Source organism: Bradyrhizobium sp. WSM4873 (assembly GCF_055811355.1).
Genome location: NZ_JBVVPS010000034.1, coordinates 1 through 57,671, shown reverse-complemented (window position 1 = coordinate 57,671; position 57,671 = coordinate 1). Strand labels below are relative to the sequence as shown.

At 59.4% G+C, this 57,671-nt stretch carries 50 protein-coding genes, 4 pseudogenes and 1 riboswitch (1 of these 55 running past the window's edge); of the genes and pseudogenes, 10 read left to right on the top strand and 44 right to left on the bottom strand.

From position 1 onward, the window contains the following. Positions 1-276 carry the 3' portion of a quaternary ammonium compound efflux SMR transporter SugE gene (sugE, locus tag AC0L21_RS31645; protein WP_007600067.1) on the top strand. 39 nt of this gene lie to the left of the window's left edge, so 276 of the gene's 315 nt are visible here — the last part of the coding sequence; the start codon falls outside the window, past its left edge; its stop codon occupies positions 274-276. 662 nt (positions 277-938) lie between these two features. On the opposite strand, the gene AC0L21_RS31640 is transcribed toward sugE, so the two are convergent. Continuing rightward, positions 939-1,460 (bottom strand): thermonuclease family protein, encoded by a 522-nt coding sequence (locus tag AC0L21_RS31640; RefSeq protein WP_473255575.1) that lies wholly within the window; start codon positions 1,458-1,460, stop codon positions 939-941. Positions 1,461-1,893: 433 nt separating this feature from the next. Continuing rightward, positions 1,894-2,646, bottom strand: a complete 753-nt coding sequence (locus AC0L21_RS31635) for an energy-coupling factor ABC transporter permease (protein WP_473255574.1) — start codon at positions 2,644-2,646, stop codon at positions 1,894-1,896. A gap of 373 nt (positions 2,647-3,019) precedes the next feature. Between AC0L21_RS31635 and AC0L21_RS31630 the strand changes: the two are divergent. Then, positions 3,020-3,385 (top strand): annotated as a pseudogene (locus AC0L21_RS31630) (RMD1 family protein); the annotation flags it as partial. A gap of 922 nt (positions 3,386-4,307) precedes the next feature. On the opposite strand, the gene AC0L21_RS31625 reads toward AC0L21_RS31630, so the two are convergent. The 7 genes from AC0L21_RS31625 to nifH all read right to left on the bottom strand — a co-directional run bounded on the left by AC0L21_RS31625 (position 4,308) and on the right by nifH (position 11,945). After that, positions 4,308-4,736, bottom strand: a complete 429-nt coding sequence (locus tag AC0L21_RS31625; protein ID WP_473265633.1) for a hypothetical protein — start codon at positions 4,734-4,736, stop codon at positions 4,308-4,310. A 572-nt stretch (positions 4,737-5,308) separates the two neighbouring features. Continuing rightward, entirely contained in the window at positions 5,309-5,605 is a 297-nt protein-coding gene (locus AC0L21_RS31620; protein ID WP_007600062.1) for a ferredoxin family protein, read from the bottom strand. Between the two features lie 40 nt (positions 5,606-5,645). Next, positions 5,646-6,953: an FAD-binding protein gene (locus tag AC0L21_RS31615; protein ID WP_317245382.1), complete on the bottom strand. Its 1,308-nt coding sequence runs from the start codon at positions 6,951-6,953 to the stop codon at positions 5,646-5,648. Positions 6,954-6,964: 11 nt separating this feature from the next. After that, on the bottom strand, positions 6,965-8,080 hold the full coding sequence (locus AC0L21_RS31610; protein ID WP_433994762.1) for an electron transfer flavoprotein subunit alpha/FixB family protein: 1,116 nt from the start codon (positions 8,078-8,080) through the stop codon (positions 6,965-6,967). 1,150 nt (positions 8,081-9,230) lie between these two features. Continuing rightward, positions 9,231-9,563: a nitrogenase stabilizing/protective protein NifW gene (nifW, locus tag AC0L21_RS31605; protein ID WP_473265632.1), complete on the bottom strand. Its 333-nt coding sequence runs from the start codon at positions 9,561-9,563 to the stop codon at positions 9,231-9,233. A gap of 696 nt (positions 9,564-10,259) precedes the next feature. Then, the gene (locus AC0L21_RS31600) at positions 10,260-10,988 is read right to left on the bottom strand and encodes a nitrogen fixation protein NifQ (protein ID WP_473265639.1); all 729 of its coding nucleotides are present in this window, start codon (positions 10,986-10,988) and stop codon (positions 10,260-10,262) included. 66 nt (positions 10,989-11,054) lie between these two features. Next, positions 11,055-11,945, bottom strand: a complete 891-nt coding sequence (nifH, locus tag AC0L21_RS31595) for a nitrogenase iron protein (RefSeq protein ID WP_007600043.1) — start codon at positions 11,943-11,945, stop codon at positions 11,055-11,057. A 531-nt stretch (positions 11,946-12,476) separates the two neighbouring features. On the opposite strand from nifH, the gene AC0L21_RS31590 reads away from it, so the two are divergent. Together AC0L21_RS31590 and AC0L21_RS31585 are read left to right on the top strand one after the other, a co-directional pair. Further along, positions 12,477-13,031, top strand: coding sequence for a peroxiredoxin (locus AC0L21_RS31590; RefSeq protein WP_456766229.1), 555 nt, complete (start codon positions 12,477-12,479; stop codon positions 13,029-13,031). Positions 13,032-14,189: 1,158 nt separating this feature from the next. Next, entirely contained in the window at positions 14,190-14,495 is a 306-nt protein-coding gene (locus AC0L21_RS31585) for a hypothetical protein (protein ID WP_473265631.1), read from the top strand. Positions 14,496-14,742: 247 nt separating this feature from the next. Here the strand turns inward: AC0L21_RS31585 and AC0L21_RS31580 are convergent, their stop codons facing one another. The 10 genes from AC0L21_RS31580 to AC0L21_RS31535 form a co-directional block, all read right to left on the bottom strand. Beyond that, on the bottom strand, positions 14,743-15,009 hold the full coding sequence (locus AC0L21_RS31580; RefSeq protein ID WP_456769731.1) for a hypothetical protein: 267 nt from the start codon (positions 15,007-15,009) through the stop codon (positions 14,743-14,745). Positions 15,010-15,019: 10 nt separating this feature from the next. Next, positions 15,020-15,379 carry a DUF3024 domain-containing protein gene (locus AC0L21_RS31575; RefSeq protein WP_456766230.1) on the bottom strand — a complete coding sequence of 120 codons (360 nt, stop codon included), beginning with the start codon at positions 15,377-15,379 and terminating at the stop codon, positions 15,020-15,022. A gap of 11 nt (positions 15,380-15,390) precedes the next feature. Further along, complete coding sequence (locus AC0L21_RS31570; RefSeq protein ID WP_456766231.1) at positions 15,391-15,630, bottom strand: nitrogen fixation protein NifZ; 240 nt, start codon at positions 15,628-15,630, stop codon at positions 15,391-15,393. Beyond that, entirely contained in the window at positions 15,627-15,947 is a 321-nt protein-coding gene (locus AC0L21_RS31565; protein WP_473255570.1) for a nitrogen fixation protein NifZ, read from the bottom strand. Before AC0L21_RS31565 ends, AC0L21_RS31570 begins: the two co-directional genes overlap by 4 nt. A gap of 126 nt (positions 15,948-16,073) precedes the next feature. Further along, positions 16,074-16,298 (bottom strand): 4Fe-4S binding protein, encoded by a 225-nt coding sequence (locus AC0L21_RS31560; protein WP_473255569.1) that lies wholly within the window; start codon positions 16,296-16,298, stop codon positions 16,074-16,076. Between the two features lie 15 nt (positions 16,299-16,313). Further along, complete coding sequence (gene nifB, locus AC0L21_RS31555; RefSeq protein ID WP_473265630.1) at positions 16,314-17,867, bottom strand: nitrogenase cofactor biosynthesis protein NifB; 1,554 nt, start codon at positions 17,865-17,867, stop codon at positions 16,314-16,316. Positions 17,868-18,716: 849 nt separating this feature from the next. Beyond that, positions 18,717-18,941, bottom strand: a complete 225-nt coding sequence (nifT, locus tag AC0L21_RS31550; protein ID WP_007600030.1) for a putative nitrogen fixation protein NifT — start codon at positions 18,939-18,941, stop codon at positions 18,717-18,719. Then, complete coding sequence (gene nifS / locus AC0L21_RS31545; protein ID WP_473255567.1) at positions 18,938-20,149, bottom strand: cysteine desulfurase NifS; 1,212 nt, start codon at positions 20,147-20,149, stop codon at positions 18,938-18,940. Before nifS ends, nifT begins: the two co-directional genes overlap by 4 nt. Next, positions 20,150-20,422 (bottom strand): NifU family protein, encoded by a 273-nt coding sequence (locus AC0L21_RS31540; RefSeq protein WP_473265629.1) that lies wholly within the window; start codon positions 20,420-20,422, stop codon positions 20,150-20,152. It abuts the gene before it with no gap. 39 nt (positions 20,423-20,461) lie between these two features. Further along, a complete protein-coding gene (locus AC0L21_RS31535; RefSeq protein ID WP_473265628.1) occupies positions 20,462-20,782 on the bottom strand; it encodes an iron-sulfur cluster assembly accessory protein in 321 nt (106 codons plus the stop codon). Between the two features lie 324 nt (positions 20,783-21,106). Here AC0L21_RS31535 and AC0L21_RS31530 point away from each other — a divergent pair, with 324 nt between their 5' ends. After that, a complete protein-coding gene (locus AC0L21_RS31530) occupies positions 21,107-21,697 on the top strand; it encodes a hypothetical protein (protein WP_473255564.1) in 591 nt (196 codons plus the stop codon). 741 nt (positions 21,698-22,438) lie between these two features. Here AC0L21_RS31530 and AC0L21_RS31525 read toward each other — a convergent pair. From AC0L21_RS31525 to AC0L21_RS31475, 11 genes and pseudogenes are all read right to left on the bottom strand, one after another. Then, a pseudogene (locus AC0L21_RS31525) lies at positions 22,439-23,302 on the bottom strand (aspartate-semialdehyde dehydrogenase); the annotation flags it as partial. Positions 23,303-24,433: 1,131 nt separating this feature from the next. Beyond that, entirely contained in the window at positions 24,434-24,718 is a 285-nt protein-coding gene (gene fdxB, locus AC0L21_RS31520; protein WP_473255563.1) for a ferredoxin III, nif-specific, read from the bottom strand. A 13-nt stretch (positions 24,719-24,731) separates the two neighbouring features. Next, entirely contained in the window at positions 24,732-24,932 is a 201-nt protein-coding gene (locus AC0L21_RS31515) for a CCE_0567 family metalloprotein (RefSeq protein ID WP_369726381.1), read from the bottom strand. Positions 24,933-24,939: 7 nt separating this feature from the next. Further along, complete coding sequence (locus AC0L21_RS31510) at positions 24,940-25,410, bottom strand: NifX-associated nitrogen fixation protein (protein ID WP_473255562.1); 471 nt, start codon at positions 25,408-25,410, stop codon at positions 24,940-24,942. A gap of 10 nt (positions 25,411-25,420) precedes the next feature. Beyond that, entirely contained in the window at positions 25,421-25,816 is a 396-nt protein-coding gene (gene nifX, locus AC0L21_RS31505; RefSeq protein ID WP_473255561.1) for a nitrogen fixation protein NifX, read from the bottom strand. Next, complete coding sequence (gene nifN, locus AC0L21_RS31500) at positions 25,707-27,221, bottom strand: nitrogenase iron-molybdenum cofactor biosynthesis protein NifN (RefSeq protein WP_473255560.1); 1,515 nt, start codon at positions 27,219-27,221, stop codon at positions 25,707-25,709. Before nifN ends, nifX begins: the two co-directional genes overlap by 110 nt. A 5-nt stretch (positions 27,222-27,226) precedes the next feature. Continuing rightward, positions 27,227-28,870, bottom strand: coding sequence for a nitrogenase iron-molybdenum cofactor biosynthesis protein NifE (gene nifE / locus AC0L21_RS31495; RefSeq protein WP_473255559.1), 1,644 nt, complete (start codon positions 28,868-28,870; stop codon positions 27,227-27,229). A gap of 115 nt (positions 28,871-28,985) precedes the next feature. Continuing rightward, positions 28,986-30,545: a nitrogenase molybdenum-iron protein subunit beta gene (gene nifK / locus AC0L21_RS31490; RefSeq protein WP_473265627.1), complete on the bottom strand. Its 1,560-nt coding sequence runs from the start codon at positions 30,543-30,545 to the stop codon at positions 28,986-28,988. A gap of 81 nt (positions 30,546-30,626) precedes the next feature. Next, positions 30,627-32,129, bottom strand: a complete 1,503-nt coding sequence (gene nifD / locus AC0L21_RS31485; protein ID WP_473265626.1) for a nitrogenase molybdenum-iron protein alpha chain — start codon at positions 32,127-32,129, stop codon at positions 30,627-30,629. Between the two features lie 2,608 nt (positions 32,130-34,737). Continuing rightward, a complete protein-coding gene (locus AC0L21_RS31480; RefSeq protein WP_473265625.1) occupies positions 34,738-35,097 on the bottom strand; it encodes an XRE family transcriptional regulator in 360 nt (119 codons plus the stop codon). Positions 35,098-35,267: 170 nt separating this feature from the next. Then, entirely contained in the window at positions 35,268-35,513 is a 246-nt protein-coding gene (locus AC0L21_RS31475; RefSeq protein WP_473265624.1) for a hypothetical protein, read from the bottom strand. 2,033 nt (positions 35,514-37,546) lie between these two features. Here AC0L21_RS31475 and AC0L21_RS31470 point away from each other — a divergent pair. Continuing rightward, positions 37,547-38,614: a cytochrome-c peroxidase gene (locus tag AC0L21_RS31470; protein WP_473255557.1), complete on the top strand. Its 1,068-nt coding sequence runs from the start codon at positions 37,547-37,549 to the stop codon at positions 38,612-38,614. An 819-nt stretch (positions 38,615-39,433) separates the two neighbouring features. On the opposite strand, the gene metE is transcribed toward AC0L21_RS31470, so the two are convergent. The 3 genes from metE to AC0L21_RS31455 all read right to left on the bottom strand — a co-directional run bounded on the left by metE (position 39,434) and on the right by AC0L21_RS31455 (position 44,832). Next, positions 39,434-41,749, bottom strand: a complete 2,316-nt coding sequence (metE, locus tag AC0L21_RS31465; RefSeq protein ID WP_473265623.1) for a 5-methyltetrahydropteroyltriglutamate--homocysteine S-methyltransferase — start codon at positions 41,747-41,749, stop codon at positions 39,434-39,436. 99 nt (positions 41,750-41,848) lie between these two features. Then, a riboswitch (cobalamin riboswitch) is annotated at positions 41,849-42,048 on the bottom strand. 788 nt (positions 42,049-42,836) lie between these two features. Next, complete coding sequence (locus AC0L21_RS31460; RefSeq protein ID WP_007600001.1) at positions 42,837-43,040, bottom strand: 4Fe-4S binding protein; 204 nt, start codon at positions 43,038-43,040, stop codon at positions 42,837-42,839. Positions 43,041-43,617: 577 nt separating this feature from the next. Beyond that, positions 43,618-44,832 (bottom strand): EAL domain-containing response regulator, encoded by a 1,215-nt coding sequence (locus AC0L21_RS31455; RefSeq protein ID WP_473265622.1) that lies wholly within the window; start codon positions 44,830-44,832, stop codon positions 43,618-43,620. Between the two features lie 728 nt (positions 44,833-45,560). Between AC0L21_RS31455 and AC0L21_RS31450 the strand changes: the two genes are divergently transcribed. Then, a complete protein-coding gene (locus AC0L21_RS31450) occupies positions 45,561-45,902 on the top strand; it encodes a GNAT family N-acetyltransferase (RefSeq protein WP_473265621.1) in 342 nt (113 codons plus the stop codon). 714 nt (positions 45,903-46,616) lie between these two features. Here the strand turns inward: AC0L21_RS31450 and AC0L21_RS31445 are convergent. The 6 genes from AC0L21_RS31445 to AC0L21_RS31420 form a co-directional block, all read right to left on the bottom strand. Next, positions 46,617-46,760: a hypothetical protein gene (locus tag AC0L21_RS31445; protein WP_473255577.1), complete on the bottom strand. Its 144-nt coding sequence runs from the start codon at positions 46,758-46,760 to the stop codon at positions 46,617-46,619. Positions 46,761-47,329: 569 nt separating this feature from the next. Then, positions 47,330-48,157: a citryl-CoA lyase gene (locus AC0L21_RS31440; protein ID WP_259217604.1), complete on the bottom strand. Its 828-nt coding sequence runs from the start codon at positions 48,155-48,157 to the stop codon at positions 47,330-47,332. A gap of 55 nt (positions 48,158-48,212) precedes the next feature. Next, on the bottom strand, positions 48,213-49,478 hold the full coding sequence (locus AC0L21_RS31435; protein WP_473255552.1) for a CaiB/BaiF CoA transferase family protein: 1,266 nt from the start codon (positions 49,476-49,478) through the stop codon (positions 48,213-48,215). Between the two features lie 50 nt (positions 49,479-49,528). Beyond that, complete coding sequence (locus AC0L21_RS31430) at positions 49,529-50,551, bottom strand: ABC transporter substrate-binding protein (protein WP_007599995.1); 1,023 nt, start codon at positions 50,549-50,551, stop codon at positions 49,529-49,531. Positions 50,552-50,584: 33 nt separating this feature from the next. Then, positions 50,585-51,358: an ABC transporter permease gene (locus AC0L21_RS31425; protein WP_231143967.1), complete on the bottom strand. Its 774-nt coding sequence runs from the start codon at positions 51,356-51,358 to the stop codon at positions 50,585-50,587. Next, entirely contained in the window at positions 51,342-52,133 is a 792-nt protein-coding gene (locus AC0L21_RS31420; RefSeq protein WP_473255551.1) for an ABC transporter ATP-binding protein, read from the bottom strand. The genes AC0L21_RS31425 and AC0L21_RS31420 overlap by 17 nt, the downstream gene beginning before the upstream one ends. Before the next feature lie 164 nt (positions 52,134-52,297). Between AC0L21_RS31420 and AC0L21_RS31415 the strand changes: the two genes are divergently transcribed. The 3 genes and pseudogenes from AC0L21_RS31415 to AC0L21_RS31405 all read left to right on the top strand — a co-directional run. Next, positions 52,298-52,987 (top strand): IclR family transcriptional regulator, encoded by a 690-nt coding sequence (locus tag AC0L21_RS31415; RefSeq protein ID WP_473255550.1) that lies wholly within the window; start codon positions 52,298-52,300, stop codon positions 52,985-52,987. Positions 52,988-53,143: 156 nt separating this feature from the next. After that, positions 53,144-54,007, top strand: a complete 864-nt coding sequence (locus AC0L21_RS31410; RefSeq protein WP_473265620.1) for a site-specific integrase — start codon at positions 53,144-53,146, stop codon at positions 54,005-54,007. A 56-nt stretch (positions 54,008-54,063) separates the two neighbouring features. Next, positions 54,064-54,246 (top strand): annotated as a pseudogene (locus AC0L21_RS31405) (transposase zinc-binding domain-containing protein); the annotation flags it as partial. 79 nt (positions 54,247-54,325) lie between these two features. Here the strand turns inward: AC0L21_RS31405 and AC0L21_RS31400 are convergent. The 5 genes and pseudogenes from AC0L21_RS31400 to AC0L21_RS31380 all read right to left on the bottom strand — a co-directional run. After that, a complete protein-coding gene (locus tag AC0L21_RS31400; RefSeq protein WP_473265619.1) occupies positions 54,326-54,742 on the bottom strand; it encodes a tyrosine-type recombinase/integrase in 417 nt (138 codons plus the stop codon). Positions 54,743-54,824: 82 nt separating this feature from the next. Then, positions 54,825-55,316 (bottom strand): annotated as a pseudogene (locus tag AC0L21_RS31395) (tyrosine-type recombinase/integrase); the annotation flags it as partial. Further along, the gene (locus tag AC0L21_RS31390; protein WP_473265618.1) at positions 55,313-56,218 is read right to left on the bottom strand and encodes a tyrosine-type recombinase/integrase; all 906 of its coding nucleotides are present in this window, start codon (positions 56,216-56,218) and stop codon (positions 55,313-55,315) included. The gene AC0L21_RS31390 and the pseudogene AC0L21_RS31395, both read right to left, overlap by 4 nt. Next, entirely contained in the window at positions 56,218-57,450 is a 1,233-nt protein-coding gene (locus AC0L21_RS31385; protein WP_473256503.1) for a tyrosine-type recombinase/integrase, read from the bottom strand. Before AC0L21_RS31385 ends, AC0L21_RS31390 begins: the two co-directional genes overlap by 1 nt. Before the next feature lie 109 nt (positions 57,451-57,559). Then, positions 57,560-57,671: transposase zinc-binding domain-containing protein (locus tag AC0L21_RS31380; protein ID WP_473265638.1), on the bottom strand; the 112-nt coding region annotated here is incomplete at its 5' end.

Genomic DNA, 57,671 nt, shown 5'->3' with positions numbered 1-57,671 from the left:
GTCGCCTGGGCAATTGGCCTCAAATACACCGAGGGCTTTACCAAGCTCGTCCCGTCCGTGCTCACGCTCGTGGCCATGGCTGGCAGCGTGATCCTGCTCGGCCTCGCTCTGAAGACGCTGCCCATTGGAACTGCCTATGCGGTCTGGACCGGCATCGGCGCGGTCGGCACCGCGGCGCTCGGCATCATCCTGTTCGGGGAGCCGGCCGCCGCGTTTCGCTTTGCCAGCATCGGACTGATCGTGGCCGGCATTGTCGGGCTGAAGCTCGTGTCCTGACGAAAACGTCGAAAGCATTGACCCCACTAGGTCAACGCCGCAAGGATCGGAGACTTGCCGCCGTGATTGTCCGACATGGACAATTGAGCTGGGCGCGTTCCAGCGCACCGCCGAGGGCGCTGCGCCGACAACGGCCCCGGTGATACTGTGGCCGAAGAAAGTCGCCGTGAATCAGATGCCGATGCAGGCCCTCTGGGCCGAGACCCGTTGACCGCTAGCCTCAGTGTCGCAACGCGAACGCCCATGGTGAGGACGATACGCCCGTCGGCAACCGGCGTGCCCACGGCCATGGCGTCTGGCCCGATGTACCACGCGGAGCGGCACGAACAATTCGCCACCGAACTCGCGAATACGAATAGAACAGTAATGGATCCCAGGTATGCCGCTGATGCTCCGGGGCGCCGGCTAAGAAAGTTCGCTTGCCCGAGTCATACGATGTCTGCCCTACGGAGCTGCAGGGGAGAAGATGCATCACAGAACGATATGATCGGCAGAGCGTCTTCATCTGCTTCCGACCATCCCGCCCAAGAGTACGAGACCATCCTACTCGTTGAGCATGGTTGGGCGGCAGTGGTGAGCTTGACTCACTCCCGATCGAGCCAGCTCGCCCGTGACTGTCACCTCACGCGGAGCAACCGCGTATTCTGGTGTAGGGGTAGCCATCAAGGATGTGCGTTCGCGTCGTCAGAACAGCTGGCTGGTCGACCACCCAACCGAATGCAGGCTCGATATAACCAAGGTACGGCAAAGCTGCCCGCCCATAAGCCCAGCCCGGCACGATCGGCCGCGCGTTGCGCAGCATGGTATCGTCCCCTGGAGTATTGCTTCCAATCGAGCACGAGACCGTTGCGCACCAACCATTCTCCAATATCGGTGCCACCAGCTGAACAGGTCGCTGTCGTCCGTCCACACTCATCCTCCAGGACTGGCACGCAACTGACTTCGCGATCTTCAACGAAGCTTTCAAGATCGCGCGCGGCCCTGAGGCCACATTGATATGGATTGCCCTTGATATCTCGGCACATTTGGGTCTCATCCGGCGCGTCAATGCCCCAGAGTCGAACGCGTGTTCTGTTGATTTCAAGGGTGTCGGTGCTGATGACCTTTGCCGGCCCCGTCAGCCCGCCGGCCAGGACGATGCCGAACAGTGCGAGCATGGTCAACACCACGATCAAGCCTGGCATGGCGATTTTCTTCGTCGGACCGCAACCATTCCCGACGAGCGCAGCAGAGCGCTGCCAAGTGGCCAAAGGCGCTCGATCGCAGCAGTGCTAATGTTCCGTAGGTAAGATCGCTCGACAGATGATTCCTCCTGAATCAGCAGCGCACCCCTCCCCTCACCTCCAACCTCGCCCCCGATGCTGTGCGACCCGGCTGCTGCGCTGAGCGAATCGGGCCCGTGCTCCACGTCATTGCGGCAGTCCGCCTCGGCTGCATCGCGCACCGGCAGGACGCACTCCGTCGTGCGCGTCCGCTGATTAGCGACGAGGCAGGCGCAGACGGCCGGCCGCAAGTCGGCGTGATAAGATTTCCCGGTGGCCTTGTCCGAAATGAGCATAAGCTCGGCCGCCTTTCTGGCACCGATAGCAGCAAGCACGCGCCGTCCGCGGTCGCTGCTCACGGCAACTGTAAGGGAAAGCGTATGCATCGCTTGAGCAAAACGGGCGCTCCGACGGCCATCGTTGTTATCAACGGCAACATGCCTTCTACAGGCGGTTGGCGACAACTCCGCCCGCAGTCACGCCGCCCAACTTGTTTCGCGAGCGCCAGCACAGCCATCTCAACCTCTAGCTGGACCAGGGACATAAGTGCGTAGGAAACCCCGAACCACGCGATGTTATAGAGATTGGCGGCGCCGAAGCCGGCGCCGTAGAGGGCCCAAAACGTGACGCAGACAACGATACCAGACTGATACGCCGTCGAGAGGGCAAGCGCCTTGCTGTACTGCAGATCGCGATGCGCGGTGTTGGACGGGATGAGCCGACTGGCGAGCGCCTGCATCGCAAACAACGGCACCAGAAGCGTCGTGGCATTCATACCAAATTGCGGCAGGTCGGCCGGAACAAAGAGTATGTTTTCCAGCAACAGGCCGAGCGCAAGACCAAACGCAGCCGCCGCCGCGCCGAACAACAGAAACAGCATCGAGCCGGGGACGAAGCGCACCTCGGAGACGCCAACCGCAAAGTGCGGCAGGATCTCGAAGAACATGAACACAAGCGTCGCGGCGATGGCTTGCAGGGCAAATGAGAGAGCGCCCCGCTCGCGCATAGCCTCGACCAGAAGCTTGGCGGCGACGCAGCACGTCGCAAGGCCTATGGCGTAGCTCAACACAAGCTTGGCGCCTGTTACTATTCCCGGTTCGATATGCATGGTCCAGGTCCCTCTTGCCTTTTTACTCGGGCCTTGTGTGGAGACCGCTCGAAACGGCATTTCAGTTTCCGCACCTGGGTCGACCGCTAACGTCCTGCTTCCGCCATGTCGGACCGGGTGTGGACATAGCCTCCGCTCCGCCTGCGGGACTTCGATAGCAACAGCTATGCCACCCGCGCCACCGCGCTTAAGCCTCTGATTGCGCATTGAAACGTTCCGTCCCCGCAAGGCTCGCCGTGTGAGTTAGCTGACATACTCTGGATGAAATTGGACACACATGGGTGCCCCGTCTTTGCTCAACCTGTGCCGTTTCGAACAATCGTTCTACCTCCCTCCTTGAATCGGAAATCCTGCGGCCGCCGGCGCGAAGACACCCTTTGCACGCGAACTAGCCGAGCGCGGCCGACCGCGCGAGGACCCAAGGGCATTCTCCAGCTGATCGGCGATGCGCTCCTGGTCCAGCAGCGTGTGGCGGGCCGCGCAGCCATTGCCGAGAAGCCCGACGCACTCTGGGGCAAGCCGGCGCTGGAGCGGCTCTATTCGCGCCTGAAAGACGGATACGAATTGAAGGAGCGGCTTGAGATGCTCCAGCGCAAACTGCGGGCCATCTCCGGAACGGCCAACGCGCCGACGGGCATCATCGGGACACGGCGCTCGCTGCGTCTGGAGGGTTATAGTCGTGCTGATCGCGATGGAAGTTGCGATCGGATGCGGTCAGACTATTGCAGCAGCTCAGTGAAGTGCGGCTGGTCACAGCACGCGAGGCGCTTTCCTGGCGTCTGAGCGGGCCTACTAACGTATCAGGCCCGGTAGTTGCGCGGAACACGCTGTTCGGCGCACGCGGCGGCGTGTTTTGGCCAAGCCTTCGCCGTGCTCGTGCACGCGAGGTTCGACGAAATCCCGGTGCGGCTCGCGACCCAGCAAATAGGCGACGCGACTTCCGGCGCAATTCTCCGGAAATCGATCAACGATCATGAGTGTATGGCAGACGCGCGGCAGAGCGTTCACCCCGACGATCCAGCGTGACCCGAGAAGACCCTTTGTCAGTTTGCGGCGGACCGCCACTGAGCTTGTCCGCTGTTGCCGAGTAGCTCGCGGAATACTTGCCCTTCCCCCGTCGTTCGCCAGCGCGCGGCCAGTGATGACCGGAACAAGGACGGTCGATTTCACCAGAGCGCCTCGCTATGAGCGATCGCCTTTCGCCGCTTTGACACATCGCCGCGGCTCGGTCGACGTCTCCTTCGGTGATTTCCCTTGCTTGGCTGTTAGCGAAAGGCTCCAGGATCGAGGAGCGCAGCGCACCGAGCGTGCTACAACTGAACATGAAAGCTCCGAACCGCGGTCCTCGGGTTGACTAACGCGACGGTCGCCGAGCTATACGCGCTCGGGACTGCCATGGAGCGTGCATGGCAGCTCCGCGTCAGCGATAAACGGACGACAAGGAACTGCGCCGCGAATTTCAAGCGGTTTTGACCTCGCAAGCAGGCGCCGAGATATCCGACGTCGCTGTTGCCTGTAGACATTCCATCTGCAGGGATTGTCCTCAAAGCGCCCTCGCCACTCACGTGCGGGCGGCAACTTCCCCCAAATCCACTTCTGAACAGAACCCGCCATGGCGATGCTTAGCTGGCTCGTTCAGAAGGCCGGCGAGCCTGAGGCCTTCAAGGACTCCTTCGAGCCGCTGTTCGCGAACGATTGCGGCGAGCAGCGAAACGGCCTCCTCCCGATGGACGGAAGCCGACGTCAGGCGCTCGCTGAACCAAGAGGTCCATCAAGGTCGGAAGTTCAGCAACGTGGTCGCGTAAGGTCGAGACCACATCATTGGCGAGATAGGTCGCCAAATCCCCTTTCGCCGGCGGATCAAAGTCCAACTCGACCGCGGCGCGCTTCTCGATTGCCTCTCGTATCAACTCGCGCTGGGTTCGTGCATTCATCGAGAGCATGAACGCCGCATCCGCGAGTTTCTCGCGCGGCAAGCTTCTCAGTACGACTATGCGAGCCTGGATGTCGCCAATCGAACTCTCACGCCCTGCATCTGCTCGCCACGCGTTAGCTCCTGCCCTGCTCTTTTGTACCCGAACCATCGTCATGCTCTCCGGCGGACGATATATCCCGGCGATACAGCGGAATGGAAGTGCAAAGTTGTGTGGTGCATGCGCGCAGTCCGCCTGACGAACGCGGAACCGGCGGTCGCGCGAAGGACTCAGAATGCGCTATTTTCGTGATGCGCTCGTGCTTTTCTAGTCTACAAGGCGCGGGATGGCATGTTGTCGGGTCGTGGCTACGGCGAGCGAAGGCCTGCTTCCAACATTCCGTCAGTAGGTGATAGGCAGCGAGCCGGTGGCGGCGGGCGGATCACCGCCAACCTTCCAGGGAGGACGAAACCGGCCAGATATTCCGGAAGACAACCAGACCGTGGACCAGATCCGAGACGGACGACGTTGCGTTTGCACCCTTGCTTCGGATCCGCTCGCTTTGGCTATCTTCGGGAATATTATAGCGGAAACCGAAAACTGCGTTTGTCCACATGCAAGGGCCCGCCGGGTAGATGGAAAGATTGGGACACCCGTTGAACGTGACCGGGTTAAAGCCGATTTCACGCGTGATTTAGTTGCATCGCGAGAACGACGTAGCCGCCGTGGCAGGGCTCTCACCCGAAGTTTTAACCGAACTTGAATAGGACACCGTAACCGCCGCGTGGGTAACTCCACTCGATATCACCACTTTCTTCGCAGATCACCCTGCAGGTGCCGCATTCGATACACCCGTCGACTGTCACCTCAACATGACCTTTATCGCTGAGCTCGTAGCACCGTGCAGGACAGGCCTTCAACATCGACAAGAGCCGCGAGGATGGCGTGGTGTGCGGACGCACCTTGATATGGGCACGGCCGGAATCGACAAGATAACGGTTGTAGAATAGTTTATCCTCGACACGTTGGGATGGCTCGCTCGGCATTGTTTCTGGCTCCGTCGTTCGTCGTTGTCTTAGGTTTGGATCACCGCCAGGCCCGGGCAATGCGCAGGGCATCGCTAAACAGCCCACTCCAAGACCGCGCCTTGATGAATGAGCTCAGCATCAGCTTCTCTTTCTCGAGCTTTGGTGTGCCGTCGACGCGCACGTAATCCTGCATCGCCCTGGAGAAGAGCTGCGGATATGTGAGAAAGAAGTTCTGCGAGTGGGTATGCATGAGTGCCGGCATATCCTTGTACTTTTTCAGGTCCTTGATCACGAAAGAATCAGTTAGCATTTTCTTGTAAAGTGAAAGATTTTTGGCCGTCATCGGATCTTTTCGCGATCTGATAAGGCAGATCGCTTCCGCCGCGATACGGCCCGACGTCATCGCCAAATTGGACCCCTCGCGATGGATCGCGTTGTTAAGCTGGGCGGCGTCTCCGACGACCACCCAGCCCTCCCCGCAAAGCTGCGGGATCGCCCTGTACCCTCCTTCGGGTATCAAGTGCGCAGAATATTCCTTGACTTCCGAACCTTCGATGAGCGGCGCGACGGAGGGGTGACGCTTGAAACCCTCGAGCAGGCCGTAAGGTGTCTCGCCGGTACGCTGGAAGTCGGCAACAAGACAGCCAATACCGAGCGAGATGCATTCCTTATTGGAATAGATGAAGCCCATACCGGTCATGCCGCGGGAGATGGTTCCTGCCGCTTCGATGACGAGCCCCTCGTCGCCTTTGAGATTGAAGCGAGCATCGATTGTCTCACGCGACAAAAAATGCATCTCCTTAACCGCGAGTGCGACCTTGTCCGGTTTCGGCCGCCCTCTTAAGCCCGCACCCGTCCCGAGCACTCCGTTCACCCCCTCGGCCAGCACGACAACATCTGCATGGATTTCACCCCCATCGCGGTCTGTGCGCACCCCGACGACCCTGCCATGGGAATCCTGGAGGAGCTCGGTCACCGTGGTCTCGCACAGCACCGTAGCGCCGGCCTCGCGGACCTTCTGGGAGAACCATTTATCGAACTGGGCACGGATGATGGTGTAGCGGTTCGGCTTCTCCTCGTTGAAATCATCGGATCGATAGTGAATCCCGGTGTGCGAACGCTCGTCCACGATCCAGAAGCGTTGCTCGACTAGATGCCGCTCAAGCGGCGCATCTTCTCGGAAATTCGGGATCAGCTTCTCCAGCATATCGGCATAAAGGATGGCCCCTTGCACGTTCTTCGACCCGGAATACTCGCCGCGTTCCAGCTGCAGCACTTTCAGACCCCGCTCGGCCATTGTAAGCGCCGCCGCGTTCCCGCCCATGCCAGCACCGACGACGATGGCGTCGAATCTTTCCTGAATCATAACAAGCTCCCCTAGCCAGCGATGCGGTCGTGCGAGTGCGGCGATAGCTGCGCGCGGAATGCAGAGGTCAATGCCGGCAACAGTCGAATGGCGTCGGTGACGATGCCGATATGGGCAAAGTCGAAGATCGGAGCGTTCTTGTCAGTGTTGATGGCAACGATGAGGTCGCCGCCCTCCACGCCGACGCGATGCTGGATAGCGCCGGAAATGCCGGCCGCGATATAGAGCTTTGGCCGGATGGTTTTCCCGGTCTGGCCGATTTGTCGGTCCGAGGTGGCCCAGCCCTTCTGGACCAGCGGCCGCGAGCAGCCATATTCGGCGCCAAGCACGTCCGCGAGCTGGTGTACAAGTTGGAAATTTTCAGGCGATCCCAGACCGAGCCCTCCAGCGACGACCACGTCGGCATAGGCAAGGTTGGACTTTGCAGAATCGCGGTCTGGCAGGAAGGACAGGACCTTTGTGACGATATCTTCTTCTACAAGCCCGAGCGGATGCGAGATGACGCGCGAGACGGCGCCTGTCACGCGCTCGGGCATCGGCATCACGCGCGGACGGACGGTTGCCATCTGTGGACGATAGTTGAGTGTGTAGATCGTGCACAACAGTGAGCCGCCAAACGTCGGCCGGGTCGCCGCAAGCGAGCCGTCGGCATCGACATCGAGCTCGGTGCAGTCCGCAGTTAGGCCGGTGAGCAATGTGGTGGCCACTGAGCCGGCGAGATCGCGGCCGAGTGTTGTTGCCCCTAGGAGTAGGATTTCCGGCTTATAAGTGTTGACCAGCTCTGACAGGGCTTTCGTATAGGACTGGTTGCGATAATCGGCCAAGAGATTGTCCGCGACGATATAGGCGAGGTCGGCGCCGTAGCAGAAGGATTCGGCGACCGCCTGCTGCGTTGTCTCCCCGACCGGGCCGATGACAACCGCGGCGAGGTCAACATTGAGCTTGTCGGCGAGCCGGCGGCCGGCCCCCATCAGCTCCCATGAGACGGGGTGCACAACCCCGCGTTCCTGCTCGATGAAAACCCAGACGTGCTTATACGGCTTAAATCGCTCGGGCAGTTCCCTCTTGGTCGCCGCGCGACCACCACCCGCGGCCGGAGCTGCACTTTTCGGTGCGGTGCTCATCATCTGTACTCCCATTCGCTTTCAGTAGCGGCTCGCCAGCGGCGCATGCTCCGCCTCCAGGTTTGGAATTTGCGCTTGAAGATTTCTTCAGTTAAGCGTCGGGCCGGATGCCGGCCCGCATCGCGTCAGCACGGCCTGGCAGCAGCGTGGGGCCGATACAGCCGTTGCTGGACCTTGACGACGAGCCCGGAAGCACGCGCTTCCGGTTCGTTCCGGATGCGGCATTCTGGGACGACGGTTTGGTTCCCGGCACTGCTAAGGCACCGACCGGGCCGGTCAGGCGTGCCGATCGATTGGTCCTCCTCATCTTAGAGATGCAACCGAGGTGCAACAGATCAAGGACCTGCGAGGGGCTCGGCTGGTACGATTGTCGGCCGCGTCGTTGCCGGTGGAAGCGCGATCTCATTGCTCCGAGTGCGCTTGTTTCTTGCCGATCATAGCGATAGGCCCGCAACTCCTGGCGAGGACAGGAGGGGCGGCGCTCAAGGCGCCCGGTCAACAGCGCCGCACGGCCGGCGCTGTTGAGCAACGGCTCTCCCCGCGAAACCTCGGGCAGGGATCGGCCAACGGGGGCGCACGAATCAAACGCACCTTTCAGCTCAGCCAGGTATGCGACCATCGCTTTGGCGCCGCGACGCATTATGGTGCCGGCAGGCAGCGCGCGCGAACCTGCGCGGCGTCAAAAATAAAATCGATGCGAACCAAGACGTGCATGCGCTGCTCCAAACTAGCTGAGCATATGTCAGCAATTGTCGTACCAATTGCGCAGGCGATGAAAATTGGCCGCTATTTCAAAATCTTACTGAAGAAGTAAGTCGGATTGGCGGCCTCTCACGAGGTCGAAACATTCGAGACCGTACTGACCCGTGTCCGGAATGCGACAGAAGACACTCATCTGAACCTTGCTGAGTTTTCCGCGCAACATGTGCGGTCCCGCTGCCGGCGCATGATTGCAGGAGATAGGTACACCTGCGTACCAGCTCGAAAGGATGGAAATATCGGCGGCGAGTCGTGATTGGCCCCTAAGGAGCCGTGGTGATGAACTGCGGATCCGCGAGGCCGCAACTGCAGCTTTCCGCTTGAATTCGAAGCCATGGCTTGCTGTCAGGCTCTCGGGACCTTCACGGTCCAGAGCACGACATGTAAGCTCAATTCACTCCAACAAATCGAGCTGGACCAATGCGGGATGCATGTTCGCTTGTGGTGCGGTCGCATCCTTCAGCACCTTGAATACGCGCTGTTCGATCGGGGAGGACGTGACGAAGTCGGCATAGGCGCGCTCAAGCGTGGCCTTGCAACGCGCGGTGATCTCAGGATCAGATGCACCAGTCAACTCCTCGCCTGCGAGATATTGGCCCATGCGACGCAGGATGTGAAGCCGCGCCACATCGACGATTTTCGCATCGTACTCGACGCCGAGCAGTGCAAAAAAATCCTCTGCCGCCGAGGCCTTGTTCAATCGCGCAAGGATCCCGTCCGTCGTCATTCTCAACCTCCATCTCGATCCGCGCCCAGAAACGACCAGGCTGGAATGTTTCAACCGATCGCGCGACGCGCGTGGCTGATTCGCTGTTGACGAGCGAGCTCTCGTGAATGTCGCGCCAAATCGCCACCCCCGTTTCCTGCGCAACCAGACCTTGGTGCTCGATGGCATGCTTGCGGACGGGCGCGGGGATGGTTTCGCTTTGCTCGGCGCCGAAAGAAAGTTGCACGATAGCAGCAAGGTAATCGCGGCGAACCCTGAATGCTTGCCGATCACAATCCGGGGGGAGCGCTCGAGCAGCCCCGGGTCTAGCCCTTCGTAGCTGCGCCAGGTCCTTTAACAGCCCGTGGACGTGGATGCCGGATTCATTGTTAAAGACATGCTCGTCGACAATCGCCTTGTTGAGCGGGACGGTACGGGACGCAGCGGCTGCAACGACGACCGCGACTTTTTTCCAGTTCGGATAGCAGCACGCCGGTATCAACGCAACAGAGCTGTCTGAGTGCGACGGCAACTTCTTCAGCGGCGCGTTGTCGGCTCCGCCAGATATCAACCCGCGATCATCAGACGCCGCCTCGGCCCGTGGGTCGGGTACGCGCAATCGTTTGCCCCGGTCTGTTTTCACCCCCATGCGACAGGTGGCCGAAAGCTCGTAGGATATACCCGCAATGGCGCCAAAGAGGGGTATCAATAATGAACTCAGCCTTTCAAGCTTGGGACGGCTTGGACGGTGTCATCAAGGCGGCGCAGATGATCCCGCCGACGTCCGGCCATCCGGCTCTCCCCGCTCTCTTCGCCGAAGCAAAGATCAAAATCATTGCATTCCGTGCAGACCGGCGTGGTACACATCACCAGGCCGTCATCTTCGCATAGCATGCGATAGAAGAAGCGCTTCCAGCGCATGTTCTTCGTATTGCGAGCCGCCAGCGGCCTGAAATGGCGCATGAGGACACGGGACAATTCATCCCGCTTCCGCAGACCGAGATCTTCCCACAAGTGATTAGGCTCCATGGCGCGCCGCGCGATCATCGTCGCGAGCCAGCCGCCAACCTCGCCATGAGTGGAACGTTGCGCAAGCAGGAGGTCGCGTATCATAACTGTCTCGTCAGGCGCCGGTAAGGCGGACTGATCGCGCCAGGTACAGCTCCTGACCGGGGTGGATGGGAAGTATTGCACCAACAGCGCATTGAGCTCCTGGTTGGTCAAGCCAGCCCGCTCGGGAAGTTGGCCGCCACCCATGGCTGATGTGGCCAGAATGCAAGCGAGCACATGGTGATCGAAGTCATCATTGTCGCTGATGTCGACTTCTGCCGGATGGCGCCCGGTCAGAAGCTGGTAGAGCTCACTCGCGTCGCGCTGCTCGGCGGCGTGAGCTACCGATACGCGAGATGAGATCGTGTCGGCTGTTTTTCCTTGTGTGCCGATCATAACTTTCGCACAGCTTCTGAGTGGACGATGTCGGCCTTCCCGGATCGAGAAGGCCGACAACATGAACTATGCCGAAATAGCGGCGAGCTCGGCAGCGGTCTTGCCGACCTGGCTCTCGTCGACGGGCTTGATGATGCCGTGCTCCATGAGCATATCTTCGAGCTCGTCCATGCTGATTGGCGTCGGGATAGCGCCTTGTCCGGCATTATTGTGGATCTTGGTCGCGAGATTGCGATAGTGATCCGCCTGCTTCGAGTCCGGCGCGTATTCCAGCACCGTCATTCGGCGCAGCTCCGCGTGCTGCACGACATTGTCGCGCGGCACGAAGTAGATCAGCCGGCTACCGAGCTTCTTGGCAAGAGCATCGGCAAGCTCCAGCTCCTTGTCGGTCTGCCGCTCGTTGCAGATCAGCCCGCCGAGACGCACGCCGCCGGAATTCGCATACTTCAGAATACCCTTGGAGATGTTGTTGGCGGCATACATCGCCATCATCTCGCCGGACATCACGATGTAGATTTCCTGTGCCTTATTCTCACGGATAGGCATCGCGAAGCCGCCGCAGACGACGTCGCCGAGCACGTCGTAAGAGACGTAGTCGATGTCCTCATAAGCGCCATTCTCTTCCAGAAAGTTGATGGACGTTATCACGCCCCGTCCGGCGCAGCCGACCCCCGGCTCCGGACCACCGGACTCGACGCATCGAATGTCCCTGTAGCCGAGCTTGATGACGTCCTCGATTTCGAGGTCCTCGACGCTGCCGGCATTCGCCGCCAGGCTCAGAATGGTGTCTTGCGCTTTGGCGTGCAGGATGAGGCGAGTCGAGTCCGCTTTGGGATCGCAGCCGACGATCAGAATCCTTTGGCCCAGCTCAGCAAGGGCCGCCAGCGTATTTTGCGACGTCGTCGATTTGCCGATGCCACCCTTGCCATAAAACGCGATTTGTCTCAGCGAAGACATGTTGCTCTCCATCAACCGATTGCTAATTTTTTCGCGCCGAATGCGCGAGCCTGTTTCTCTCGTAGAAACCATGGGCACACGAGTTTCGGGAAGGAGGCCATCGCTCGCCATCAGCGTCGGCGTGCCCTCAGCCCTCGCTCGTTGTTGCTCCATCCAGTTAGCAACTGGCGTGCCATTTCCTTCGCACCTGCATTAAGCCTCTGATCACCCTCGACTAACAGCGTGGCCTCGGACGCCGGCGTGCTGTGGCGGACCGGACAGCCGCAAGGGCTCTGACAGAAACCCGACAAAGCCTCGGCGCTCGGATTCCACTGCGAGCGCCGGCCAAGGAGCACAAACGGGAAATCCCGCGCCTTACGCCCGAGACAATTGAGGAGACGACATGTTGCAGATCGGGCTCGAGGACATCGCCACCATCAAAGGCGAATGTTCCACGACGGGCATGGCGGGCACTTGCCGCCAGATCGGGTGGCATATTGCTTGCTCAGTCGTGGAACGATGTTCCGTGTGACCCGATGTTGTGAGGACAATATGCTTGGAATTGGAAGTAAGTTGCCGCCGTTCGACATCATAGGCGTGAAGCCCGGCTTTCACCTGCAGGAGGAGGATGGGCAAAGCGCTTTCGAGACGCTGACTGAGAGAAGTTTCCCCGGAAAATGGAAAGTCATCTTCTTTTACCCGAAGGATTTCACATTCGTCTGCCCGACCGAAATCGCCGAGTTTGCCCGCCTGACGAAGGATTTCGCCGGTCGCGACGCAATCGTGCTTGGTGGGTCGACCGATAACGAGTTTTGCAAGCTCGCCTGGCGGCGTGACCATAAGGACCTGCACCGTCTATCCATCTGGCAGTTTGCCGACACCAAGGGCGCACTGGTCGATGGCCTTGGAGTGCGCTCGCGTGATGGCATCGCACATCGCTATACCTTCATCGTCGATCCTGAGAACACGATCCAGCATGTCTATGCGACTAGCCTCAATGTCGGCCGCAGCCCCACCGACACGTTACGCGTTCTGGATGCGATACAGACTGATGAGCTCTGCCCTTGCAACCGCGAAATCGGCGGCGACACGCTTAAAATTGCCTGAGGCAACATATCGATCGTGCAGTTGGACGAGCGTTCCGGCCGCGGGACGTCAGACGCAATCGTTCTTCGATGAGGTCAGGTGAGACGATGCTGCCGCAAACACTGCTAGCGCGTGCGACCCGCAATTCAGGTCTCTTTACCGGTCATGAACTCTGACGCCGCCGCCGCGATATTCGCGCGGCAGTCGCGGCGGCGATATCCACGGTGTCGATCACGACGATGAACAGCGTTCACGGCCGCTTCGCTCACCTCACATCATCTCGAACACAAGCGGATGCCAGCGCGGCTGCCCATGAACATACAAACGCTTGTACGCTTGTACGCTTCTACGCCTGCCGGACGCACATCTCCCGCCGGAGTTCCTTATACTTCGTCGTAGGCCGGACCGCGGTTCTCTTTTGTCTGCGGCTTACCGGCATGCAACTTCAAGGGGGCGATCCAGCGCCCACGGGGTCGGAAACAGGGTACCAATCTCTCCCGCTTGGGGCATTCTAGGTTTCAGTCGCCGCGCCTTGAGAAGGATGGACGCAGCGGCAGATGGCTTAGCCGCGAACGACGTGTGCCTGCCGTCGATCGACGCGCTCGCACAACGTATTTTCCGGGCCCGGCAAATCTATATTCAGCGCCTAAGCAGCACGTTGCGACGAGCGATTCGCTTGAGTCGCTGATTGAACACGACAATCGGTCGGGTTTAGGTCAAGTAACCGGATCGACGGAGAAGCCGGTCAGCTCGTTCGCCGCGCGACCCAACCGTCGGCGCCGAGCCTGAGACGACCAACTGGCCAGTAATCGCACGCCGCCTGACGGTCTCGATCATCACACCGGTCGATTTCCGAAGCTTGATCCCATCTCAGCGCTGGTGACCCAAGCCAATCCCCAAGGTGGACGCTTTCTGCCTTAGGGAGCCTTCGGATCGCTTCATAAGCTTTGAAACCCTAGCTACAGGGGTGCGGGCCCTTGAGTGCGCCTTGAGCAGCTTGACCTCGTCCTTACTATATTCTTTGCGCTTGGTGCTTTTCGCCACGTCATGTTCTCCGATTTCGCTTTGCACATCTATCTGCAGCGACTTGTTTTTGAAAAACGACGCAACCGCTTCCCATTACCATATCAATGACCATCGGCAACTATTCAAGCGGGCTTTTATCTTCCAGATAAGAACATGAACTACACGCGAATTTGTTCTCTGTCCTTCTGTATCTTTATCCGCGTGACCAACCCGATTCCCGACGCGCGCCAGGCGGTTCAACATGGAAGCAAGCTATCGAGACAGGGATGCTCGATTCGGTCCTTCAAACAACAACTCGAAAGCGCTCGCTGGATCGGCCAGGACGATCGTTGTGCTCCCGCGCATGATGAACCGGCCTTCACGAGTGTGCGGCGTTACCGCGCGAAGAATAAACGTCCTCTCATACCTGCTCGGTTCTGCGGACATCCTGCGACGGATGAGGTTTTCTTCGTCAGCTGACCGAGCACGGCTTGCTCTTCCTCATTTGACCGCCGCAGTGTTCTTGATCGAAGGGGCCACGTAGAGATAGCCAGGAAATGCCATCCTCAGCGAACAAGATGCGAGACCATCGCCTGCCCCGTGTCATGGACCCGATGAACGAGCGAGCGACCTGATCGTGATATTTCGCCAGGCCGGGCACGACGGCATGGCAAAAAACCCGCGGGCCTAGCGCCCTGTGAGCCTGGCACCGGCAGCGATTGCTTGATCATGACATGGCAGAGCGCTTGGCCAGCACAATGCCGCTGGCGCGCCGCGGATCATTCGTGATCTGCGCACATTGATCTCCGCGGTCGAGTAAATGCAGGTCGAACTGGCCAAACCGGCGGAACGGAGTGTGCGTCATGTCGGAGGCGTCGCAACAAATCCAGGCAAGATGTGGAAATTTCTGCCGGAGCGTCAGGCAGGGCTCAGAGCCTGTGTCAATAGCGGCGAGCGTCTGCTCAATCATGGTCAATTCACCTTGGCACACCATCCACAAATCCTCATCGCCAGAATAAACGTTCAGGATCGGCATTCAGAACCGTTGTCGCCAAGCCAAGCCGTTGATGGGTCGAATGCCACTCCCAGACGCCCTTACCGTGATCTTTGCGGAACAGCTGCCATGCCGCCCCAGTCCTGTCGTGGCGCAGCAGCGCGATCTCGACCAGGCCGCCCTCCGCATTGATATTGCCTGAGCAACACGGGCTCTCGACCAGATAGCCGCCAGGAACCGCAGTCACCTCTGGCGAGACATATCGGTAGCGCTCGCGCTTCGTGAGTGCGCGCACGATTCGCCATCGGTCGAGCTCGTTGGGATGCGCAGGCAAGCCGGAATGATGTCTTCTGATGATTGCCGCGTTCATTGCGCAACCTCCTAGACTGCAGAAATTTCTGCCTCGATGCAGCCAACCACCAACTGCTTGCCGAAGTCGACCATATAAATGAATAGGTTCGCGTCCGTATGGCGACCGATCTGGACGATCTCACCAACGTGCCCGACGCTGACTAGACACTCTTCCGGCGACGCGTCCGGAAAGGAACCGTCATTGAGCAGATCTATCGCCGCCTTGACACGTTGGCCTGACTGGTATCTTGGCAGTCTTGGTTCGATCATCGGGATGCCGCTCCTGGCAAGGAAGGCTCCTCGCCTTCGCGGCTTCGCCTGACTAGATCGAGCTCCTTGCCTTTCATGCCGACGCGATAGCCGGAGCCGAGGAATTCGACCCCATAGACATAAAATTGTTGTAGGAACGTGCCGATCGAGACGACATAGCCAAGCTCACCTTTCTTGACCAGAACCTCACCAATCTCCTTGCCCACATAAGTGCCGTCGTTGCGGATGGTGCGGTTGGCCCGCACCTTGTCGCCATAGTCAAACAAGGGGGCGTCCGTCAGCTCGACGATCTCACTATCGCGGGCGATGTTGCTCATGCTGTCGTCCCCGTTCCACAGTTCGATACAACGTCTCGCACAGCCGCGGCCGCCGCCCGTCAATGCGGAGCATCAACCGCCCGAGTTTCTGAACCGCTAGTGTCGTCATGACATCCAACGTGGCGCTCAAGTAGGCTCCTGGTGACGCGGCAGCGCCGCGTCGAGCACGCATGTATTGTCAACGGGGCAAACCGCCACGCATTGTGGCTCGTCAAAGTAGCCGGCGCACTCGGTGCATTTCTCAGGATCAATCAGGAAAACGCCGGCTCGCTCGGAAATAGCGAGGTTCGGGCATTGCGTTTCGCACGCCGAACAGCCCGTGCATTGCGACGCGATGATCTTGAACGGCATTACTTGAACCCATCCTCAGGCGGCGGAAGTCAGCGCGTTGTAGCGGGCCGCTGCATCGACCCTTTCAACGTGATGGATCTTCCCCTCATTGACTTTATCGAGATAGAGTTTGAACCAGGCGGTGACCGAGCCATCGATGAACTCGCAGGCGTACCGATCGACCGGCTCTATGCCGGCCTTGATCAATTCGGCCTTCGGGCAGCCGCCGATCTTTGACACGAATATGGCGTGGCAATCCTTGATGGCGCCGATGGCCATTTCGAGCTTGCTGTCCTCGCCATGACCACCTTGGCAATAGGAATGGATTGCTCGATGACCAACGTATTTTGCGCCTGAAGTCGAGAGCTCGTAGACCTGGAACTCCTTGGCATGACCGAAGTGCTGGTTGATCAATCCCGAGCCCTTGGTTGCAACCGCCACCAGCACCTTGATTTCGCTGGACGCGCTGGCGAGCCGCGCAAGCGCCTCCTGCTTGGCCACAAGGTTCGCGGTGCGCGCCTTCTCAACCTTAGCCTGATACTCCTTCCGGGCCCGCTCGTCGTATTTGATGTCCATCGCCATGATTTTTTCCATGGTGAACTCCGCGCCGCGGTCCTCCCCGAGCAGTCCGACGGCGTCGGCCCGGCACTGGCGACAGTGACGCATCATGTTCATCTCGCTTTCGCAGCTATCCTGCAATGCTACCACTTCCTGTGCAGTCGGGCCGCGTTGCCCCCTGAGGCCGAAGACGGTCCCATGCTCCGGCGACGATATCAGCGGCATCACGTTATGCAGGAAGGCGCCGCGCGACTTCACGGCCTTGTTAACCTCGACCAGATGCTGATCGTTAATCCCCGGGATCATCACCGAGTTGACCTTGCACAGGACGCCGCGCGCGGTGAGCATCTCCAGCCCTTGGAGCTGTCGATTGCTGAGTATTCTTGCGGCTTCAATGCCGGTGCAGCGCTTGTGGCCGTAAAAGATCCACGGATGGATCTTTGCACCAATTTCGGGGTCGATCATGTTGATCGTGATCGTCACGTGGTCGACCTTGAGTCTCGCGATTGTGTCGACATGATCGGGTAGCGCAAGGCCGTTCGTCGAGAGGCACAGCTTGAGATCTGGCGCGAGCCTATTGACGAGCTCGAATGTCCTGAATGTCTTGTCCGGGTTCGCGAGCGGATCGCCAGGACCGGCAACGCCGACCACGCTCATCTGAGGGATCGCGGAAGCGACCGCCAGCACCTTCTTGGCGGCCTGCACCGGCGTCAACTTTTCACTGACAATGCCAGGCCGCGATTCGTTAGCGCAATCGTACTTACGATTGCAGTAATTGCATTGGATATTGCAGGCGGGTGCGACGGCGACATGCATGCGGGCATAATGGTGGTGCGCCTCCTCGCTGTAACACGGATGGTTCTTCACCTTTTCCCAGATCTCAATTGGCAGATTGGCGATGCCAGCCTGAGATCCGCAGCTTGCCTTACCGCTGCCACCGATCGTACCGCAGCCCTTGTGCGTCGCCATGACTTGCATGGTCTCGCTGATCTCGCCGCCGCAGGATACCTGGTGTTGCGCTGAAGTACTCATTGTTCCAATTCTCTTCGCAAGCCGAACCCTTTCGGCAAGCATCCCCAGAGTCTTTCTGGAAAGCCAAGAGCAACTGGCGTGCCATTCCTGCAGGATGAATTTAACATTTCGCTTTCAAGTACTTAGCTAAGCCCTTAGCTTTATCAATTCATGTTGGAAAGCTGACAAGGGTTGCGATCACAACAGCGCTGACACCATTGTTTTGAGGCCCGGCAGGCAGCTTCAGCTATGGCTTCGGCAAACGGCAGGCGGGTGGCGTCGTTTGAAAGTTGATCTTCCGTCAGAACGTGACGCCTAGGCAAAGCACAATCCGCAAAAGACGTCCGGGGCGCTTTGAAGGACAGGTTGATAAGGCGAGCCTAGAAGCAGAGAAAGCAGTCCTGTGACTGACCTATGCCATGGAAGATCACGCGGACCCCTGCGTGATGCTCCGGAAGGGCATTGTCAACCAGGTGAAGAGAAACGCCCGCTCGCCAGGGTCAGGGATCATCACGAAGGTTGATACTTCTGAGCCTGCGATCTGGGCCGGCGCGCGACTCAACCATTCAAAGCTGAACCTTATGGAGTCCAGCCATTGGCCTGACGCTGTTAAGACGCGCGGAATGCAACGAGCGGCCTGGCGGCCGCCGAAAAGGGGAGGTCGCGAAGGCCTCCCCACCAATGCCATCCCGCTGGCCGGATGCCTCGATGCTGCGCCCCGGCCAAGATACTGCCTTTGGCAGCGCGCGGCAGCACGATCTTGGTTCCGAACAAGCCTGCATGGGCTGTCGCGTTGACCGGTACGCGCTGACCGCGCCCGCCAGACTTCCCTGGACATCCCAGTTTGACGACGTCCATAGACACGGAGTTTCATTTTTCGGTTGCTTCGCCGCCGCGCTTCTTGGCGTTTATGGTGATTGGTAGGGTGGTGTCGCTCGCCATCGCCGGTAGGTCGAGCACCCAGCCGTTTGCGATTTTAATCCAACCACCCCACAGCGTCTCGTGCTCCCAGCCGACGATCGGCTCCTCAAGATCTTTCTTGGGTACATAAATCGAAAGGCCTGTCTCAGGCGAACGACGAATCATGACCTTCATAGGGGCTCTGCAGGTTGCGAACTCTCGCCCGCACGCTCCTGACACGCACGCAACAGGGCTCTCTGTTCGGAAGTAATGTGCGCCAGGACTTGCAGCACACGATCGATCTCATCCAGCGCCGTCTCTCGCGAGAGCGAGAAGCGAACCGCACCGCGCAAAAACGCCGGCGCTACTCTCATCGCGCGCAGGACATGGGACGGCTCCATCGAGCCGCACGCGCAGGCTGAACCGAGTGAGGTGGCAATTCCGTCACGATTCAGGTGGTGGACGATGGCCTCCGCTTCGAGACGCTCGAAGGCAATGTTAGAGGTATTTGGCAGGCGGTTTTTGATATCACCAAGCACGATGCAACCGCCGAGCGCGAGAATGCCGCGCTCCAGCCGGTCGCGAAGGGCGCAAATCTGGATCTGATCTTGTATGAGGTGTGCCGCCGCGAGTTCCGCCGCCTTGCCGAGGCCAACAATGCCTGGGACGTTTTCGGTGCCAGCGCGGCGACGCCGCTCTTGCACGCCGCCGAAGATCAGCGGCCGGAACTTAATGTCCTTGCGCACATACAGCGCGCCGACGCCCTTCGGACCATGGAGCTTGTGGCCGGAGAGCGACAGCATATCGATGTCCGTCGTCTTCAGGTCAATGGGAATCCGCCCGACGGCCTGGACTGCATCGGTGTGAAAGAGCGCGCCGACTGAGCGCGCCATCTTGGCGAGGGACTTCACCGGAAAAATCGTACCGGTCTCATTATTGGCCCACATGATCGAGGCGACTGACGTACGCTCCGACAAGGCATTGCCATAACTCTCGATGTCCAATCGACCGCTTGCATCGACCGGAATGACATGGATCTTGATTCCTCGTCGGCCTAGCTCCTCGGCAAGAGACAGCACGGCCGAATGCTCAACGGCGGTTGTGACGATCTCGTCGCGTCCTTCCTGCACGGCGAGCGCGGACAGGATTGCAGTGTTGTCAGATTCCGTCGCGCCGGAGGTGAAAACGATCTCGTGATCGAATGCCGCGCCAATGAGAGCCTGCACATTTCGGCGCGCCTGCGTCAATGCGGGTGCAACCTCAATGCCGAATGCATGCCCGGACGACGCATTGCCGAATTGCCCAGAGAAGAATGGAAGCATTGCGGCGACCACCAAGGGATGTGCAGGGGTCGTGGCGTTATTGTCTAGGTAAATCGGCTGCACGGAGAGTTCGCTCTGCATTTAAGCCCTCACTTTGGCAGCTCCGGGCAGCGGGATCAGGCGGACACACTGTCCGAGCCGCTCGCTCAGGCCCGCCTGAATGACCGCGAGCGTCGTGCCCGGAAGCTTGCATACCATGCAAGCGCCAGCGAGCCCGACCATGATCTTGTTGCCGTCTATTGCGACGAGCTCACAATGTCCCCGACTCTCATCGAGCACGGCGCGGACAATCCGCTCGCGATCGAAAGGCTCGATAGTCGAAGACTGCTTCGTCCGTTCAGCCTTCACGCCCATGTTCGATGCTCATTCCATTGCCAAGCGTACCAAGGCGACTCAGCTGAACGATTTTCCGCATGAACAGCTCGATTTGGCATTTGGGTTATCGAAGCGGAATCCTGATCCTTCGAGCGACACCACGAAATCGATCGTGGTGCCGTTGAGATGCGCCCGGCTCGCGTTGTCGACAAAGACTTTAATCCCGCCTTGCTCGAACACGGTCTCATCGGAGCTTGGCTCATGAGCAAGACCCATTTTATATGTGAATCCCTGGCAGCCGCCGCCTTCGATCATGATCCGTAAACCGCTTGCCGGCTGCGCAGTCGAGGAGATTGCGGCCTTCAGTGCGTTGATAGCGCTATCCGTTAGGTTGATCATCTCTGGCTCGTTCTCAGTTCTCTCGCAAAGCACAAATGGCAAATCCCATGCCAGTCGAGATGCAGGTGAAACCAGCTTCTGTTGCAGAGGCCCACCGCTCGATTTGCGACCTGTCGGGTTCGCGACAGGCGGTTTTCCGGCAGCAGGATGTCATGCGTGCGAGGCCTCGTGATGGTGGCAGCAGGTATCCACGCAAATCGCGCCAAGCCGCCGTTTATGCTCTACGTCGCTGCAGACATCGCGGACGGCAAACAACTTGCAGAAAGGTAGGGGCACGTCGCATTGGGCGACCCGTGCACACCACAAATTGATGAGGAGGCTTCCATGACCTCGATCGACAACACCGCTCTTGGCCCGCTGGACAAGGAGGGGCGATTGCTGAATGCGGTGCTTAAGAGTGAAACAACGAAGTCGGGGCGATTTGGATTTCGAGGCGACATCGCGCTGAAGTTCCAAGCCCAGTTCGCCGACGAAAAACGACCACCGGATTATTCCATCGAACAAGTTCTTGCAATCGCACAAGAAGGCGAACCAGCCATCCCAGTCCTTGCCGGATATCTGCATTCTTTCGCTTATCTACCCGAGGCCGCGAAGGTGCTGGATGGCAGGCTGAGCCCCAACGGCAGCTATTTCATCTTCTGCAACAACATTGATCTGCTCGCGAAGTACCGCACTAAAATAGGCGACATCACCTTCCGCATTCTGCCTTGCAATGAATCAACCGTATGGAAGGAGATGATGGACCTCGCCGGCATCGACAAGAACGACCTCAAGAAGCTCGGTACCGCCGCGAGGCTCGACTACTTGCTCGATGCCGCCAAGGAAATCGATGGATCATACACGGAGATCTCATACGAGGACGGCCTAGCCAAAATGGAGCCGGTGAAGAACAGAAGCGAAAATCGCCCAGTCTGAGGCATCGCCTCAGACCCCTTTCTCGCCAGCTCGACAGTCCGCCGCAAAGTGAGTCACTGCAAACGCGTCGCCTGCGGCGGGCTCTTTCAAACCTTGACGATGCACTTCCGGCCCAGCTTTTCGGGAAGATGACATGCCCACTCTGCTGGTCGTGTGTTGGCCAAGAGCACTGTCGTCATCACGCTGAGGCCGGCTCACCGCGACGGTCCGACTGAGCGGGTCTATCGTGATCAGGACATTCTCAGTTTGACCGGTTCATGGTCGCGGTCACACTTCAAAGGCCGATCGACGGTGTGTGGATTGGCTTTGGCGTTGCGCTCCAGGCCTTTGCCGGCCTGAGCGGCGCTGAGATGTCGCGCGAGGAGCGATCACTATGCTGATGTTCACGGAGGGACCGCCGGTGATCCGGACATTCCGGGGCTGCGCGATGTCTGTGCTGCGGAAGCCGGCGGCATCCGCGACTGCAGCGACCACACGTGGATGCAGAACTCGCGCCGACCCGGAAGCGCGGTAGCGTACGTGCGAAATCGCCCGACAGAATCCGCCGCTGGGAGTGTGGAGGACGGAGTGGTCGCCAAAGGGGTGGAGGTGCTGCCAACTGTGTAGGAGTGCCCGAGTACCCGTCGCGGTAATCAGCAGCACCCGCGAGGTCGAGCAGGCGGGTGGATTTCCCGTCAGCATCGGCTTCGGCCACCCAGGCCTTGACCTATCGTCTCGGCGTGCGCCTGATGACAGGCCCAGCAACAGCCCTGCGATCTGCATGGCGTTCAGCGCCGCGCCTTTGAGCAGTTGATCCGACGCAACGAATATCGAGATCGGATGCCCTGAGGGATCGCTGAGGTCCTTGTGGATGCGGCCGACCAGAACATCACCCTGGCCAGCGGCGGCGATTGGTATCGGATCTCGTTTTGGTGCGGTCGGACGACCTTCACGCCGGGCGCTTGCGCCATGATCGGGCGCACATGCTGCTGGGTGATCGGCTTCTCGCATTCGAAGTTGATGGGCGCGCAGCACGGGTACGCGGATGCAGGTCACACCAGTCACGATTATCCCGTCCTCGAAGATCTTGAAAGTTGGCTATTGAGATTGACACGCGTGAATTTCAGCAACCTCTTCCATCGCAGCGGCGCCGGCCCCGCTGGCGGCCCGGTAAGTTGCGCTTATCACGCGCTTGGTGCGGTTCTTCTGGTGGATTGGCCAAAGCAGCACCAGCGCGGTGATCGCGGCGCACTTCGGGTTGGCGATGATGCCCTTGCGGTCGCGGACGCGGGCCGCATTGATCTCGAGGATCACCAGTGGCAGGTTCGGATCCATTCGGAAAGCGGAGGAGTTGTCGATCACGACAGCGCCTGCCCTGACCGCGATCGGCGCGTCCGTTCTGGAGATGCCGTTGCCATCCGAGAACAGGGCGATGTCGTCAGCTCCTCGATCACGACGCCCTTACTCCAGAACGACATCGTCTTGCCGGCCGAGCGGGAGCTGGCCAGCGCTTCAGCCCGCCGGGGCGAAAGCCGCGTTTGTCCGTGGAGGCGTGAATTCGGCGCCCCCCGCGCCTGTGGCCGCCGACAATCGCGAGCACGGGTCGTTACTCACATTTTCCTCCATTTCGGTTTGAGCATGATCTGGTTGGAAACCCGGATTCCACTCTTCCGGATCATGCTGTGCAGACAACAAAAAGGTGCAGGACCAGTGGCAGCGTGGCTTCGGTAGAGCTGGTGCGTTCAGTGGACGAGTAGGCGCGCATGCGTCCCCGGGCCCCAAAGGCCGTGGTAGTCTTGGTCGCGTTCGGTCGTCGTGAACATGACCGCTACTTGTGCGGTATGCTTCGCAAGAATTGATGTTGAGGAGTCACGGATCGATGGCTTGAAGCATTCGAGATCGGACATTCTTAACTCCCCTTCAGCATTTTCTGAACCGGCCACCTCCTTCTTTTAAGAACAACAAGTTCTGTTCATTATGCTAGCCCAATAAAGCATGGGATCCACGTCGGCGGCGGCGCAACCGGTAGAAGACTGCCAGATCGAACCTCGACGCTGCATAAGTGAACGACAACACGCACCTTCCGCGTGCGGAACGCTTTACGATCGGCAGGGATGTTTCGGAACTATCCTCAATACTGGGCCGGCCTTCGGCGGCCTCAACTGCTCTTCTTATATGGTGGTAGACAGGCTACTCACGAGCATTTCTGCCGCACTGATGGGCGGTGACCTGTCCATTATTTGGCACGCAAGCGTTGCATCGATCAGTTCGACCCAGCGCTCCCGTGTTATGCGGGTTGCCTTGGACGTGCGGTTCCGGACAATCTCAAATAGGGTGGCCGCGTACTGGCTGCTCCAACCTGGCTCGGGGGATGGTGGAGCAGAGTTGACCGCGCGTACTCAATACAGTGAGAACGACGTGAAACTATGCAGAATGTCGCAACCAAAGTCATCTAGCCCATCAACTCCTTGCGCCGTGGTTACTGGAGTCCGCGAGCACGAGACGGCGCGGTCGTGTCATTTGACCGATCCCTCCCAAGGACAGCCGACAGTCCATGTTCGGGCACGGTCAGCTCAGGAAAGCTGGGTTGGCTCCAACAGCGCAGGTTGGATGTCGCACGTTGGCGAATAGCAAATGAATCTCCGACTGGGCTTCGATATTGAACATCGCACCGTAGATGTCGTCGGCTCGATACCGGACTCCCGACTTGCCTTCGTCTCTGACAAGGCAGCCGTATTCATAGCGGCGAAAGTCGCTTCAAGCCCGTGGCGCGTGCGTCTGACAGTTTGTTGGACACACCCGCGCGCAGGCGCTGCAGCCGATGCAAGCGCCTTCATCATTCAACACCATGACCTTTTTTTCGAGCTCATCGTCCTCCTCATCGAGATCGATGATTTGGCCACCCTCGCTTAGCCCCTTCAGCGTCATGACCTCGCGGCCGCAAACCTTATAGCAGCGGCCGCAGCCGATGCACTTCTTGAGATCGATAGAAACCAGGTAATCCGGCTCCCAACTGCGGCCGTCGCGGGTCCTAAATGACACGGCTTGAGATCCGCTATGCTTTGTCTAGCGCTTGGAGATTTTGGCGCTTGCTTTCTAGCTCGCTGAAGGCAGCGTGGGCCTTCTGCGCCACACTCAGGATCGAGCACCAGTTGACCGGCAGCTCCTCGGAGAGGTCGTGGAGGTCCATCTTGGCTTGGGTCGCCTTCGCCGACAGCTTCTTTATTTCCGCTTTCAGCGCTTCAACATCGTTCATGCTTGCCTCAATAATTCGCCACTTCCGGGAACTTACGGATCATCTCAACGCCACTGTTGACGAATTTGTCGCCTTGATCAGCGAGATCAGAGAAATGGTCGAAACCAAAGCGATGCACGTCGCGCAGCTGCTTGCTCACGACAACGAGCCGACCGCCGATCAACACGATCCGACCGAACCCTTCGTTGTGCATCTTCAGCATTGGCGAGATCATCACTCCGGTCGCCTTCTCGATCGAGAGCGCAACCGCGTTAAAGAACAGCTCCAGCCGCCATGTCGTCTTGGGGTCGGGATTGCCGACAATAGGCAGCGCACGGCGCTTGTGCTTGTCGAGGACGTAGGGTTCGAGCAAATCGAGATCCTTCTTGCCCTCCCAGGCGCCGTGGGAGTCCTGGGCGCGCCAGATCTTGACGAGCTCTTTCAGAAATGGCCGCTCCGCCGCTGCGGCGGCTGGAGTGACTTCGGACGTATCTCCCATCCTCGTTCCTTCAGGTTTCGAAATCCACTGTACGTTCCGGGTTTTTGGCGAGCAGCTTCCGCAGCCAGGGCGGCGGCGAGCCCTTCAGCACGGTTTCGAGTTTGACGCAAAGTTCGTCGATGGGCTCTGGTTGCAGCACCTTCATCGGATGGATCTTGCTCGCGACGACTCGTGCAGCACCCGAGCCGCCGATCGCCGCAACATAGAGGATTGCGCAGTCCCTGATCGCCTCGATCTTGGGCGCTAGCTTATCCTCATTGCCGTCTTCCGTGAGGTCACCACCGAACTGGATCGCCTCAATAAACCGATGCCCCTCCGGGCCGACCTCGTAGATCGCGATGTTCTTGGCCCAGCCGAAGTGCGCATCGACATGCTTCAAGTCCTGAGTGGCAAATGCAACTTTCATCCGCGTTGTTTTCTCTCCCTGCTGAATGCAACCCAGGCGAATCGACCTGCAGGCCAGAGTTGGTGAATCGCCAGCTGTCAGGCGTCGGCCGATGGTTAATCTCTCGGTCGGTGATGATGAGATTGGCGATATCAAAGATCAGGTCGCGCGTGCCGCGATAACCAACGATTGTGAGGTGCGCAGCCCCAAGGCGATCGAACATGGGAAAGCCTACCCGGAAGAATGGAACATTGAGTCGCGAAGCCGCCTGGCGACCATGTGAATGGGACATCAAGAGGTCGCAGTCACGCGACCTGGCAAGCTCTTCAAGATCCTCCAGATCGCCGATTAGGACGTCCTCGGTCCTGACCCGCTGCAGCACCGGTGAGTTCGTCGTCGTCACCGCAGCAGTGACCTGCGCCCCCATCTCGTCGAGCGAGCTGGAGAGATCAAATAACAAGTCCGGCTCGGCGCCGATCGCGAGCTTGCGGCCGCCGATATGGAAATGAGCATCCAGCATGGCGTCTGCCAGCTGTCCACGCTGCCGGCGATACTTCGAGGGTACTGACCGGCCGGTGATCTGGCTCAAGAACGCCATAAATTCGTCGCTTGGGATAAGGCCACAGAGCCGCTCGAATAGACGGAACGGCACGCCTGTCCGCACCTGCATGGTCTCGGCCGCACCGCGCATTTGCGCGCCGATCGCGATCGTCCAGGCCACCTGCCCCATGGTCGCAATTTCGTCCACTCCAATCCCCCCGATCGTAGTCGGCGTGAATTCGTCGGGGATGTGGCCGTCCAGCGAACCTGCAAGGTCCGGCAGGAAGGAGGGCTTGAGACCGAAATCCTCAAAGATCGTGCGAAGCTCGTCGAGGTCGCCGGGCGTGAGGTGGCAACCAGGTAGCACGTTAACGCGGGACGCATCGCGCGGTCTGGCTGCGTCGAACGGTGCCACAAGCACCTCGATCATCCGCGCCACCGTCTTCCCCCAGCCATCCTGAAAGGCATCCTTGAAATCCGGAGTCGAGACGTAGACAAGGGGGAGCTTTTCGAGCTGCGGGTGCTTCTGTCGGATCAACCGGATGAAGGCTTCGACGTCATCGCCGTTGGTTTCGGTGACCCCAGTTGAATTGATGCCAATGATTTCGGGCTCGGCGCGATTGTAGATGTTGAGGATCGCCTGTTCGAGATTCTCGTGGCCGCCGAGCACGGTTGCGACCTCGCTCATGGCAGTCGTCTGCATCGGCACGGCTTCATTGAAATGGCGCACGAACAGCGTCAGCCCAAAGGAGGCGCAACCTTGAGGGCCGTGCAAAAGCGGCATCGCGCCGCGCAACCCCATGAAGGCAAATGAGCCGCCGATCGGCTGGCTCATCTTGAGCGGATTGACCGAACAGGCTTTCTTCGAGGTAGTGACGATCGCCATGTCCCCTACTCCGCCGCCTGCAGTGCCGCCGGCTGGAGATCGGAAGGAATGTCCTTACAAGCAATGCAACGCCCGATGGAACTGGTGCAGGGCTTGTTGGGCTCGCCGAGCTTCGGGCCATGCGGCGCAATCGCGCTCTCACCCTCGCTGGCCTCAGCTTGATTGGAGAAAGTTATCGTCCTGACGCCGTTCCTGCTCGGGTCCCGAACTGGATCCGCGGCTTGCGCATACATCTGCGCAGCCGTCTTTGCCTGAAGCTTCCGGTCGAAATCATCCCATGGCGCGGCTTGGCGGAGCTGATCCCATATCGGATTGTAGAGGGCCTTCTCGATCTCCTCCATGAGCTTGAGAATCCCGACATAGCCCATATAGGCGTGGCAGCGCTCCTGGTTGACATCGAGCCAAGGCATCGCCGCCTTCAGTGCGACGAATTGCGACTTGCCGCCCGAGAGCATGATATCGGCTTTTGCGTCCTTGAGCATCTTGTAGATCTCGCGAGGCGACATGTCCTCGATCATATGGGCGTCCTGGCCCATTAATTTCTTGATACGTTCCTTGTCCTTCATGGTCGATTTCTTCACGGACGTGCCGACGATCTCGAGCCCGGCCTCCTGCAAAGCGGCCACCATCGACCAGGATTTCACACCGCCGGTGATGAGAACAACCCTCTTGCCGGCAAAGCGCGGCTTGAAACGTTCAATCGCAGCCCAGGCCTTGGTCTCTTCGCGTGCGATCAGGGCTTGCGTGCGTTCCATCAGCTCAGCCGGCGCACCACTCTCGATCAGCATGCGCGCGATCTGGCGGAGTGAATCGTTGGTATCCTCAATACCGTAGAAGGAGCCTTCAAAAAACGGGATGCCGTAGCGCTGCCTCATCTTGCGTGCGACGTTGATCATTGCCCTTGAGCAAACCATCATCGCGGCTTTGGCTCGGTGCGAATAAGCGACCTCGCGATACTTGCCGTCCCCCGAGATGCACGACAGGATCCGGATTCCGAGCTCATCGAGCAGGGGCTTGATCTGCCAAAGCTCGCCGGACAGATTGTATTCACCGATGATGTTGATATCATACGATGTCGTGTAATCCGGCTCTCCGGTACCGATGACGTGCTCCAGCAGTGCTTCGCCAGCAAGCTTGTTACCAAGGTTCTTCGACCCGACAAATCCCGGTGAATTGATGGGAATGACCGGCTTGCCGAATTTGGCGGAGGCCGCCTTGCAGACCATATCGATGTCGTCACCGATCATTGCGGGCACGCATGTCTGGTAGACGAAGATGGCCTGCGGGTCGTATTTCTCTGTGATCTCCTTGACTGCCCTGTACAGCCGCTTCTCGCCGCCGAAGACGATATCGGTCTCGCTCATGTCTGTGGTGAAGCTTCTGCGCCACAGATCGGAGCCGGACGAGACCGAACCACGATTGTCCCAGGAATTGCCCTCACAGGCGATTGGACCATGCACAAGATGGGCGACATCGGTGAAGGGCTGCAGCGCGACTTTGGCGCCATCGAAGGCACATCCGCCGGCGGCGCCGCCCGGCTTGAGCTGCTTGGTGCAACCATTCTTACGCTCAACCTTCGACTTGCTCGCGTTCCTGGCGCAGCCCGGTTCGTTAAAGACGTCCTGTATGGTCGTGGGAAGCGAAGTCATGGTGTCTCTCTCGGGGATGTCAACACACCGCAGACCACAAGGATGGCCGGCGGAGAACCTGTGATCCCCGCCGCAGCGCCGCTGTTTCTGCGGACGATGAGGCGGGGAGCTCGCCTTAGCGTATGATGTCGAAGCTATAGTCTGTCTTGCCAACCGAGCTAGTCTTTCGATCGATCTCATCGAAGATCTTGTCGAGAATCTTGACCAGCACATTCATGCTCCCCTGATAGCCCCACACTGGATAACGATGGTGATGATGGCGATCGAAGATGGGAAAGCCGATGCGGATTAGCGGCGTTCCGGTGTCACGCTCGAGATACTTGCCGTAGGTGTTACCGATCAGGAAATCGACCGGCTCTGTGAACAGGAGCGATCGCATGTGCCAGAGATCCTTGCCTGGGAAGGCGCGGCAGTTTTTACCGAAGGGCGAGCTCGCGAACAGCGCCTGCATCTTCAGCTCCCACGCCTTACTCGCGTTCGTCGACAGCACGTGGATCGGCTCAGCGCCGAGCTCCAGCAGGAATGCGGCCAGGCCATAGCAGAGGTCTGGATCGCCATAGATCGCGAACTTCTTGCCGTGAACATGCGCGCTGGAGTCAGCCATTGCGTCTACCAGACGCCCACGCTCCTGCTCCAGTGCATTTGGAATTGCCTTGTTGGTGACACGCGACAGCGTCATCAGGAAATCGTCCGTGGCGCTGACGCCCAGCGGGTGATTGAAAGCGACGACCTCCTGATCGTGCCCTTTGATGAAGGACAACGTCTTCTCCGTGCAATATTGCTGCATGGAAATGGTTGCCTTGGCGTGGACAGCGTTCGCGGCATCCTTTAGTGTAGTGCCCCCATCATACATGCGGAACTCGCCGTCCGTGGGGGTATCGAACACGTCACTGTTATCCGCGAGGATGGTGTAGCCGATCCCCATCAGCTCGAAGATACGCTTTATCTCACGGATGTTTCCGACAGTGTAGCCGTCGAAGCCACCGATGAAGTTGATCGTGTTGTTTGCTTTACGCTCGAGTTTTGGGGCCGTGCCGGCTTTGCCATCCCAGAAATGCTCGAGGATGCCCTTGAGCGTATTGTCGTAGCCAGTAACGTGGCTGCCGACGAACGCAGGAGTGTGAGCGAATGGTACGTCGTAGTCCGCTGGGACTGAACCTTTTTCCTTTGATGTTTTGATGAAGGCATTGAGGTCGTCGCCGATGACTTCCGCCATGCAGGTCGTGGCGACCGCGATCATCTTCGGCTTGTACATGCTATAGCTGTTGGCAAGCCCGTCCGTAAGATTGTTAAGCCCCCCGAACACGGCCGCGTCTTCCGTCATGGACGAGGAGACGCACGAGGTCGGCTCCTTGAAGTGCCGTGACAGATGGCTGCGATAATACGCGACGCAGCCCTGTGAGCCGTGGACGAACGGCAGTGTGCGCTCGAACCCGAGGGCGGCGAACACCGCACCCAGCGGCTGGCAAGCCTTCGCCGGATTAACGGTTAGCGCCTCGCGGGCGAAGTTCTTCTCGCGGTACTCGGACGTCTTGGACCATTCTTTGATGCGATCGACGTCGGCGGGATCATGCGGATTCTCAAATAGCGCCTTCTTCTTGGCCAGCATCTGCTGGTATTCGTCTCCCCGGAAAAGCTCGGAGTGGTCGAGTATGTGTTCGGCGTTCTGTGTCATCATGGCACTCTTTGGGTTCTTGCGTTCGTTCTCCTGCCCTTCCCCTCCTCTGCGGAAAGAAACGGCCCGGGGTCGGCCTTCCTATTCCGCTGCCATGAGGCTCGGCTGCGGAGCGTCCTTCCAAGGCGCGGTGGTCTTCCCCCAGATCGGGGAGTTAATCGCCATGTCCATGTCGCGGGCGAAGATCGCGAAGCCGTCATAGCCGTGGTAAGGACCCGAGTAGTCCCAGGAATGCATTTGGCGGAACGGCACGCCCATTTTTTGGAAGACGTATTTTTCCTTGATACCGGAGCCGACCAGGTCTGGCCGGATCTTTTCGACGAAGCGCTCGAATTCGTAGCCGGTGACATCGTCGTAGATCAGCGTGCCATCTTTGACGTAGTGCTGGGCGGTGCGTTGGTAGTCATCGTTATGCCCGAACTCATAGCCCGTGCCGACAACATCCATGCCGAGGTCCTCATAGGCGCCGATGACGTGGCGAGGACGTAAGCCGCCGACGAACAGCATTACCGTCTTGCCTTCAAGCCGCGGCCGGTATTTCGCGATCACAGCATCGACAAGCGGTTGATATTTCGCGATGACGCGTTCGGCGCCTTGCTTGATCTTGTCATCGAAGAAGCTTGCAATTTTTCGCAGCGACTCCGCGATTTTGGAGGGACCGAAGAAGTTGTACTCGCACCAGGGAATCCCGAATTTTTCCTCCATGTGCCGTGAGATGTAGTTCATCGAGCGATAGCAATGCAGTATGTTGAGCTTTGCCTTCGGCGTCGCCTCCAATTCAGCGAGAGATCCATCCCCGGACCACTGGGCGATGACGCGTAGGCCCATTTCTTCCAGCAGGATTCGTGACGACCATGCGTCGCCGCCGATGTTGTAGTCGCCGATGATCGCAACATCATATGGCGTCGGTTCAAATTTAGGGCTGGTCTCTGGGACGCTCTTGTCAAAGATCCAATCCCGAACGGCGTCGTTCGCGATGTGATGGCCGAGCGACTGCGACACGCCACGGAAGCCCTCGCACCGCACAGGCACGATGGTTTTGCCGCCATATTCCTTCGATTTTTCTCGGGAGACCGCCTCGATATCGTCACCGATCAAGCCAATCGGACATTCGGACTGAATGGTGATGCCCCTGTTGAGAGGAAATAGCTCCTGGAGCTCATCGATGAGTTTCGTGACCTTTTTATCGCCGCCGAACACGATGTCCTTCTCCTGAAAATCGGAGGTGAACTGCAGTGTCACGAACGTGTCGATGCCGGTCGTCCCGACGTAGTAGTTGCGCCGCGAGCCCCACGAGTACTGACCGCAGCCGACCGGACCGTGGCTGATGTGGATCATGTCCTTGATGGGTCCCCAGACCACGCCCTTGGAGCCCGCATAGGCGCAGCCGCGGATGGTCATCACGCCGGGAATGGACTTGATATTCGACTTGACGCCACAATCCGACTTCCCCGCCTCGTGAACACTGAGATGCTTAGCGCGCCTTTTGGCGGTCTTCTCGGGGTAGACCGTCAACACCTCATCGATTAGCTGCTTGTTGCGCGCCTTGATCTCTGCAACGCTTTGGGTAGGTGCTCGGCTCATACAGGTTTCCCTTTCGATTGTGGTCTCAACAAGAAGCGACGCTTTTGCGGAAGACCGACGGATTTCCGATCCGGCGTTCAGGTAAGCGTGCAATCTGCGTGGGCGGTCCTACCGATCGCAACTTCGCGACGTTCATGCCGCAGGGGTCGTTCACGGTCTGGTAGCTCATCTCGGCTGAGCGGTTAGAAGCGCCATGTGTGACGCTGTCTATCGATGACCAAGACGCTTCTCGGTGAAGTCATGCCTGCTCTCCAGCGGTTGGTCATATCGGCTTCTTTATTCACTCGCGTGCGATCACGGGGCATGTCCCTGTGCATGGGATGCAAAGGACTAACAGCCGCCTCCTGTGCAGGGGTCTGCAACGAGTGTGCCAGCGCCGGTTGAATAGAAAAAGCAACGTTTATAGAGCTAGATAGCTGCCGGATGCGGATTGTTGTAAACCTGACCCTGTCTGCCACCAACAAGCGTAGCCGCAACGCCCTGTCTGAAACAAAACAATCGGTTACGCTCTCCACCAGCGGGGAGTCTGGCCGCGCCGACGTCACTCGGATGCGCAGCCTTGCTTCGTACGCGCCGATCCAGCGATCGCAAACACCATCCGTTCGAAGCGGATTTCAGCGCGGTTAGATGTGCCCATCGTGCTCGCGATCCCACCCCGAGCAAGAACGCATCGAGCGCTCCACCACCTGCTGCAGATGTCTCCACAAGAACTCAGTTGCCCAGCAGCAGTCCTCTTCCATTTCCGCATGGTCTCTCGCTCCGGCGTTCTTTTACTTGATACTGTGGAGAGGCGCGCTCGGAGGAGCGAACAGCTGACGCCGTGGAGAGCACGTAAGCTGATCAATTCCCAAGCAGCGCGGTAGCTAAAAATTCGCAAACGGTCACCTTGGGCTTGCCCGGATTTGAATTTGCCGGCTACGACACAGGGCGCTTCCGCATCAAACAATCTGCAGGTTTTTGCGTTCGGCGTAGTTCGACAAAGGGGAAGATCGGATTCTGGCGCGTCAGACAGTTTGAGCGGATTCACGGAAAGGCCAGCAGCTTCGCAAGTGTCGGCAGTCGAGATAGGGCAGGTCGAATGCGAACCACTGGTCGATTTCTCCTTTCTCGCTCCAGGACAGGATCGATTCCTTACGCTTACCTCCGTTGCGTGGTATATCAATCGCCATTGAAACCAGTTTTGCTAACGCGCTCCGCCAGCATTTTTGCAGAACAGCGTGCCGATGGTCCACTTGAACGGTATTTTTCTTACCCAGGTAATTTATGGTAAAAAGGGCCAAGATCTCGGAGCGAAGTGCTCAGGTGCGGATGTCGCGCATTGCAACGTTTGTAAATTGGTGCATCACCACTGTTACGGCGGTAATAGCGCTTGGGTTCGTGGGACTTGCGCTTGAGGACATACCCATCGGCGGCGCTGTCGAATGCAACTCCTGAACTTATCCAGGTTGCCATTCTGAGCGTTTATATTTCGTGCTGGGCTTACGGGACCAGCATCGACACGAAAATCCAGGGTGGAATCTATGCGGACGACCGACAGGGAGGACGTGTCCGGACCGGATCAATTGCTGCTGTCGCCTTTCTCGCGGTTGTTTCAGTCATTTTGCGTCTTGAATGAGATGGAGGAGAAGTTCACGTTAGCACCGGCCATCGGGCGTGAGCGATCCCGAAAGCCCAGGGGTCGGCGCCGGCGTTCTTCAAGATGATCAGCTTCGGCTTCCGTGACGGACCCTGTTCGTCGATGCCGCGCTTCGCGAGGAGTATGAACGGCTCCACTTCGAAAATCGACGCCGCCAAAGATCGGTTACTTGCCGCATTGAAGCTCGAGGGAGGACGAAGAAAGTATCGCCCAATCGCTCACCTTGAACATCACCGAGCACCGGCAGTTCGGGATCGGACTCATCGCTGCCATCGTCGCGCTTTCCGCTTTGATCAGCATGTCCGTTGGACTGGTTGGAATGATCCCACTTGGTACCTTCTGCCAACCATCATCGCCTTCTAGGTTCGGCTTCACTACGCCTGGGGCCATCCTGAACGTCGTCTTTGGCTTGACCGCGTTCAGCTAAATTGACTCTCCGTGACAGTCCCGATTGTCCTCGAAATCCGCATTGGACGCCATGTCACGGCATTCGGTACTTGGGCTGGCGAAGACTCCAGCCGGGATCCCGCTCTAACGATGTCTGCCCTCTGGATGGACGATGCCCGTCGTGCAAGCGGAGATCATCTCCTCCGAATCGATCGCTCTGCCTCGCGCGCCTTTCGCTTCTGTAGGGACGAGTTGGCTGCTGCACTAAACCGCCGCGTCGGTTCACGACCTAGCGTTCGATCCGTTAATCTTCCCTTTTGAGCTTCTCGCGCTCCTGCTGGAGCGCTTCGGTCTCTCGGGCGACCTCGCGTCCTTCGCCCAGTTATCCCTGGAAACGCTGGCGGGTCTCGGCGAGAACAGCGGGGGCGAAGGATTCAGTCAGCCGAACCCCGATTGCCGATCGGGCACTGCAGGGTGAGTTCATGAGCGCTTTTGCCGCCGTAGGGTTAGATATCACCGTTTCGGCAGCTCTTAGGCCCGAATAAACGTGATCCGGCCCCTTCGCCACGCTTTGTGGCTTTACCTTTATTTCGACGTCCTGATCGAACGCCGCCAGCATGCGCAGCGGCTTTCCGTGAACTGCCCTCGAAGCAGCTTGGAGATGTTGGGCTGCTTCACGCCGACGAGCTTCGCGACTTCGGTCTGAGTGATCCCCCGCTCCGCCATCAACCGCTTCAGTTGTACAATGAGGGCTGCCTTGAGTTTGTACTCGTCGGCGTTCGGGAGGCGGTTGGCCGGCAACTTCTTCTTCGTGCTCATGATCGAGCTGCGTTTATTCCGTGTTGATAGCTTCCGTGTCGCGCAGGCGCTGCCATGCGACGCCAGATCGTCCGATATGCGGATCGGCAGCCAAAAGAGCTGCTGATCGGACCACGTGAAGGTCAATTTGAACGCTCTACCGCGCTCGAGTGCTTTCGGAGTTTTGGCTTAACCTGTTGCAGGTGTGCTCGTCTTGGGGGACGGCATATATTGGCCGGGCAGCACATATGTGTGTGCTTAAGAGTATGGACAGTATTCCTGTGCGCGCGCCTGCGGAATTCAGCGTAAGACACGCGTCATTTCCATAGAAGAGATTCTGGCCAGTCTGTGAACTCCAACTCGAAGCTACGTAGGCCGGTGGGTTTTGTCGTGAATTTAAGGGTCTTCCCTGAAAGGTCGGCCAATGAACCAGATGCGAATGTGGAAACTGTCGTGCCGGAAGTTGCGACCCCAATGCCTTGCTCGCCTTCCATGCTAGAGAAGTCGGTCGCCTCGGAGAGTTGCCCAAGTGCAACTCCCTCCAGCGCGTGGTGAAATTCCATGGAGGCCAAGTATGTCCTTTTGTCAGCGGCCCACTCGCTGACCGACACTGCTGTGATCCCCGCGTCGGTCAAGAGACCACCTGCGATCCGGCAGCCATATTGAACGGTGAGAATAACCCGCTCATTCCGAACTCCGGCCGGCTCTCGATCGGCGGCAGTGATCGTGCACGCGTACCGCCTTGTTTCCGCAACCGCCCCCATACCTAGCCCGATCCACTCGAGAGCGGAACATAGTACAAAAGCGAGAGCGGGTCTTATCATTCGACTGCACCTGAACTGAAACATCGTTCTCTGCTCTGTACAATCTGACGCTACGGGCGATTCAAGCTCCTTCGATCGCTCTGCCGGATCAACGTTACTCAGGTGACTGCGGTGTCGCAGAAGCCAGGCGAGCGGTATCCCCCGGCAGTGCCCTTGGACGGGGCCGGACCGATTTCATTATCGATGCGCAGCGGGCAGCACGTCGGTGAACCAAGGCTATGGGCCGAGCTTTTCAGGTCGGCGGCGGCCATGAGAGGCGCGACGGCCCGCGGCGCCGGAGCGCTACATTCCTGACCCAGGCGCAGGCGCTCTGTGAGCGGACGCTATTTAACGCGGAATGCTCCCGCGGCACAGGTCCCGAAATTTTGCTTCACAATCTCAACGTAAAAGGAAACGTGGCCGAGACGAGCCGTTCAAAGGCAGACTGCCGCTCAAGCAGACGCTCTTCGAGCATCTTACGCTGGAGATCATCTAGCTCGCTTTGAAGCCTTCTGCGACAACGCCAAATGTCATTCCGTACGGATCTGATCTCATTCAAGCGCTCGTCAATCGACGTCATCACGGATACCGTATCCAACTTGAACCAGCCATGGACAAGTGCTCAATCACGTTCTTCCTCGCTAACACGCCGATAAATCTCAGGACTTGGGCCATCTGCGGACTGATGTCACGATCTCCTCCCAGCGTGTCCTCTTGTATCGGCATCATTCAACGCAAGAGCACGAAGTAGCGGTTGCTCCTGCAGAAGTTCAGCTTATTTTGCCCCAGCGCGCAGGATTTCAAAAGCGAGCAGCAGCCCGTGAGTGGGCCGACTTGGTAATCCAACCAACACCCGGGGTCAGGCTGGTCACCTGTCGAATTGGAGTAGCGATCAATCGGACGGTCGCACCGTCAAACTCTGGGCAGCCGCGCCTTTCAGACTTGAGCACGGCAATGCCATGCCAGCGAACCTCAGGTGGAATTGAATCAAGCCATGTTCGGTCTCGGAGGCTCGTCCTTCACGAACGAGCCGGGCTTCGCGGCGGCGGCGCGCCAGAGCGGCCCGGATATAAGTCGGAGAGGCTTCAGTCGGCCGGGCTCGGCGAAATCGTGAACGATGCGCACCGCCGGGCGCCTCTCAGTGTCTCGCCCAGCTGCGTAGGTCTTGTTACCGCCGTTCCCGCGTGCGGTCGGCAAGCTAGCAAGCGAACCTCACCACAAAAGTATCTACGATCACCTCTAGCCGGGCCTGGCGCTTGTGGCATCTGTGACACTGAATGTAGTGATCAAACCAAGACATCAGACTTTGTTTGTTCGTCCGGACCCGTTCTACAACTAAATCAGCAACTTGCATCTCGGACGCAACTGGCATCGCAGTTGCTAATTGTCCAATGACACCGTGAGCGCTGAGCGCGGCCATTGGTGTAAGACGGATACATCAACTTTGCGGGAGCGTATTGGCCACCCAATCGCTCGATGGAGCACCGATGCGGCCACCGGACAGCTTACTGCTTGCGGCACACTTGTTGTTGTCAGATCGACCATCACGCCGAACGTTGAGGCGCTAGGCTGATCGACCAACAGAAAGGCCGCGATCTAAGCTCAAAGCCAACTCGCGAATCACGTAAGCCCCTCAAGCCCGTGCGTGAACGCCGGCGGCGAGCTGCAAAGTCGCACATTTTTGCAGCCTCGCTTCAGATGATCCGCTGCATACTGCGCCGGACCGTCGAGGAACGCGTGGCATCGCTTTCGACTGTTTCCTTGTTTAACAATCAGAACTAATGAGGCGGTGTATGAACATGTCAATCCCGGAGCTTCGGCTTGTCGCTGAAGCATCGATTTTAGCTATTGGGCTGCTGATGTCATCAGGAGCTAACGCCGACGATGATCTGATGAGAAACGCCAAGCAGACCTTCCATCCAATCCCCTCGGTCATTCCTGCGGTAAAAGACAATCCGGTGACGCATGGAAAGGTCGAGCTTGGCAAGATGCTGTTCTTCGATCCGCGGCTATCAGCGAGCGGGATCATTAGCTGCAATACGTGCCATAATCTCGGCACCGGCGGAGTCGATGCCGGTCCGACCTCCGTTGGTCACGGCTGGAAGGTCGGCCTACGTCGGGCGCCAACCGTCTACAACGCAGTGTTCAATGCGGCGCAATTCTGGGACGGACGCGCCGCGGACCTGAAGGCGCAAGCCACCGGCCCGGTGCAGGCGAGTGCCGAAATGAATGCGACTCCGGATCATGTGCTCGGTATCTTGAACTCAATGCCCAGCTACGTCGTCTTGTTCAACAACGCGTTTCCGAACGAAGCGAGACCGGTCACCTTTGAAAATTTTGCGAAGGCGATCGAGGCTTTTGAAGCGACTCTCATTACACCTGCGGCTCCGTTCGACCAGTATCTGGAGGGCAATACACGTGCTCTCGATGATCAGCAAAAGTCAGGGTTGGCACTGTTTATGGCGAAGGGATGTTCCTCTTGCCACAATGGTATCAATCTCGGTGGACAGGCCTACTTCCCGTTCGGCGTGATGAAAAAGCCGGACGCAAGCGTGCTTCCGGACGCCGATAAGGGCCGGTTTGCGGTCACCAGGGCGGTCGGCGACGAATATGTCTTCCGCGCGGCGCCATTGCGAAACGTCGCGTTGCGAGCCCCTTACTTTCATTCGGGACAGGTTTGGAGCCTGAAGCAAGCTGTTGCCCTGATGAGTGAAATCCAGCTCGGCACCAAGCTTAGCGATAGAGAGGAAAACGACATTGTCTCATTTCTGAATTCGCTGACCGGTCGGCTGCCTAAGATCGAATATCCGATACTGCCGACGCGCAACAACACGACACCAAAGCCTTCAATAGGCAGATAGCCTTAGCAGCACCGGCCTCATTCCCTGCCGAACAGCAACAGATGCGCTCCAAGAACCCGGGGTCCCGCAATGACGCCAAAATGAATGATCCCCTGCTGTCACTGATAAGCAGGCACATAAAAAGCCGCCCGGCCTCAATGCGAGGCCGGGCGAAAGTCACGCGGGAGCGACGCTGCTTTCCGCATCGTTCCAGCTTTCGTCGGTAGGGAGGACTACCGGCGATCGACTTACGACGAGGGCATTCGCCGTCAAACAAGGAGAAGCGGATATCGCTCTGCACAACTTAGCGAGCCGCTTGCCTTTCGCTGCTGTCGTAAACTTCAGGACTTGCTCACCACTTGCCAGCTGTCCGGTTGGCACGGGCAGCGCCTTGATGGAGCTGGGATCCATCGCGCAGGCGGTTTGACTGCCGAGCCCTGAAACTCAACCGTCAGTTTGCCGTCACGCGCCAGTATTTTGGCACCGCCGAATACCAGCAAATCTTCCCGAAGACCGCGCGAAGGCGCAAATTAGGTATGAAATTCCGCAAGGGCGGTAAAATAGATTGTTTTGATGGGACGCATCCACGCGATGGATAAATGAAGCGATAGGACCGTGGTTCGCGTCGAGCGTAAGTGACTTGGAATATGTCACCTAATCGGTATGGCCGGCATGCGGTCGTCCGCCGGTTCGAGCTTGTCGCCGCTGTATGCGATCGCCTCCGCCGGGGCAAACCGGCATTCGCAGGCGCTGGACACTTTGGAAGCTCGCAAGGATATCGCGAGCTCCCAAAGCGCGTTCATCTTATTCACAGATACGTTGGCGACACGCTCCGTACGATCATGCCTCGGCCCGCAACTCACGTGCGGCGGCCACCATATTGACGAGCGCGGGACGCACCTCCTCCCATCTTCGAGTTTTCAGTCCGCAGTCGGGATTGATCCAGAGCTGCCGATCGGAAACCCGCTGCCGCGCCAACACAATCAGCTGCTTGATCTCGGCTGCTGCGGGAATGCGCGGTGAATGAATGTCATAGACGCCTGGCCCGATTTCATTAGGATATTTGTAGCTCTTGAAAGCGTCGAGCAATTCCATTTTGGAGCGCGACGCCTCGATTGAAATGACGTCGGCATCCATTGCTGCGATCGCATCGATGATTTCGTTGAACTCGGAATAGCACATGTGCGTATGGATCTGAGTTCCGTCAGCGACAGCGGAGGAGCAAACGCGGAAACTGTCCACTGCCCAATCGAGATAGTCCTTCCACTGCGATTTGCGCAGCGGCAATCCCTCCCGCAACGCAGCCTCGTCGATCTGGATCATGGTCGCTCCAGCCGCCTCAAGGTCGATGACCTCGTCTCGGATCGCGAGAGCGATCTGTCGGCATGTCTCGCTCCGCGGGATGTCGTCACGGACAAACGACCAGTTCAGGATCGTCACCGGTCCGGTCAGCATAGCCTTGACGGGTTTTTTGGTCAGAGACTGCGCATGTCGCCACCATTTAACGGTCATGGGCTTCGGGCGGGAGACATCTCCAAACAGGATAGGAGGACGAACGCACCGCGAGCCATAAGACTGAACCCAGCCGTGCTTGGTGAATGCGAAACCCAACAGCTGCTCGCCAAAGTATTGAACCATGTCATTGCGCTCGAACTCACCGTGTACGAGCACGTCCAGGCCGATATCTTCCTGCCAATGCACGGTATGGGCTGTCTCCGCTTTCAGAAGCTGCTCGTACTGCGTGTCATTCAGCGCTCCCCGCGCATGAGCTGCACGCGCATTGCGGACGTCCGCCGTTTGCGGGAAGGATCCGATGGTTGTGGTTGGAAACATCGGCAATGCGAAGGCGACGCGCTGGACGTCGGCGCGCTGGGTGAACGCACTGCGACGGCGACGCATGCTATCGTCGATCGCGGCCATTCGTCCGGCGACGTTCGCACTGTGGATCTTCGGCGATGTTTCGCGGGTGACGGATGCATCCTCTGAGAGCGTGAGTTCATCGGCCACGTCGGCAGCATGGCCAGCCAGCGCTTTGCCCAATATCGAAAGTTCCTTGATCTTCTGCACTGAGAACGCCAACCACGTCTTCAGATTGGGATCGAGATCGATCTCTAGTTCAATATCGGTCGGAACATGAAGCAGCGAGCAGGAGGGGGCAATCTGAACACGGTCCCGGCCCAGTTTTTTGACCATAGGAGCAAGTTGGTCGAGTAGCGCCGGCAGATTAGAGCGCCACACGTTGCGACCATCAACGACACCGAGCGAGACCACGAGATCTCTACCTGCTCTGGCGACAATCGCGTCCAACTGGTCAGGTGCACGAACCAGGTCGACATGAACCCCGGCAACGGGCAAGGCCAATACTGTTTCAAGATTGTCGCCGACAGCCCCGAAGTATGTGGCCAGCATGATTTTAAGCGCCGGCACGGCCTTAGCGAAATGAGCATAGGCCCGGCGGACAGCGGCCCGAGATGCTTCGTCGACGTCCATCACTAGGCATGGCTCGTCGAGCTGAACCCATTCAGCGCCGCGCGAGGCTAGTTCGCGGAGAACATCGACATAGACGGGGAGGAGTCGATCAAGCAGCGACAGCGGATTGAATGCGGGATTTACGCTTTTGCCGAGCTTCAGGAAAGTGACTGGGCCCACTAGGACGGGCCGCGTCTGATAACCGAGGCTTCTTGCCTCCTCATATTCCTCGATCGGCTTCCGAGAGGCATACGTAAAGATCTGATCCTGGTGAAATTCCGGCACCATGTAGTGGTAGTTCGTATCGAACCACTTCGTCATCTCCTGTGCGGCTACGCCGGGCCCATGCTGAGCGTGACCACCGTCTTGAGCGCCACGCGCCATGGTGAAGTAGGTTTTGAGCGACACAGGACCTTCGTTCCAGCCGTAAACGTCGGGAATGGCGCCGACCATTAGGCTGGTATCGAGCACATGGTCGTAGAGCGAGAAGTCATTCGAAGGAATGACGGTCGCACCGCGGGATTTTTGCCGTGCCCAATTAGCGGCACGAAGTCCACTCCCCACCTCGAGGAGCTCGGCTTCGCTGGATTTTCCCGCCCAGTAGCTCTCGAGCGCGAATTTGAGTTCGCGTCGTGGGCCGATGCGTGACGTCCCCAGTGTGGCAACGGGAAGCGAAAGGATTGACATAGCTTAGACCCCATGTTGGGGCAAAGGCCATGGCGGACGCAGATAGCGAACATCGCGTGAGCGACAACTGCTTGGCGCACACCGGGACGCCCCGCCCGTGGACGATATCTTGTCGAGGCAGGTCTCCTGGCTCACGGGTCGTCGCTGCTGTCCGGCCTTCCCGAAGCCGCATGGCTTCAGTGACTTCGTTGGACAGCGGCTCGCCGCTTACAGTTGCGGGGGCAGCGCCGGCATTGCACCGGCTTCCCTCTTAGCTCCGGATCAAACGAAATCCGGAGACCGCGACGGCTTGAATTATGCGCACGAGGATCGATGCGTCAACCTACCGATTCTCGCTGCGATATTGCCCAAGCGATTACGAGCGCACTAGGCAGGTAAGACGGTCTTGCTCGCGGCCTAGTGAACACGCCCGGATCTGTGGAGGCTCCGCTTTTGAAATGCATTCGCTCCCTGCTCGCGTAACGGTTGAGCTCCACCACCGGAACGAACCCGGGCCGCTTTCGGTATCTGTGTGATCGCGAGGAGGCGACCTTTTCCGTCAGCAGCTTTTCGAACCTGCGCGTCAGGAAGGTGCGATCATCCTCGGCCGGCATCCGTTTGGTCACAGCCCACGAGGCTCCCTAGAAATTTCGAAAGCCGGATTGCTCCAGGACCGAACGGATGATCAGGTCGGCTCCTTGGTGTTCGGCGGGCCCGCGACCAGGCACGAGGTCGTCCGCCTCCGTGAGGTTGGCCAAGATGATCTTCTCGGTGCACTAGGTGTTCACGTGCTCAGCGACTTTTGCGCCGGCTTCGATGCGTCCGTGGCCGCTCGACGCCGGGTCTTCCTCGCCTCGACTCGCCGCCAGCGACGATAGGCCGTAACGCGGCCACTGAGCATCGAGGGCCTTGTCCTTGTTCGTGACAAATTCGACGGTGTCCTCCGACAGAGCCCTTTGAGGGGTTCCTCGGCGTCGCTCAGCGTCTTAAGCTCATAACGATGTTAATCGACCTCGATGCGCCCCATGCGGTCGTGGTCTCCTCAAGGTCCCACATCTACAACTTCGTTCGCGAAATCGAGCGATGAGGCCTTTTGGTCGCGGGCTGCCTATCCTGTCTTGGACGGGACACAGGTGTCAGGGACCGGGCAGACCACCGCGCATTGCGGCGTGTCGCAATGGCCCTCGCACTCCGTACATTTTTTGGCATCGATAACGTAAATGTCACGCTTCAGACTGATCGCCGCGTTGGGACACTCGAACTCACATGCGCCACAAACGGTGCATTGCGAAGCGACGATCTTGTAAGCCATGCCTTCCGACTCCTTAGGCGAGCGATGCCATGGGCGATCCCTTTCAAATGCCGTGCCAAACGCAGACGCGCTCAATGTTGGGCAATTTGCCCAATTCGGCTGTCCCGGGTCTGAGACCATGTTGCGTCTGCGACAGCAACAGGTCGCTTCAATTTCAGCCTACGAGCCATCGGGCCCTCTTGCGAGAGTCAGTCGCGACTTGACGCTGGAAGCGTCCGTCGGTTTGTTTGGCACGTCAGCGCGGGGGCAAGCGAGGCTGACGCTTCCTCCACCGGCGGCGACAAAAACCCGCGAACGAACGCAGGTCTACGTCGGATCTCGGCAAACCTCCGGTCACACACCCCGACTGGAGGTTTGTGCAAGCCTCGCTCATGGCTGCAACGCTAGCTCCGCGGAGGACTCGCTGGAGGCTTGCCAAAACGGGCTTGTGGTATAACAAGCTTCGGAGGGAAATGAAGTGGCGGCGGGACGAGCGACACTGGCCCTGCAGACCGAATTGCACTCAGCCTCATGCCTGGTGCCGAGTAGGCATGGCGGTGCTCGTGAGCGTCGCTTGGCCGCACTCAGCCACTCGCAACTATTTTAGACGAGCTGGAGCAGGGTTGAAAGATGACTGTGCAAATTGCTTCAGTGGCATGGCTTTTCCGAACAGATGGCCCTGCGCAAGGTCGAAGCCGAGTTCGGCCACAGCGATTAGGTCAGCCTGGCTCTGCACACCTTCGGCGACGGTGCGCACATTGTACTCTTTGGCTAGATCGACGATATGGCGGCACACCGTTCGCTTGAGGGGCCCATTCGCGCAGCCGCCGACGAACTGACGATCCACTTTCAATTTCATGAACGGGAATTTTGTCATCCCCATCAGCTGCGGCCAATTGGCACCGACATTGTCGATTGCAAGGCCAATGTTGTGAAAGCGAACCTCACGCGCAACCTCGACCAGGAGATCTAGGTTCTGGATCGCTTCCACGCTCTCGATTTCAATCGTCAAACCGCCGAAAGCGGCGTGCGACGGCATGCGCCGACAGAGATCGCGTACCGCCTGCGGGTCAATCAGGAATGCTGCCGGGAGATTGATGGAGAGATCGATCGAAATTTGCTGCTCCAGAAGATACTGCCAATCCTTGATCGCGCGGTCGATCACGAACTGCGACAAGTTCCTAAAATGCGGATCGTGAGGTTCCGGGATGAAATAGGCCGGTGGAACAACGCCCCAGGTCGGGTGCCGCATTCGCACATGCGCCTCGGCGCCGCGGCGGCTAAGGGTACACGCGTCAAACTTCGGCTCATACCAGAGCTCAAGCCAGCCAGCGTGTAAGGCTTCTCCGACATGGACCGCGGGACGGGGCGCCGGCTCTCTTGGCAAGAGCATGCCGATCCGATCGCGCAACGTCTCGGCTGCAAACGGCGCCCTGAGCGGCGGCAGCATAGCAAGTCCATATTCACTGCCGACCTGCTGCACTGCCGCCATGATGATCGACTCGCGCGCTCCGAACGCCAGCACTCGGCCTGCGAATTCTTCGCGTACCAGTATCTCGAGCAATCGTCCAGGCTCGATGCGGTCCGAGCCAATGCCGAGCAGGATCAGATCAGGGAACTCCGTGCGGAGTACATGCGGCAACTCGTCAGCAGTCCTGCATTCGCTGATAACAAATCCCATATCCTCCAGCACATCCCGTAGAAAGGCGCGCAGATGCCGCTTGCCGACGGCCAGGCATGCCCGCGGCCGCACCTTACGTTGCCCGAAGATTACAGGTTTCCCTCCGACCAGTTCGGCCTGCCCATGTTCCATCGCAACCACTCCCGTTCCGTGACGGTGCCTTAAACGACGAGCGAAGGTCCAAACAAGCTGTGCTTCCCAATATCTTTCGATTGTTCGAGATAAGCTTAAGATAGTGCATTAGTGTGCAAAATCTTTCGCGATCTTGCTCAGACGATTTTATCGGGCGCACGCGTATGATACCTGTCGCGCTTCGCGCAACTTTGTACGATGTCGTACGCGAGGTGGGAATCTCTCCTTCGGACGGACCGAGCTGACGCTCTATGGCGCTGCGATCATCGTGGCGCACGATTTATTGAATAGAGTAGTTCGTGAGCGACGATCGGCAATCACTCTTACGAACGTTTGATCGACATGACCGGCGTGTGCCGTTTGGTGATTGTTTTCCAATCGAAGGCAGCCCATCATGAGTGCGCAGCTGCTCAAACCGCAGTCGATTCTGAGAACGGCAATGGCTTGCAATTACCTCAGCTCTGTTGCCTATAGTGAGTGTGGACGTGCTGCTTCCTACCGAGCCAGATAGTTGCTCTCAATTGCGTTTTCTGTATCCTGAGCATGAATTTCCTCCAGAGGGCTCGGTCAGGTGTTCGTGTTGGCGCTGAAGGGCGAGGCACGTCCAGCGCGGGCACGGTTTTGCGCAAGAGCGTGCCAGGAGATGAGAACGCGGTCGCAAAAGCGGTCGAAGAGCTACTTTCCGAGTTAGGTGGCCTCGGACACTTCAACGCGCGAAGCAGGCGGCGTTGCGCCTGATTCAGGATCCCGAACAGGGCTTCATTTTTGTCGTCGAGGAACAAGGCACCGGGCAGATTGTAGGGGTAGCTAGCATCTCGGCCGTACAGGCCGTGAGAGCAGCCGGAGCGTACTGCGTGCTTCAGGAGCTATGGATTTCTCGTGACTTCCGCAGCTCTGACTGCGGTCGGCATCTGCTCGAGGCGGCAGATTCGGAGGCGAAGCGACGCGGCTGGCAGATGATTGAGGTTGCGTTGCCTCCGGATGGCTATCCGGCCCTAGAACGGGTACGCCACTTCTACGAGGAGAGGGGATATCGGGTGGGAGGATTGCGCGCGCGCAAGAGGCTCTGACAGTGGTACGACCTCTGCGCCACACACTTAAAGCGCTCCTGGGCTAGCGTGCTATCGGTAAAGTCCGTCACGCAGTCAGTCCTGGGCTTGTTGCTTCTCAAAACGAACGCTTCACGCGTGCGTCGCGGCCGAGCCTGATCGAGAACCTTTGACGCTGATGCGGTGCTGACTCCCACCGCGAGCGGTTACCTCTTCGGCCTTCTTGGCGAGAACGTTCGAGAATATTAGCGATCAATCATTCTGCATGGTGGGAAGCGATACCGCGACCCGCCCGACCAAAAGGCGACAGGTCGGCGGCGGCCCGTCGCAGGCGAAGCCCGACCCAGCCTTACGAATCGTTCTTTTGCGCTTCCCATGCAGTGCGATTTACTGGCTCTGGTTTGAGATCACCCACACAAACGCCATCCATTCGTCACCAATTACATTCTCTCGGCAACTGGCCAGCCAGTCGTCTACCAGACTCATTTCCTGCATCTTGGTGCGGCGGACCGGCGCGTGAAAGCATTCCGCACCACCTTGCCACTCCTGCTGGCGAATTTCGAGGAAGGTGCGCGAGATCAGCCATCACACTGATCCGGTAGATGATTCCGTAATGAGCAATGTGCCGAGTGCCGCGTCCAATACGACATTCGTGCAGCTCCCTCCCTGCGCAGGACTGGATGCGAGCGGACCGCTTCGCCGTTTGGCGCCAATACGAAAACGTGGCCGAGGGGATCATGCGCGACAAAGAGCCGCCCTTTTTTGATCGACCGTCAGTCCGTCAGGACCGCTCGTCGCGAAGAACCAGCTGAATCGTCCGACTTTCCCCACGCCATCACGCATCAGCGGTACGCGCCAGATGCTATTGTCGCGCGTCATTGCAACGAACAATACGGTCTCGTCCGGACTGAGCACCAGGCCATTCGGGCCCGGGCCATTAGAAATCAAGCAATGATCCGGCCGTCAGGGCACAGTCGAAATGCCCGGCCGGTCCGATCGTGCAATCCAGTCTGGCCCTGATCGGTGAAATAGATGTCGCCTTTGGTCGCGATATGCAGGTCGTTGCAGCCTATGAAGGACTCGGAATTGCGGTGGCCCAGCACCGGTCGGATGGTCCCTCTCTGTGGATCGCTCCAGGAGACCGTTGATATAGTCGGACACGAGCACCCGGCCGTCCGGAGCAACCTTCAGACGTTCGGCCAGCCGTCGTATTCGATGATCAAAGACCAGATGCCCTCCGGTAAAATCCGGAAATGCAGCCGAAGGGGATGTCGACGACATAGAGATTCCCGGACTGGTCGAACGACGGTCCCTCCATGAAACAATCTACTGGATATGCCCCGCGGTTCGCGTCTACCCATTCCGAAGAAGCAGCCGGGCGACGAAACTCCGCCGGCATCGACGAGAACACGCTGGCCTCCATCAGCTTGGGCGGGTTTTCGAGATGCTCATGATGCGCCTTCGAGCCTGCGACGCGGCTGGCCCTCGTATTTGTAGCCGAACTGCTTGGGCATTGGGCCCTTGTTGCGATCGTTGCGCCCAGTTTGCTCCCAGGCGTGAGCCAGGATTCCGACCGCGCGCGACAAGCAGAAGACCCCCCGCGCGAGCGGAGAGGCGAAGCCCAGTTCGCCGTAAATGACCGCGGTCGCGCCATCGATGTTCATCGGAATGAGCTTGCTCTTGCGCTGTTGCATCACCCGCTCGATCGCGCGAGCGGCCTTGGCATAATCGCCGCCGACACTGCCCTCGTCAGCTGCGGCATCCACCAGCGCCAATAGCGGGGCCGCGCGCGGGTCGACTGGATGAAACCGGTGGCCGAAGCCCGGCAGATATTTGCTGCGGGTTGCGGTGAAATGGTCGATTGCAGCGCCAGCGGCCTGCTCGATCTCTCGCCCTTGGCGCCGTCGCAGCACATCCTCGTAGAGTTCGATAGCCTGCTCCCCTGCTCCGCCATGCACGTCATCGAGCGTGTTGATTGCCGAGGCCATTGCGCCATTCAGGGGCAGGCCGCAGCTCACCGCCATTTGGGCAATTGCAATGGAGGGCGCGTGCGGACCGTGGTCAACGGATCCAACCAGCGCAGCTTGCAGCAGCTGCTCCTGTGCTGGCGTCGGCAGATTGCCACGTAACATCAGCCAAATCATGGCGGGAAAAGAAACGCGGCCTATCAAATCTTCAATTGGATAACCCCGATAGGCGATGCGACCTGGCGCGATATCGCAAATGGAGGTTCGCCACCAACTGGCCGCTTGCTGTCTCAGTTCTTCTTCGCTCATTTCCGGTTCCGTCCTTTCAACCTGCCGATTGCCAACCGACGCAAGCCGTCGGATGTCATGATATCGGTCCGTCCGTGGCTGCGCGGACGGGCAGGAAATCAGCCTCTCCTTGCTTTGGCGTCCCGACGGCTCGGCTTGAGACTAGTTGCTCAACCTCCGCATACGAATAGCCGAGCCGCTGCAGCCATCGCTCAGTGTCTGCTCCGAGCGTCGCAGGTGGTGAAGGCACCGAAAACTCCTCATCCAGCCGGAACCCCGGCCGCGTGATTCGTAACGGCTGCGCATCGTCTTGTTCTGCCGCCAAAGTCTCGACGAATCCGCGCTCAACGACCTGTGGCTGCTGCAACACTTGCGAGACCGTCAGCACACGGCCGGCAGGGACACCAGCCAAGTTCATTTGGGCCTCCCATTCCTCAGCGGGCTTGCAACTCAATGCCTTGTTCAACTCCGCGCTCAGCGCAGCGCGGTTCACCTTGCGCATCTCGCGTCCAGCAAAGCGTGGATCCGTCTTCAGATCCGGTCGGTCGATCAGGTCGCATAGGGCTTGGTACTGCTTCTGCTCGTTGGCAGAAATGTTCAGCGGGCCCGTTGCGGTGCGGAACGTGCCGGAGGGAGCCGCGGTAAAGTTCTCGTTGCCGATGGGCTGCGGCTCGATCCCGGCGTTCAGGTGGTTGGAGACGACCCATCCCATCGCCGCAATGGTGGCCTCGAGCAGGGACACGTCGATGAACCGACCCCGTTGCCTATGCCGCTGGTCGACCAGAGCCGCGGCGATAGCAAACGCAGCAGTCAGTCCCGCAATCGTGTCCGAGATCGGAAAGCCCGTGCGCAGGGGAGCCGAGGCTATATCGCCGGTGACGCTCATGGCTCCGGAGAGACCCTGGACGATCTGGTCATAGGCCGGACGGGCGGACCACGGTCCGCTCTGCCCAAAGCCGGAGATCGCGCAGTAGACCAGACGCGGGTTCAGCCTGACAAGCACATCAAAGCCGAGGCCAAGGCGTTCCATCACCTTCGGCCGGAAGTTTTCGAGCACCACGTCGGCTTCCTTGACCAGTCGCAAGAACACCTCGCGGCCCGCTTCCGATTTCAGGTCCAGTGCAATCGATTGCTTGCCGGCGTTCACAGCGACAAACGAGAGTCCCTGCAGGCGCTCCGCTCTTTGCGGATCCGCGCCGAGGCGCCGCGCCAGGTCGCCGCCGTTCGGATTTTCCACCTTAATGACCTCCGCGCCAAGGCGTGCAAGATGGTAACCGCAGAACGGACCCGCCAACACGTTTGACAGGTCGAGAACGCGGATACCGGTTAGCGGCAGAGACATCTGAAGAGCCTTCTTGTAGGTGATCCGATAGCGAGCGCTTAGTACGCAACTTATTTCAGTTGCTGCGCAGCACGTTCCGCGAATCGATTCGTGAAGGTCTTGATCAGGTCGATCTTTGCGGCTGCGATCTTCGGATCAAAGTCGCCTAGGACAGCCAGCGGGATCTTGGCCGCGTCGATGTCCATCTGACCGGTTGGCGAGAACAGCGCTTTCGACGCGTTGATGATCTCGATGTTCACCTCGCGATTGTCGGTCTTGTATGCAGGAGGCATCGCGTCGACGAGCTGCTCCGCCGTAACCGTGTTGATCCAGCGATGAGTTTTGAACAAGGCGTTGACGAGGCGCTGGACCGTTTCCGGATTTTTGTCGATGAAGGACTGCTGAAGGTAAAGGCACGCGGTCGGATAGATTCCGCCAAAGGCCTGCCTTGAGCCTTCGACCGTACGCGCGTCGAACAGCGGTGTCGCACTTTTCTTGCGCGCGAGAAGGGTCGCAATCGGATCGAAATAGACGAGCGCGTCGATATTCTTGGCCTCGAGCGCCACCATGCCGGGTGCACCACTGCCAACCGCGATGATGCTTACATCGCGCGAGCCCAATCCCGATTTCTTGATGTAGTAGCGCGCCATGGTATCGGTCGAGGACCCCGGCGCCGTGATCCCGAGCTTCAGGCCCTTCAGGCCGGCACCTGTCTTGACCTTGTCAGCGAGGTCGCCGCGGACACCGAGCAACACGCCGGGAATGTCATTGAGCAGGAACACGCAGGAAATTTGCTTGCCTTGGGCCTGCATCTGAATGGTGTGATCATAAAAGCCGACGGTCCCGTCCACCGAGCCGCCGATCAACGCCTGCAAAGCCTTCGAGCCACCGGCCTGGAAGTTCTCGACGGTCACGTCAACCCCTTCTTCCTTGAAGGCGCCCAGCTTCACGCCAAGTTCGAGAGGCATATAGTTGAGGATCTGTGACCCCACTGCGATCTTCAATTTTGTCTTCTCGGGCTCGGCGGCATAAGTCGAGATAACCGGGAATGCGGCTATCGCGATGACCAGCATCAGTCGTGGAAAAGCGTGCATGGGAAACTCCATGAGAATGGGAGAGCGGTACGATCAGGCTTCGTGGGCAGGTGCGGGCCGCCAGACCAGGAGCCGTTTTTCCGCGCGGTCGACAATGGCATCGAGAGCAACGACGAAGGCGGAGAGGACGATGATTCCTGCGAACACTCCGGTCGCGTCGAGGACGCCCTCGGCCTGCGCAATCAGGTGCCCCAATCCCGCGGACGAACCGAGATATTCGGCGACCACTGCTCCCATCACAGCCATGCCGACCGACACCCGCAGGCTCGACAGGATCCACGTGGTGGCGGACGGCAGGTAGACATGGCGCAGCAGGGAGGACTTCGATGCACGTAGCAGGCGCGCATTCGCGAGCACGACCGGATTGACCTCGCGAACGCCCTGAAAGGTGTTGAAAAAAGCGACGAAGAGAACCAGCGTCACGCCCAGCGCGACCTTGGAGGTGAGGCCCAATCCGAACCAGATGACAAAAATGGGCCCCAGCAAGATGCGCGGGATCGCATTGAACATCTTGATGAAGGGCTGAACGACCTCGGCCGCAAACGGGCTTAAGCCCAACCAGATACCAAGCGCCGTGCCGATCCCGATACCAGCCAGGAAAGACAGGACCGTCTCCAGCAGTGTTATGCTGACATCGGTCCAGAAGTCGGCCGTTGACATCCACTCTCCGATCCTTGCGATGAGTGTCGACGGGGCCGGAAAGAAGAACGGGTCGATCAACCCGGCCCGCACGCCCAATTCCCAGATCAGGATCAGCCCAAGCACGATGGCGAACTGTGTGAGAGCGACCTTACCCCTGCGTGGCATAGCTTTTCTCCACTTCGGCGCCGAGCAGCGACCAGATTTCACGGTAAAGCGCGACGAACTCGTCGGTGGTCTGTAGCGCCGAGACGTCGCGGGGACGAGGCAGCGTGATCCTGACATCGCCAACCATGCGGCTCGCGGGACCGGCAGACATCACAACGGCGCGGTCCGCCAGTGTGATCGCCTCATCGAGGTCATGGGTGATGAAAACGAGTGAGCGCCGGTCCGCCTGCCAGAGGTCGAGCAGGATACGGTGCATGAGACGACGGGTGTGAACGTCCAGCGCTGAGAAAGGCTCATCCATCAGGACGATCTTCGGTTGCATGATCAGGGTCTGCGCCATGGCGACCCGCTTGCGCTGGCCGCCGGACAATTGGTGCGGATAGCGCTCCTCGAACCCTTTCAAGCCAACCTTGGCGAGCCAGGGCCGCGCCTGCTCGCGCGCTTTCGCGATCGAGCTTCCCTGAAACACCAGCCCGAGGCCGACATTGTCCTGGGCTGTTTTCCAGGGCAGCAGCCCTTCCTGTTGAAGCATGTAGCCGGACTGACCGTTCAGGCCCCCAAGCGATTTGCCGAAAATGCGAACCTCGCCGGCGGCCGGCTTCAGCAGTCCGGTGACAGTATTGAGAATGGTCGATTTTCCGCAGCCGGTCGGCCCGACCACTGCAACGAATTCGGTTTCGCCGACCTGGAGGTTCATGCTTTTCACGGCGGTGAAGTCGCCGAAGCGAATCATCACGTCGCGCAGGTCGACGGCAAGTGCCGGCTGCCCTTCCATTGTTTCGCTCCGCAGAACCTGTTCTAAGCCTCAAAACAGGTAACTGCCGCTACATCCGGAGTCAATTTCATTCTGCAACATAGAACCCAAATGAGCATTGAACACTGGACTTTCTGTCCATTCTGGATATCTGTTCTGCACAACAGAACACGAGGACTGTATCAATGGCAAAGACAGGGGTTGATGCGGTCGGGCGCGCCCTGGCGATCCTCAAGGCCTTCGGCGCTGAGCGCGCAGCCATGACGCTGACCGAGATTGCCGAGGCGACCGACTTCTACAAGAGCACGGTCCTTCGCCTTGCCGCATCCCTGGAAGCGGACGGATTCCTGGTGCGGGGGACCGACCGGCTATTTCGACCCGGACCGGAGCTATGGCGCCTTGGGGCGCTCTATCAGCGTGGGCTGGACCTCGGTGACCTGATCAGACCCTCGCTCCATCGTCTGGTCGAAGCAACCGGAGAGACCGCATCCTTCTACATCGCGGAGGGCGACGAGCGCATTTGCCTTTATCGCGTTAATTCTCCGCGTTCCGTCCGGCATCACCTCGAAGAAGGACAACGATTGCCGATTGATCGCGGCGCTGCGGGCCGCGTTCTTACCGCTTACCGCGATTTTGCATTAGCTGATGGAAAGAAGATCAGAGATCGTGGCTTCTACGTCTCGATCGGCGAGCGTGATCCTGAGGTTGCGGCCGCAGCGGTGCCCGTAACCGATGTCTATGGCAAATTGCGGGGCGCGCTCTCAGTCTCCGCCATTCGCACTCGCTTTGATGCAGATGCTCGGAAATCTGCCGTTGAAGTGCTGAAGTCCGAGGCTAAAGCGCTGATTGGTTTGCTGCCTGCAACTGAGCGCTGAGCTACATGGCAGCGTTCTGGTTATAACGCACAGCTCGGCGGGTGCCGCAATGGCCTCTCCGAAGCCGCTGTCGCGGCATGCGTGGCGAGGTGGCGTAGATCGCCTCCTGGCTGAGAGGATGTGGGTGTTGGAGCCCCCCTCAGACAGGGTATTGAGATGGCCGATTTGAGCCCTCTTCGCCGCCGCATGATCGAGGACATGACAGTCCGCAATCTGTCGCCGGCGACGCAGCGATCCTACATCAGCGCGGTTTCGAAGTTCAGCCGCTATTTCGGCCGATCGCCTGACCGGTTGGAACTGGAAGACGTCCGCGCCTTCCAGGTGCATCTGGTCTCGACCGACATCTCATGGCCGGCGCTGAACCAGATCATCGTCTGTGCGCTACGGTTTTTCTACGGCGTCACGCTCGGCGAGGCGCTCATCCCGGAGCGCATTCCCTATGCGCGAGAGCCCCGCAAGCTGCCGGTCGTTCTCAGCGCCGACGAAGTGGTGCAGTTCCTCGAGGCGGTGTCGAGCCTGAAGAGCCGCGCCGCGCTCACCACCGCCTATGCGGCCGGCCCCAGGGCCTCCGAGGTCGCGGGACAGCGGATCGAAGACATCGACAGCACCCGCGGTGTCATCCAGGTGCGCCACGGCAAAGGCGCGAAGGATCGCAACGTGATGCTGTCGTCCCAACTGCTCGGCATCCTGCGCACCTATTGGCGGCTCGCCCGGCCGCGGCTTTATCTGTTCCCTGGGCGTGACGAAGGTCACCCGATTGATCCGACCGAGTTGCATGCCGCCTGCCGCTCGGCGGTCAAGGCTGCGGGCCTGACCAAGCGCGTCACGCTGCACACGCTGTGCCACAGCTTCGCGACACATCTTCTGGAGAACGGAATCGACATCCGGATCGGCCAGGTTCTGCTCGGGCACAATAATCCGTCGTCGACGGCGCGCTACACGCAGGTCGCCACCCATACGATCCGGGCGACCCAGAGCCCGCTCGACCGCCTGTCGCTGGAGGTGACGCCACCGGCATGACAACGGCTCCGGGATCCGGCTTATGACCCCCCGACGTCCGCCCGCACCGACCCGCCATTGACATTGCCGATATCTTGCGCCGGCATGGCGACGCCTATCGTCGTGACCATGCCGGTCATCACGGTCGCGTCGAGCGGCGGGTGATGAGCGCCATTGTTGGGTGCCGAACCGAGGCGCTCGGCGGCCACGTCGAGGCCCGCAATGACTGCGGCATGACGCGGATCGCCTATAATTCCTGCCTTATGGGCAGATCCGGTAATGGGGAGCTGGCGGCGAGCTGACCGCGTTTTGAGCAAGTCGCCGCCATTGCGCTCTCCATTACGAAGTGCGCTTGAGCAGCGCGAGCAGTTTGTCGGACGGCTGGAATGTGCCGCGCCGCAGATGTGGCGGCACGATCGCTTCCATGGTGTCGAGCTTTTCTGTCGGATCGCCGCGCGTGTAGACCTCGGTGGTCGTCAGCGTGGCGTGGCCCAGCCACAGCAAGACCTTCCGTATGTCTCCCGTCGCCTGCAGGACGATCATCGCGCAAGTGTGCCGGAGCACGTGGGGCGAGACGCGCTTCTTCTTCAGGCCGGGCTTGTGTCGAGCGGCAGTTGCGACGTGCTGCTTGAGCAGATACGCGAAGCCCCATCGGGTCAGCGGCTCGCCTCTGGCGTTGACGAACACCTCGGGTGCGGCGACCCGCCCGCGAACGGCGAGCCAGGCACGCAGAGCCGCGGCCGTGGTCTTCCACAAGGGCAGCGTCCGACTCCCGCTGTCCCTTGCCGAGAACGCGGACGCTCATCGACGGCAGGTCGATATCATCGATCTTCAAGCCTGTCAGCTCGGACACACGCAGCCCTGCGCTGACGGCCAGATGCAACATCGCCCGATCGCGGATGCCGTCACGCGTGGCGGGATCGGGCGCGTCGAGCACGGCTTGCAACTCATCCTTCAGCAGATAGGGAGCGAGCCGTTGATCCGTCCTCTTGAACGGGATCGCCAGTACGCGGCGGATCTGCTCGAGCGCCGCCGGCTGTCGGTATTCGAGGAAGCGGAAGAACGACTTGATGGCCGCAAGCCGCACGTTGCGCGTGACGGCCGCGTTTCCGCGTACATCTTCGAGATGCTCGAGGAAGGCGCTAACGAGGCCGGCGTCGAGTTGCTCCAATGTCAGTACCGACGGCCGGACCTTCAGTCTTTCGGCGGCGAACATGAAGAGCAGCTGGAAGCTCGCGGCGTAAGAGTCCTGCGTGTGCCGGCTGGCGCCCCGCTGGCTGGCGAGCGTCTCGCGGAGGAACGCTTCGATAAGGGGACCGATCGGCGTCATGATCGCCTCCCGTCCAAGAGGTAGTCTTCACCGGCCGCGGCGACGTCGCGCATGAGATCGGCGGTCGCCTCCAGGTACCAGTAGGTCGCGTAGATGTTGACGTGGCCCATGTAGGTCGAAAGCGCCGCCATATGTGCGCCACTTCGGCTTCGTCCGGCCGGACTGCCCTGCAGCGCCCGCACCGCGAACGTGTGTCGCAGATCGTGCAGGCGCGGGCGGCGCCTCGCCGCCGGTGCGATCCCTGCCTTGCGGACCAACCTGTCGAAGGTCTCCTTGACGGCAATATAGCGCAGCGCACCGCCGTGCTTGCCGATGAACACCGGATCATCGTTCGAGCGAGGCCGGCGGCGCGCCAAATAGCGCCGCAGGCCCGCGGCGGCCGTGTCGTGAAGCGGTACCAGGCGGGTCTTGCGGAACTTGGTCTCCCGGATCAGCAAACCGTCGCGCGTCACGTCGGCGACCGTCAGCTTCAGTGCCTCGGAGATCCTCAACCCGGTAGCCGAGAGCAGGGCGATCAAGGTCGCATAGGTCATTGAGCGCAAGCCGCCCTTGGGACCAAGCCGCAGTGCGGCCTCGATAAGGCAATTGAACTCTGCATCCGAGTAGATATGCGGCGGGCGCCTCCTCTTGTGGGCACCGAAGTGATTGGCCGGCGGGAGCTCGTGCCGGTCGTCCTCGATCCGCACGTGGTGTACGAAGCGGCAGACGGCCTTCAGCCGGGCATCGCGCTGCGCGACGGACGGCCCGAGCGCTGCCCAGTCGATGGCAGTTTGCGCGTGCACATGCGTTTGCCCGCGCTCGGCCGCGAAAGCGGCGAAGCTCTTCAGCAGGTACTCCGCATTTGACATCGCGAAGCCAGTGGCTCGGCGGAGGTCGAGATAGGCTTCGATGGCCTTCAGCATCAGAGCACCTCCGGCCAGGGCTGCGCGATCTGCTTCAGGAGCGCGACATCGGCCTTGGCGTAATAGGCGGTCGTGTCGATACCTCGGTGCCGCAGGACCAAGCCGATCTTCTCGAGTGCCACGCCATGACGCAGCATCTCGGTCGCCGCCGTATGCCGCAGCGCGTGCGCGCCCTTGAACGGCGTAATGATGCCGGCCCGCTGCATAGCACGCCTTACCAGTGACGAGATGCCGTCGCCCCGCCGGAAGGATCCGTATGGCGCGATTGTGCGCAGGAACACATGAGCGTTCGCATGGTGCTTGGGCCGGCAGTCGACATAGGCTGCAATCGCATCGCCAACGTCTTGCGGCAGCGGCAGGCGAACCTCGGTGCGGGACTTGCCCGCGACCCGCAACGAGCCGGTCTCCCATTCGATGTCGTCGAGACGCAGTTGCGCAACGTCACCGGCCCGCAGCCCCAGACGCACCACGAGCAGGATGATCGCGCGATCGCGGCGCCGCGCTGGAGCTTCGCCGTTACAGGCCGCGATCAAACAGTTCACCTGTTCTGTCGCCAGATACCGTGGCATGTCGGCAAGCCGCCAATGGGCGCAGGCGGGAACCGCACTGTCGAGACCGGCCCGGCAGCGACCTTCGACCGCCAAGTAGCGCAGGAAAGCACGTAGGCTTGTCGTCATCTTCTCGATGGTTCCGCGCCCGCTCGTGCTCGCGAGATCCATGAAGGTGGTGCGAACGGCGGCCGCATCCCAGGTCGCCGGATCGTCCCCGAGTGCCATCAGCAAGCGGGCGACGTCACGTGCGTAGAGCCTGATGGTGGCGTCGGAAGCTCCGCGGTGCCTCCGCAGCCATGCTTTGAAGCTGGTGATCAACGACGGCTCGACGGGCGTCGCCGTCACTGCGGCGGGGCGACACACGCCGATTTCGACGAGGTACCGGCGAAAGAGCCGGGCGCCGTAGATGGTATGGTGATTGTGACGGCCGCCCTTAGCGCGTGGGCAACGACAGGTGCCCAGATGTTCACTGAAAGCCTGCAGATCGATGTCGCGCGGCAATCCTTCGCGCCCCGCCAGGACATGGCCGAGGTGCGCCGCCGCCCGCACGTATCGAACCGCCGTGTCATCGGTATAGCCCTCGCCCTTAAGCGCCGCGGCGAAGCCATCGAGGTGCAGCCCACTCGGCCCGCTGCGCAGATGGCCCAGCATCTTCGATGCCGGGAAGTAGTTGTCCAACATGATCGTCCCCGCTTGTGACCGGCCAACAGTGGCCGAACCGACCAGGGTGCAAAGGCGTCATGTTATGGAGAGTGGAAGCGATGCAATTCACAGGAAAATCTGAGCGCCGTCACGGCAGCTCCCCATTACCGGATCTGCCCATAAGACAGGAATTATAGGCGAGGCGTGTCGTGCCGCAGTCGTCGCAAGCCTCCATGTGGCCGCCGAGCGCCTCGGTCCGG

Bases quoted from the DNA above. Each gene is read 5' to 3' on its own strand.
- AC0L21_RS31640 (WP_473255575.1), bottom strand. From the start codon at position 1,460: ATGCCAGGCTTGATCGTGGTGTTGACCATGCTCGCACTGTTCGGCATC.
- AC0L21_RS31635 (WP_473255574.1), bottom strand. From the start codon at position 2,646: ATGCATATCGAACCGGGAATAGTAACAGGCGCCAAGCTTGTGTTGAGC.
- AC0L21_RS31625 (WP_473265633.1), bottom strand. From the start codon at position 4,736: ATGACGATGGTTCGGGTACAAAAGAGCAGGGCAGGAGCTAACGCGTGG.
- AC0L21_RS31620 (WP_007600062.1), bottom strand. From the start codon at position 5,605: ATGCCGAGCGAGCCATCCCAACGTGTCGAGGATAAACTATTCTACAAC.
- AC0L21_RS31615 (WP_317245382.1), bottom strand. From the start codon at position 6,953: ATGATTCAGGAAAGATTCGACGCCATCGTCGTCGGTGCTGGCATGGGC.
- AC0L21_RS31610 (WP_433994762.1), bottom strand. From the start codon at position 8,080: ATGATGAGCACCGCACCGAAAAGTGCAGCTCCGGCCGCGGGTGGTGGT.
- nifW (WP_473265632.1), bottom strand. From the start codon at position 9,563: ATGACGACGGACGGGATCCTTGCGCGATTGAACAAGGCCTCGGCGGCA.
- AC0L21_RS31600 (WP_473265639.1), bottom strand. From the start codon at position 10,988: ATGATCGGCACACAAGGAAAAACAGCCGACACGATCTCATCTCGCGTA.
- nifH (WP_007600043.1), bottom strand. From the start codon at position 11,945: ATGTCTTCGCTGAGACAAATCGCGTTTTATGGCAAGGGTGGCATCGGC.
- AC0L21_RS31590 (WP_456766229.1), top strand. From the start codon at position 12,477: ATGCTTGGAATTGGAAGTAAGTTGCCGCCGTTCGACATCATAGGCGTG.
- AC0L21_RS31585 (WP_473265631.1), top strand. From the start codon at position 14,190: ATGAACTACACGCGAATTTGTTCTCTGTCCTTCTGTATCTTTATCCGC.
- AC0L21_RS31580 (WP_456769731.1), bottom strand. From the start codon at position 15,009: ATGGTGTGCCAAGGTGAATTGACCATGATTGAGCAGACGCTCGCCGCT.
- AC0L21_RS31575 (WP_456766230.1), bottom strand. From the start codon at position 15,379: ATGAACGCGGCAATCATCAGAAGACATCATTCCGGCTTGCCTGCGCAT.
- AC0L21_RS31570 (WP_456766231.1), bottom strand. From the start codon at position 15,630: ATGATCGAACCAAGACTGCCAAGATACCAGTCAGGCCAACGTGTCAAG.
- AC0L21_RS31565 (WP_473255570.1), bottom strand. From the start codon at position 15,947: ATGAGCAACATCGCCCGCGATAGTGAGATCGTCGAGCTGACGGACGCC.
- AC0L21_RS31560 (WP_473255569.1), bottom strand. From the start codon at position 16,298: ATGCCGTTCAAGATCATCGCGTCGCAATGCACGGGCTGTTCGGCGTGC.
- nifB (WP_473265630.1), bottom strand. From the start codon at position 17,867: ATGAGTACTTCAGCGCAACACCAGGTATCCTGCGGCGGCGAGATCAGC.
- nifT (WP_007600030.1), bottom strand. From the start codon at position 18,941: ATGAAGGTCATGATTCGTCGTTCGCCTGAGACAGGCCTTTCGATTTAT.
- nifS (WP_473255567.1), bottom strand. From the start codon at position 20,149: ATGCAGAGCGAACTCTCCGTGCAGCCGATTTACCTAGACAATAACGCC.
- AC0L21_RS31540 (WP_473265629.1), bottom strand. From the start codon at position 20,422: ATGGGCGTGAAGGCTGAACGGACGAAGCAGTCTTCGACTATCGAGCCT.
- AC0L21_RS31535 (WP_473265628.1), bottom strand. From the start codon at position 20,782: ATGATCAACCTAACGGATAGCGCTATCAACGCACTGAAGGCCGCAATC.
- AC0L21_RS31530 (WP_473255564.1), top strand. From the start codon at position 21,107: ATGACCTCGATCGACAACACCGCTCTTGGCCCGCTGGACAAGGAGGGG.
- AC0L21_RS31515 (WP_369726381.1), bottom strand. From the start codon at position 24,932: ATGAACGATGTTGAAGCGCTGAAAGCGGAAATAAAGAAGCTGTCGGCG.
- AC0L21_RS31510 (WP_473255562.1), bottom strand. From the start codon at position 25,410: ATGGGAGATACGTCCGAAGTCACTCCAGCCGCCGCAGCGGCGGAGCGG.
- nifX (WP_473255561.1), bottom strand. From the start codon at position 25,816: ATGAAAGTTGCATTTGCCACTCAGGACTTGAAGCATGTCGATGCGCAC.
- nifN (WP_473255560.1), bottom strand. From the start codon at position 27,221: ATGGCGATCGTCACTACCTCGAAGAAAGCCTGTTCGGTCAATCCGCTC.
- nifE (WP_473255559.1), bottom strand. From the start codon at position 28,870: ATGACTTCGCTTCCCACGACCATACAGGACGTCTTTAACGAACCGGGC.
- nifK (WP_473265627.1), bottom strand. From the start codon at position 30,545: ATGACACAGAACGCCGAACACATACTCGACCACTCCGAGCTTTTCCGG.
- nifD (WP_473265626.1), bottom strand. From the start codon at position 32,129: ATGAGCCGAGCACCTACCCAAAGCGTTGCAGAGATCAAGGCGCGCAAC.
- AC0L21_RS31475 (WP_473265624.1), bottom strand. From the start codon at position 35,513: ATGGAATTTCACCACGCGCTGGAGGGAGTTGCACTTGGGCAACTCTCC.
- AC0L21_RS31470 (WP_473255557.1), top strand. From the start codon at position 37,547: ATGAACATGTCAATCCCGGAGCTTCGGCTTGTCGCTGAAGCATCGATT.
- metE (WP_473265623.1), bottom strand. From the start codon at position 41,749: ATGTCAATCCTTTCGCTTCCCGTTGCCACACTGGGGACGTCACGCATC.
- AC0L21_RS31460 (WP_007600001.1), bottom strand. From the start codon at position 43,040: ATGGCTTACAAGATCGTCGCTTCGCAATGCACCGTTTGTGGCGCATGT.
- AC0L21_RS31455 (WP_473265622.1), bottom strand. From the start codon at position 44,832: ATGGAACATGGGCAGGCCGAACTGGTCGGAGGGAAACCTGTAATCTTC.
- AC0L21_RS31445 (WP_473255577.1), bottom strand. From the start codon at position 46,760: ATGACGCGCGACAATAGCATCTGGCGCGTACCGCTGATGCGTGATGGC.
- AC0L21_RS31440 (WP_259217604.1), bottom strand. From the start codon at position 48,157: ATGAGCGAAGAAGAACTGAGACAGCAAGCGGCCAGTTGGTGGCGAACC.
- AC0L21_RS31435 (WP_473255552.1), bottom strand. From the start codon at position 49,478: ATGTCTCTGCCGCTAACCGGTATCCGCGTTCTCGACCTGTCAAACGTG.
- AC0L21_RS31430 (WP_007599995.1), bottom strand. From the start codon at position 50,551: ATGCACGCTTTTCCACGACTGATGCTGGTCATCGCGATAGCCGCATTC.
- AC0L21_RS31425 (WP_231143967.1), bottom strand. From the start codon at position 51,358: ATGCCACGCAGGGGTAAGGTCGCTCTCACACAGTTCGCCATCGTGCTT.
- AC0L21_RS31420 (WP_473255551.1), bottom strand. From the start codon at position 52,133: ATGGAAGGGCAGCCGGCACTTGCCGTCGACCTGCGCGACGTGATGATT.
- AC0L21_RS31415 (WP_473255550.1), top strand. From the start codon at position 52,298: ATGGCAAAGACAGGGGTTGATGCGGTCGGGCGCGCCCTGGCGATCCTC.
- AC0L21_RS31410 (WP_473265620.1), top strand. From the start codon at position 53,144: ATGGCCGATTTGAGCCCTCTTCGCCGCCGCATGATCGAGGACATGACA.
- AC0L21_RS31390 (WP_473265618.1), bottom strand. From the start codon at position 56,218: ATGCTGAAGGCCATCGAAGCCTATCTCGACCTCCGCCGAGCCACTGGC.
- AC0L21_RS31385 (WP_473256503.1), bottom strand. From the start codon at position 57,450: ATGTTGGACAACTACTTCCCGGCATCGAAGATGCTGGGCCATCTGCGC.